At 45.1% G+C, this 57,671-nt stretch carries 57 protein-coding genes and 2 pseudogenes; 29 read left to right on the top strand and 30 right to left on the bottom strand.

Going from position 1 to position 57,671, the window contains the following annotated elements:
- The first annotated feature begins 136 nt into the window (after window positions 1-136).
- The 7 genes from ACYIA1_RS20765 (at window position 137) to ACYIA1_RS20735 (ending at window position 11,551) form a co-directional block, all read left to right on the top strand.
- Window positions 137-991: a helix-turn-helix domain-containing protein gene (locus ACYIA1_RS20765; RefSeq protein ID WP_046452333.1), complete on the top strand. Its 855-nt coding sequence runs from the start codon at window positions 137-139 to the stop codon at window positions 989-991.
- 1,727 nt (window positions 992-2,718) lie between these two features.
- The gene (locus ACYIA1_RS20760; RefSeq protein ID WP_373188497.1) at window positions 2,719-4,017 is read left to right on the top strand and encodes a DUF3575 domain-containing protein; all 1,299 of its coding nucleotides are present in this window, start codon (window positions 2,719-2,721) and stop codon (window positions 4,015-4,017) included.
- A complete protein-coding gene (locus ACYIA1_RS20755) occupies window positions 4,014-4,958 on the top strand; it encodes a DUF5119 domain-containing protein (RefSeq protein ID WP_046452332.1) in 945 nt (314 codons plus the stop codon). Before ACYIA1_RS20760 ends, ACYIA1_RS20755 begins: the two co-directional genes overlap by 4 nt.
- 66 nt (window positions 4,959-5,024) lie before the next feature.
- On the top strand, window positions 5,025-6,152 hold the full coding sequence (locus ACYIA1_RS20750) for a fimbrillin family protein (RefSeq protein ID WP_046452331.1): 1,128 nt from the start codon (window positions 5,025-5,027) through the stop codon (window positions 6,150-6,152).
- A 196-nt stretch (window positions 6,153-6,348) separates the two neighbouring features.
- Entirely contained in the window at window positions 6,349-9,000 is a 2,652-nt protein-coding gene (locus tag ACYIA1_RS20745) for a fimbrillin family protein (protein ID WP_259011652.1), read from the top strand.
- A 154-nt stretch (window positions 9,001-9,154) separates the two neighbouring features.
- A complete protein-coding gene (locus ACYIA1_RS20740) occupies window positions 9,155-9,433 on the top strand; it encodes a hypothetical protein (protein WP_046452329.1) in 279 nt (92 codons plus the stop codon).
- Between the two features lie 1,935 nt (window positions 9,434-11,368).
- The gene (locus ACYIA1_RS20735) at window positions 11,369-11,551 is read left to right on the top strand and encodes a hypothetical protein (RefSeq protein WP_095231407.1); all 183 of its coding nucleotides are present in this window, start codon (window positions 11,369-11,371) and stop codon (window positions 11,549-11,551) included.
- An 80-nt stretch (window positions 11,552-11,631) separates the two neighbouring features.
- On the opposite strand, the gene ACYIA1_RS20730 is transcribed toward ACYIA1_RS20735, so the two are convergent.
- A complete protein-coding gene (locus ACYIA1_RS20730; RefSeq protein ID WP_095231406.1) occupies window positions 11,632-13,590 on the bottom strand; it encodes an ATP-binding protein in 1,959 nt (652 codons plus the stop codon).
- Between the two features lie 65 nt (window positions 13,591-13,655).
- Window positions 13,656-13,808, bottom strand: coding sequence for a histone H1 (locus ACYIA1_RS20725; RefSeq protein WP_309595771.1), 153 nt, complete (start codon window positions 13,806-13,808; stop codon window positions 13,656-13,658).
- Window positions 13,809-14,326: 518 nt separating this feature from the next.
- Between ACYIA1_RS20725 and ACYIA1_RS20720 the strand changes: the two genes are divergently transcribed.
- Window positions 14,327-14,530 (top strand): helix-turn-helix domain-containing protein, encoded by a 204-nt coding sequence (locus ACYIA1_RS20720; protein WP_095231405.1) that lies wholly within the window; start codon window positions 14,327-14,329, stop codon window positions 14,528-14,530.
- A gap of 12 nt (window positions 14,531-14,542) precedes the next feature.
- A complete protein-coding gene (locus tag ACYIA1_RS20715) occupies window positions 14,543-14,836 on the top strand; it encodes a helix-turn-helix domain-containing protein (RefSeq protein ID WP_095231404.1) in 294 nt (97 codons plus the stop codon).
- Window positions 14,837-14,900: 64 nt separating this feature from the next.
- Here the strand turns inward: ACYIA1_RS20715 and ACYIA1_RS20710 are convergent, their stop codons facing one another.
- Entirely contained in the window at window positions 14,901-16,112 is a 1,212-nt protein-coding gene (locus ACYIA1_RS20710; protein WP_347046679.1) for a site-specific integrase, read from the bottom strand.
- A gap of 19 nt (window positions 16,113-16,131) precedes the next feature.
- A complete protein-coding gene (locus tag ACYIA1_RS20705) occupies window positions 16,132-17,361 on the bottom strand; it encodes a site-specific integrase (protein WP_095231402.1) in 1,230 nt (409 codons plus the stop codon).
- Window positions 17,362-17,704: 343 nt separating this feature from the next.
- Between ACYIA1_RS20705 and ACYIA1_RS20700 the strand changes: the two genes are divergently transcribed.
- The 4 genes from ACYIA1_RS20700 (at window position 17,705) to ACYIA1_RS20685 (ending at window position 21,035) form a co-directional block, all read left to right on the top strand.
- Window positions 17,705-17,842 carry a hypothetical protein gene (locus tag ACYIA1_RS20700; protein ID WP_480336450.1) on the top strand — a complete coding sequence of 46 codons (138 nt, stop codon included), beginning with the start codon at window positions 17,705-17,707 and terminating at the stop codon, window positions 17,840-17,842.
- 528 nt (window positions 17,843-18,370) lie between these two features.
- A complete protein-coding gene (gene nusG / locus ACYIA1_RS20695; RefSeq protein WP_480336346.1) occupies window positions 18,371-19,483 on the top strand; it encodes a transcription termination/antitermination protein NusG in 1,113 nt (370 codons plus the stop codon).
- A gap of 5 nt (window positions 19,484-19,488) precedes the next feature.
- On the top strand, window positions 19,489-19,896 hold the full coding sequence (locus ACYIA1_RS20690; RefSeq protein WP_480336345.1) for a hypothetical protein: 408 nt from the start codon (window positions 19,489-19,491) through the stop codon (window positions 19,894-19,896).
- Between the two features lie 5 nt (window positions 19,897-19,901).
- Window positions 19,902-21,035, top strand: coding sequence for an MraY family glycosyltransferase (locus ACYIA1_RS20685; RefSeq protein WP_196009108.1), 1,134 nt, complete (start codon window positions 19,902-19,904; stop codon window positions 21,033-21,035).
- A 169-nt stretch (window positions 21,036-21,204) separates the two neighbouring features.
- Here the strand turns inward: ACYIA1_RS20685 and ACYIA1_RS20680 are convergent, their stop codons facing one another.
- From ACYIA1_RS20680 to ACYIA1_RS20670, 3 genes are all read right to left on the bottom strand, one after another.
- Window positions 21,205-21,648 (bottom strand): N-acetylmuramoyl-L-alanine amidase, encoded by a 444-nt coding sequence (locus tag ACYIA1_RS20680; RefSeq protein ID WP_196009106.1) that lies wholly within the window; start codon window positions 21,646-21,648, stop codon window positions 21,205-21,207.
- Window positions 21,649-21,715: 67 nt separating this feature from the next.
- Window positions 21,716-21,880, bottom strand: coding sequence for a hypothetical protein (locus ACYIA1_RS20675; RefSeq protein ID WP_196009105.1), 165 nt, complete (start codon window positions 21,878-21,880; stop codon window positions 21,716-21,718).
- Between the two features lie 16 nt (window positions 21,881-21,896).
- Window positions 21,897-22,028, bottom strand: a complete 132-nt coding sequence (locus tag ACYIA1_RS20670; RefSeq protein WP_196009104.1) for a smalltalk protein — start codon at window positions 22,026-22,028, stop codon at window positions 21,897-21,899.
- Window positions 22,029-22,062: 34 nt separating this feature from the next.
- On the opposite strand from ACYIA1_RS20670, the gene ACYIA1_RS20665 reads away from it, so the two are divergent.
- Entirely contained in the window at window positions 22,063-22,185 is a 123-nt protein-coding gene (locus tag ACYIA1_RS20665) for a hypothetical protein (protein WP_480336344.1), read from the top strand.
- Between the two features lie 103 nt (window positions 22,186-22,288).
- On the opposite strand, the gene ACYIA1_RS20660 is transcribed toward ACYIA1_RS20665, so the two are convergent.
- The 4 genes from ACYIA1_RS20660 to ACYIA1_RS20645 form a co-directional block, all read right to left on the bottom strand.
- Window positions 22,289-22,756: an HU family DNA-binding protein gene (locus tag ACYIA1_RS20660; RefSeq protein WP_005857915.1), complete on the bottom strand. Its 468-nt coding sequence runs from the start codon at window positions 22,754-22,756 to the stop codon at window positions 22,289-22,291.
- Between the two features lie 314 nt (window positions 22,757-23,070).
- Window positions 23,071-23,277: a DUF4248 domain-containing protein gene (locus ACYIA1_RS20655; RefSeq protein WP_195473389.1), complete on the bottom strand. Its 207-nt coding sequence runs from the start codon at window positions 23,275-23,277 to the stop codon at window positions 23,071-23,073.
- A gap of 104 nt (window positions 23,278-23,381) precedes the next feature.
- A complete protein-coding gene (locus ACYIA1_RS20650) occupies window positions 23,382-25,220 on the bottom strand; it encodes a DUF3987 domain-containing protein (protein ID WP_480336343.1) in 1,839 nt (612 codons plus the stop codon).
- Window positions 25,221-25,295: 75 nt separating this feature from the next.
- Window positions 25,296-25,856, bottom strand: a complete 561-nt coding sequence (locus ACYIA1_RS20645; protein ID WP_250788472.1) for a BT4734/BF3469 family protein — start codon at window positions 25,854-25,856, stop codon at window positions 25,296-25,298.
- A 195-nt stretch (window positions 25,857-26,051) separates the two neighbouring features.
- On the opposite strand from ACYIA1_RS20645, the gene ACYIA1_RS20640 reads away from it, so the two are divergent.
- The 11 genes from ACYIA1_RS20640 (at window position 26,052) to ACYIA1_RS20590 (ending at window position 38,079) form a co-directional block, all read left to right on the top strand.
- The gene (locus ACYIA1_RS20640; RefSeq protein ID WP_121962287.1) at window positions 26,052-26,414 is read left to right on the top strand and encodes a hypothetical protein; all 363 of its coding nucleotides are present in this window, start codon (window positions 26,052-26,054) and stop codon (window positions 26,412-26,414) included.
- Window positions 26,415-26,476: 62 nt separating this feature from the next.
- Window positions 26,477-28,036 carry an ATP-binding protein gene (locus tag ACYIA1_RS20635; RefSeq protein ID WP_480336342.1) on the top strand — a complete coding sequence of 520 codons (1,560 nt, stop codon included), beginning with the start codon at window positions 26,477-26,479 and terminating at the stop codon, window positions 28,034-28,036.
- Window positions 28,037-28,092: 56 nt separating this feature from the next.
- Window positions 28,093-28,458: a hypothetical protein gene (locus tag ACYIA1_RS20630; RefSeq protein ID WP_480336341.1), complete on the top strand. Its 366-nt coding sequence runs from the start codon at window positions 28,093-28,095 to the stop codon at window positions 28,456-28,458.
- 317 nt (window positions 28,459-28,775) lie between these two features.
- The gene (locus ACYIA1_RS20625; protein WP_480336340.1) at window positions 28,776-30,293 is read left to right on the top strand and encodes an oligosaccharide flippase family protein; all 1,518 of its coding nucleotides are present in this window, start codon (window positions 28,776-28,778) and stop codon (window positions 30,291-30,293) included.
- A 3-nt stretch (window positions 30,294-30,296) separates the two neighbouring features.
- Window positions 30,297-30,842 carry a hypothetical protein gene (locus ACYIA1_RS20620; RefSeq protein ID WP_480336339.1) on the top strand — a complete coding sequence of 182 codons (546 nt, stop codon included), beginning with the start codon at window positions 30,297-30,299 and terminating at the stop codon, window positions 30,840-30,842.
- 47 nt (window positions 30,843-30,889) lie between these two features.
- Window positions 30,890-32,011 (top strand): polysaccharide pyruvyl transferase family protein, encoded by a 1,122-nt coding sequence (locus ACYIA1_RS20615; protein ID WP_480336338.1) that lies wholly within the window; start codon window positions 30,890-30,892, stop codon window positions 32,009-32,011.
- The gene (locus ACYIA1_RS20610) at window positions 32,008-33,012 is read left to right on the top strand and encodes a CgeB family protein (RefSeq protein WP_480336337.1); all 1,005 of its coding nucleotides are present in this window, start codon (window positions 32,008-32,010) and stop codon (window positions 33,010-33,012) included. The genes ACYIA1_RS20615 and ACYIA1_RS20610 overlap by 4 nt, the downstream gene beginning before the upstream one ends.
- Window positions 33,013-33,017: 5 nt before the next feature.
- Complete coding sequence (locus ACYIA1_RS20605) at window positions 33,018-34,079, top strand: EpsG family protein (RefSeq protein WP_480336336.1); 1,062 nt, start codon at window positions 33,018-33,020, stop codon at window positions 34,077-34,079.
- Window positions 34,079-35,071 carry a glycosyltransferase family 4 protein gene (locus ACYIA1_RS20600; RefSeq protein ID WP_480336335.1) on the top strand — a complete coding sequence of 331 codons (993 nt, stop codon included), beginning with the start codon at window positions 34,079-34,081 and terminating at the stop codon, window positions 35,069-35,071. Before ACYIA1_RS20605 ends, ACYIA1_RS20600 begins: the two co-directional genes overlap by 1 nt.
- Window positions 35,072-35,526: 455 nt before the next feature.
- Complete coding sequence (locus tag ACYIA1_RS20595) at window positions 35,527-36,750, top strand: site-specific integrase (RefSeq protein ID WP_480336334.1); 1,224 nt, start codon at window positions 35,527-35,529, stop codon at window positions 36,748-36,750.
- Between the two features lie 21 nt (window positions 36,751-36,771).
- Window positions 36,772-38,079 carry a site-specific integrase gene (locus tag ACYIA1_RS20590; protein ID WP_480336333.1) on the top strand — a complete coding sequence of 436 codons (1,308 nt, stop codon included), beginning with the start codon at window positions 36,772-36,774 and terminating at the stop codon, window positions 38,077-38,079.
- Between the two features lie 46 nt (window positions 38,080-38,125).
- On the opposite strand, the gene ACYIA1_RS20585 is transcribed toward ACYIA1_RS20590, so the two are convergent.
- The 5 genes from ACYIA1_RS20585 to ACYIA1_RS20565 all read right to left on the bottom strand — a co-directional run bounded on the left by ACYIA1_RS20585 (window position 38,126) and on the right by ACYIA1_RS20565 (window position 41,299).
- Window positions 38,126-38,437: a helix-turn-helix domain-containing protein gene (locus tag ACYIA1_RS20585; RefSeq protein WP_177467140.1), complete on the bottom strand. Its 312-nt coding sequence runs from the start codon at window positions 38,435-38,437 to the stop codon at window positions 38,126-38,128.
- Complete coding sequence (locus ACYIA1_RS20580) at window positions 38,434-38,730, bottom strand: helix-turn-helix domain-containing protein (protein WP_480336332.1); 297 nt, start codon at window positions 38,728-38,730, stop codon at window positions 38,434-38,436. Before ACYIA1_RS20580 ends, ACYIA1_RS20585 begins: the two co-directional genes overlap by 4 nt.
- A gap of 20 nt (window positions 38,731-38,750) precedes the next feature.
- Window positions 38,751-39,068 carry a helix-turn-helix domain-containing protein gene (locus ACYIA1_RS20575; RefSeq protein ID WP_237040378.1) on the bottom strand — a complete coding sequence of 106 codons (318 nt, stop codon included), beginning with the start codon at window positions 39,066-39,068 and terminating at the stop codon, window positions 38,751-38,753.
- Between the two features lie 209 nt (window positions 39,069-39,277).
- Window positions 39,278-39,703 carry a dihydrofolate reductase family protein gene (locus tag ACYIA1_RS20570; RefSeq protein WP_480336331.1) on the bottom strand — a complete coding sequence of 142 codons (426 nt, stop codon included), beginning with the start codon at window positions 39,701-39,703 and terminating at the stop codon, window positions 39,278-39,280.
- Between the two features lie 285 nt (window positions 39,704-39,988).
- On the bottom strand, window positions 39,989-41,299 hold the full coding sequence (locus tag ACYIA1_RS20565) for a sigma-54-dependent transcriptional regulator (RefSeq protein WP_480336330.1): 1,311 nt from the start codon (window positions 41,297-41,299) through the stop codon (window positions 39,989-39,991).
- Between the two features lie 231 nt (window positions 41,300-41,530).
- Here ACYIA1_RS20565 and ACYIA1_RS20560 point away from each other — a divergent pair, with 231 nt between their 5' ends.
- The 3 genes from ACYIA1_RS20560 (at window position 41,531) to ACYIA1_RS20550 (ending at window position 45,091) form a co-directional block, all read left to right on the top strand.
- Window positions 41,531-42,745, top strand: coding sequence for a tyrosine-type recombinase/integrase (locus tag ACYIA1_RS20560; RefSeq protein WP_117991734.1), 1,215 nt, complete (start codon window positions 41,531-41,533; stop codon window positions 42,743-42,745).
- A 422-nt stretch (window positions 42,746-43,167) separates the two neighbouring features.
- A complete protein-coding gene (locus tag ACYIA1_RS20555; protein ID WP_480334873.1) occupies window positions 43,168-44,061 on the top strand; it encodes a tyrosine-type recombinase/integrase in 894 nt (297 codons plus the stop codon).
- Window positions 44,051-45,091, top strand: coding sequence for a tyrosine-type recombinase/integrase (locus tag ACYIA1_RS20550; protein ID WP_117852433.1), 1,041 nt, complete (start codon window positions 44,051-44,053; stop codon window positions 45,089-45,091). Before ACYIA1_RS20555 ends, ACYIA1_RS20550 begins: the two co-directional genes overlap by 11 nt.
- Before the next feature lie 104 nt (window positions 45,092-45,195).
- On the opposite strand, the gene ACYIA1_RS20545 is transcribed toward ACYIA1_RS20550, so the two are convergent.
- The 12 genes and pseudogenes from ACYIA1_RS20545 to ACYIA1_RS20490 all read right to left on the bottom strand — a co-directional run bounded on the left by ACYIA1_RS20545 (window position 45,196) and on the right by ACYIA1_RS20490 (window position 54,826).
- Entirely contained in the window at window positions 45,196-45,570 is a 375-nt protein-coding gene (locus ACYIA1_RS20545; RefSeq protein WP_480334903.1) for a lysozyme family protein, read from the bottom strand.
- 65 nt (window positions 45,571-45,635) lie between these two features.
- Complete coding sequence (locus ACYIA1_RS20540) at window positions 45,636-46,136, bottom strand: DUF3872 domain-containing protein (RefSeq protein ID WP_480334901.1); 501 nt, start codon at window positions 46,134-46,136, stop codon at window positions 45,636-45,638.
- 13 nt (window positions 46,137-46,149) lie between these two features.
- Window positions 46,150-46,722, bottom strand: coding sequence for a conjugal transfer protein TraO (locus tag ACYIA1_RS20535; protein ID WP_195358107.1), 573 nt, complete (start codon window positions 46,720-46,722; stop codon window positions 46,150-46,152).
- A gap of 2 nt (window positions 46,723-46,724) precedes the next feature.
- A complete protein-coding gene (gene traN, locus ACYIA1_RS20530; protein ID WP_057327270.1) occupies window positions 46,725-47,711 on the bottom strand; it encodes a conjugative transposon protein TraN in 987 nt (328 codons plus the stop codon).
- A 20-nt stretch (window positions 47,712-47,731) separates the two neighbouring features.
- Window positions 47,732-49,021, bottom strand: a complete 1,290-nt coding sequence (gene traM / locus ACYIA1_RS20525) for a conjugative transposon protein TraM (protein ID WP_195358109.1) — start codon at window positions 49,019-49,021, stop codon at window positions 47,732-47,734.
- Window positions 49,014-49,310, bottom strand: a complete 297-nt coding sequence (locus tag ACYIA1_RS20520; RefSeq protein WP_195358111.1) for a hypothetical protein — start codon at window positions 49,308-49,310, stop codon at window positions 49,014-49,016. The genes traM and ACYIA1_RS20520 overlap by 8 nt, the downstream gene beginning before the upstream one ends.
- Before the next feature lie 30 nt (window positions 49,311-49,340).
- Complete coding sequence (traK, locus tag ACYIA1_RS20515) at window positions 49,341-49,964, bottom strand: conjugative transposon protein TraK (RefSeq protein WP_007664650.1); 624 nt, start codon at window positions 49,962-49,964, stop codon at window positions 49,341-49,343.
- Between the two features lie 19 nt (window positions 49,965-49,983).
- Entirely contained in the window at window positions 49,984-50,991 is a 1,008-nt protein-coding gene (traJ, locus tag ACYIA1_RS20510) for a conjugative transposon protein TraJ (RefSeq protein WP_258328226.1), read from the bottom strand.
- A gap of 18 nt (window positions 50,992-51,009) precedes the next feature.
- Entirely contained in the window at window positions 51,010-51,639 is a 630-nt protein-coding gene (locus ACYIA1_RS20505; protein WP_025018902.1) for a DUF4141 domain-containing protein, read from the bottom strand.
- Between the two features lie 31 nt (window positions 51,640-51,670).
- Window positions 51,671-54,198, bottom strand: a pseudogene (locus ACYIA1_RS20500) (TraG family conjugative transposon ATPase).
- A complete protein-coding gene (locus tag ACYIA1_RS20495) occupies window positions 54,195-54,527 on the bottom strand; it encodes a DUF4133 domain-containing protein (RefSeq protein WP_342975044.1) in 333 nt (110 codons plus the stop codon). The pseudogene ACYIA1_RS20500 and the gene ACYIA1_RS20495 overlap by 4 nt, the downstream one beginning before the upstream one ends.
- A gap of 2 nt (window positions 54,528-54,529) precedes the next feature.
- The gene (locus tag ACYIA1_RS20490) at window positions 54,530-54,826 is read right to left on the bottom strand and encodes a DUF4134 domain-containing protein (RefSeq protein WP_005794045.1); all 297 of its coding nucleotides are present in this window, start codon (window positions 54,824-54,826) and stop codon (window positions 54,530-54,532) included.
- 401 nt (window positions 54,827-55,227) lie between these two features.
- On the opposite strand from ACYIA1_RS20490, the gene ACYIA1_RS20485 reads away from it, so the two are divergent.
- Entirely contained in the window at window positions 55,228-56,496 is a 1,269-nt protein-coding gene (locus ACYIA1_RS20485) for an ATP-binding protein (RefSeq protein ID WP_342975026.1), read from the top strand.
- A gap of 176 nt (window positions 56,497-56,672) precedes the next feature.
- Here ACYIA1_RS20485 and ACYIA1_RS20480 read toward each other — a convergent pair whose 3' ends face one another.
- Together ACYIA1_RS20480 and ACYIA1_RS20475 are read right to left on the bottom strand one after the other, a co-directional pair.
- Window positions 56,673-57,557: a DUF4122 family protein gene (locus ACYIA1_RS20480; RefSeq protein ID WP_342975027.1), complete on the bottom strand. Its 885-nt coding sequence runs from the start codon at window positions 57,555-57,557 to the stop codon at window positions 56,673-56,675.
- A gap of 5 nt (window positions 57,558-57,562) precedes the next feature.
- A pseudogene (locus tag ACYIA1_RS20475) lies at window positions 57,563-57,671 on the bottom strand (DUF3408 domain-containing protein); the annotation flags it as partial.

Below are 57,671 nucleotides of genomic sequence, written 5' to 3'. Positions count from 1 at the left end.
CAAATGTATTACACTCTATTAATCTTTGCGTAACGTTTTGGCATACGTTTTATTCTATGATTTAATGCGGAATAGAAATAGATATTAATTATACAATAAGATATAAATAATAATATTTTATAAATAAAAATATGCTATGTCTCTTTTTTATTTGAATGAACATACGTCCTGTTATAATTATTCAAATTTTATAGAGGAAGGATTTCGCTACTATAAATTTGATAAAGGAATAAACTATGAAGAGCGACTGATAAAAGATTGTATTTTGTTTGTTCTGAAAGGAAATCTGCAGTTCTTGTATAACGAATTTGAGTTCACAGTTTCAGAGGGGAAAATGTTCTTTTGGAGCCGTGATAGCCTCTTCAACATGTATTCGTCGGAAGAAAGTGAAGTTGTTGTCGCCCTATTTGAAGGAGGTATATCGCCCTGCCAAAAAGCTTCTTTTTCAGATCTGTTCCATTTAAAAAAAATTATCAAATATCACATGGAATCTCTTGTAATAAAGGACGAGTTACGAAAATTTCTTGAACTTTTGGTTTGTTATCTGGAAGACGGAGCAAACTGTATACACTTTCATGAGACTAAGCTCAAAGAACTGTTTTGGAACATTCGTTTTTATTATTCTAGGGAGGAACAGGCAAACTTTTTCTACACAATTATCGGTCGATCCCAGGATTTAAGAAATAAGGTTCTGAACAATTACAAAGAATGCAGTACCGTAAAGGAACTAGCATCGTTGTGTGGGCTCTCTCTTCCTGCTTTTAAAAGGCAATTCATTGCGGAATTCGGGGAAACACCGAGCAAATGGATGAAGATGCAATTGTTAGGAGAAATTAAATATAGACTCTCGGTTACAGATTTGTCGTTAGGGAGCATTGCCGATGAATTCGACTTTGCTTCTTTAGCTCATTTTTCCAGATATTGTAAAAGATATCTGGGATGTCCTCCTAAAGAATGGAGAGAACAAATAAATAGACGTACAGAGAACTGATTTTAGGAGAGTTTTCAGATCCTGTTTATATGATGAATCGATTCGGATTGTTCAATGAGATTTCCGACTGTGTTATCCGTACTTTTTCTGCTTTATATGTCTGTTTTTTATATGTTATGTAATGCTACTTATGAAAAAGTTTTTTAGTTAGGTCTGAATCGTAGTTTCTCTGATGCACAAAATAAATTTTTGACTTTATGCTTGATAGTCAGAGTAAGATTTTGTTTAGATGTTCTGTCTTTTATCTTTTATAGTCACAAAAAGTTTCATTATTCATCAAATTGTCAGAGGCTTGTATTTTCATCGGGTTCGTATGAAACTAAATCCGATTCTATTATGAAAATACAATTATCTTTATAGGCAATCGTCTTGTTTATGGGGTTTACTGCGCAGGTTCAGGAATCAAATGAACATTAGATTTAAGTAGCTGAAAACATCCGAAGTGGAAATCGTACCGAACAAAATCCATTATCTCATTGAGATTCGAGAATATTCCGGAAGAGAGTTTGGCGGGAAATCTAAATCGGAAAAATATTGTACCAAAGTAGCATTGAGCCGAATTGAACAAGGTTTGATACAAACGCTAAACGAAGGGGATCCCGAAGGATACCATCCAGACACAAGAATGCGGTGACTTTTGGCGGTGACTGAAGCAAGACTTTTTAGTGGCTAAGAGTTTGACATTACACTGACAGATTTCAATCAGATAGATGAAGTACTCAAGCTGATAGACACGAAAGGGATCAACATCATGTGCATAGGTGATAAAAACAAAGCTATGTCGATGTACCACCCAAAAGGGAAGATCGAAGCATTAAAGGCGGCGTACCTGAAAGCGCTTTAGCTAATAGAGGCATTGGTCAATAAATTAGGACATGTGAGATGCATTGTGAAAGAAAAGCGCAGTATCATTTTCCCTTTTGCACAAAGCAATGTCAATGTCTCATCCTCCGATGCGGCATCGTTGGGCAATTTTCGTATTATTAAGGAGAGCTCCTCAATACTTGTGCGTTTTGAGATGTAGATTAGCCATAAAGTATCTCAAAAGACGTGGACGAATAGTGTTGTCGCCTAACTAAATCAGCCGAAACGGGGAATATGGTTCATTACTTCAGCTTTTCCTGTCCATGGCGCACCTACCGACTTCCTTTTTCAACCGCTCGCCTGTTCATTGGTCAGCCTTGCACGTTCCAACACTCCCCCTATTTCCTGCTACAGTACTCAAAATCGATCATAGAATCGGTCCGGTTCCGGATAAAGCCGTTATCCCTCTGTCGGTTGAATTTGGTTTCCAGTTTATCTTAGGTTTCTTCCTCTACTTTTCCCCGCATCAACCAATAACAGTATTTCATAGCGTTGTCTTGCAATTGCTGCATGCATTCAGTCAAACAAATATTAAAACAACAGGAAACGAAACAGTGATCTAACAGACGCCAAAGAACAATCCCCAGCCGATATCTTTCGTTGTCAATTGGAATCAGTTTAGTTTGCTTTGGATATATAGATAAAAAGGAGTAATCTTGAGTGTAAATGGTAAATAATAGAGCCGAAATGACAATATATGTCTGACTTTAATTATTTTTCTTTGCGCTGTAATTTTTGACACAAATCATAAATAATTATTAAGCCGTAGTATTCCATGAAAACATTTTACAAATTAAACTTTTTATCTCTTTTTTCCTGTCTTATCAGCTTCTCTTTGATTATAATAAATAATTAAAATAAATATGAGATTTTTTTTATTTTTCTGTTTTTTGTCCTGCTCTATCTGGAAGATGGATGCGGCAGTTTACGGAAGTGATACGTTGCGTTGCCGTATCTGCTTTCCTGTGGGCAGTTCCGTTGTGGATCTTTCCTATGGGGAGAACGGTTCGCGCCTGGATGCCTTTGTGGCAGGGATTCATGCCCGGCAAGCAACAGCCGTGCTGTGCCGTTTGAGTCTGCATTCCGGTGCCTCTCCCGAAGGGGGCTTGACCTTTAACCGACGTCTGTCAGATAAACGGCTCGCCTCTTTCCGTTCCATTCTTCAGGAGCGTCTTTTCTTGCCGGATTCGGTATTTACAACCGTCTCTTTGGGGGAGGATTGGGAGGGCTTAACCTCTCTTGTCGAGGAATCGGATATGCCCTGTCGGGAGGAAGTGTTGCGTATCCTTCGCAATACCCCTGTATGGGTGACCCGTAACGGTGTTGTCGTGGATTCCCGCAAACGGCAGTTGATGAATTTAAGGGGCGGACAGGCATGGCGATACATGCATGCACATTTTTTCCCCGAGCTCCGCAACACTTCGGTGGTCGAATGCGAATTTGCTCCTGTTGGGATGGAAAAAGAGCTAGCCCCCCCGGTGGGAGCAACGGAAGGCCAACCGGCTGATACGGTAATTGTTCGTGATACGGTTGAGAGGGTGATTGTTTTTCGTGATACGGTCCAACTCCCCGTCCCTGTTGCCGGACCTTCCAAACCGTTCTACATGGGGCTCAAGACGAACCTTGTCTATGACGCCCTGCTTGTGCCGAACATCGGCGTGGAGTTCGCTCTTGGCAAGGGATGGACACTGGGGGGCAACTGGATGTACGGCTGGTGGAAAAATGACAGGCGCCACCGTTACTGGCGGGTGTACGGCGGGGAAGTCGGCCTGCGCAAATATTTCGGTCAGCGTGCATCCGATAAACCACTGACCGGCCACCACGTCGGTGTTTACGGCCAGCTGTTAACCTATGATTTCGAATTCGGGGGGCGCGGTTATATGGGTGGCCGTCCCGGAGGGACATTGTGGGATAAGGCCCATTACGGTGTCGGTTTTGAATATGGCTATTCCCTGCCCGTGGCCAGAAGGCTGAACCTTGATTTCTCACTGGGCCTGGGATATTTGGGCGGAACATGTTACGAGTATGTTCCGGTTGATGCCTGCTACGTTTGGGAGAAAACGAGGACACGGCAGTGGGTGGGCCCGACCAAAGCGGAGATCTCGCTGGTATGGTTATTGGGCCGGGGCAATTACAATCAGGAGAAAGGAGGTAAACAATGAACAAGATGACTTATATCCTGCAAGCGTTCCTCATTTTAGCGGTTCTGGTATTCAGTTCATGCGAGCATAAGGAACTGTGTGATGACCATTCCCATACAGCCGGGCTGCACGTGGTTTTCGACTGGGTGCACGCACCCGATGCCAAACCGGAGACCATGCGCCTGTACCTGTTCCCTTTGGATGGCGGCAAGGCGCAGGCCTACGAATTCACGGATTACCGGGGAGGATATATTAACGTACCGGCAGGCCGTTATAGGGCCTTGTGTGTCAATTCGGACACGGAGTCCGTTCTTTACCGCAACATAGACCTCTTTGACAGCTTTGAGGCTTACGCTCCGGACGGCGCTCTGGCAGTAGGTTCATCAACCTCGGTTCCCCGGGCAGAAGGCACGTGGGACGAACGCATTGCCAGGTCTCCGGACCGGCTATACAGCGATCGCCTGGACGATCTGGCCATTGAAATATCCAAGGAAGAGCAGACGGTAACCCTTTATCCGGAACTTTCGGTGTGCCGTTACCGGGTGGAGATCCGGAACGTGTCTAACCTGAAGTATCTTTCTCCGGAGGGTCTTTCCGGATCCTTATCGGGCCTGTCGGGAGGATTTCGGGTCGGTCGGAACGAACTTACGCCGGATCCGGCGACCGTTCCATTCGAGGTGGTTTCCGACGGGATCTCCACGCTAACGGCGGAATTTCTGGCTTTCGGCCAAGTGGGGATGGGAGAACCGGCGCACAAGCTGGTGATTTACGCTATCATGGCTGACGGCAGCAAGAATTATTACACCTTTGACGTCAGCAAACAGGTTGACGAAGCGGCCGATCCGCGGGATGTCTACATCTTATTGGATGGTCTCTCCCTGCCGAAGCCGATCGTAAATGGTGGAGGATTCCACCCTTCGGTCGATGAATGGCAGAATATAGACGTGGATGTTATAATGTGATGTAAAATGTGTATTTATTGATATAGAATCTTCGAAATTTTATTCATTAAACCTTTTTAATTTTTTATGAAAAAGTATTTTTTATTTTCGGCTATGGCTGCTGTAGCCTTAGCCTCGTGTACCAACGACGATGTTGTTGACGTGAACAAAGGAGGAGGTATTTCTTTCCGCGCGTCTTTGGATAAGGCGCGTACCAAGGCGGTAACAAGCTTGAGCAATCTGAATGCGTTCAATGTGACAGCCATTGGTAATAGCAGCAATTATTTCACGGGTCTGGGCGTTACATCCTCGGATAATGGGGCTACCTGGACAACCGCTTCCACTTATTATTGGCCGGGTTATGAGCTCGCCTTTTTCGCATATGCGCCCCAAACTCCCGGTGGTACAGTAGGGATAAGCGGTACGGAAAAGAAAATATCCGACTTTTCTCCCGCGCAGGATGTCTCAGCGCAAAACGACCTTGTCATCGCTTACAATACGGGAACCAAAGCCGCTAATGAAGGATCGGGAGTGCCGTTGAATTTCAAGCATGCCCTTTCTCAGATCGAAGTACAGGCTAAATGTTCCAATGAAAAGATCAAAATTGAGATTTTAGGGGTCCGGATGGTGAATGCGGCGACAAAGGCGGACTTCACATTCCCGGAAGCAGAAACTACATCAGCATATGTTTTAGCACAATCTCAATGGGCTGGTTGGTCAGGAGCAGATGGAGGCCACGCGACAGCTTATTATATCAAGGGAGAGCAACCTGTAACACTGACGGATAATGCCCAATCCATCATGTTCGGGGATGACAATTTCATGCTTTTGCCGCAACAGTTGACGGCATGGGATGGCACTGCTTCTCAAACCGGAGCTTACTTGTCCGTACTTTGCCGTATTTACAGCGTGGATGGCGGCAATGAAATATTATTGTATCCACAACCGACAGATACGGATAACAAGGATGGAAAATATGCATTCTCCGCAGTGAGCATTGATACGAATTGGGAACCGGGCAAGAAATACACCTATACGCTGAACTTCTGTGACAACGGAGGAGGAGCCGGCAAGGGGGATCCTGATCCGGATCCGGATGAACCGGTAGATCCCGATCCGGGTGTAGATCCCGGCGAACCGATCTTAGGGCCTATCACATTCACTGTAACGGTTGACGAATGGAGTGACCAGCCCGCTGTAAATGTTGGGATGTAATTAGATTTTTTTGTTTCATTTCAAGATGAATTGATGTTTTCAGGCCGGATTGGATTGGACGAGGATTGCTCTTGATATAGAGGGTAAGTGAAGGGTGCCGCCGTATATCTTTCACCCTGTCCGTTCCTTTTCCGGATATCTTACGAGATAATTATTTTCGATGTTTATATTATTGATACACATTTTTTAATGTTATATGCATATGAGACGATTTATATTTCTTTCTGGCAGAGCAGACCTTTCGCGTCTGCTGCCTTTCGTCTTTGTCGCCGGTATTTTTTGTCTTTCCTCCTGTGAGGATGATCTGGAACGCGGTAAAACTTCCACAAGTATCTCTTTTACCCCTGTAATACAATCCAGCTGGGGTCCATCGGCACGAACCATGACAGGAACAGACATGCCACAGGGCAGCGTCTCATCTTTACAAGGCGGTCGCACTTCTCTTTACCTACACACCTTATACACCGACAGCATCGCCCTCCCTCCTTCGGACAGCCGGCCTGATAGGGGCGTTCTTACCCGTGCCACTCCCATAAAGGATGTCAACATGTACGAGAGTTTCGGTGTCTCGGCTTACTCGTATACCGGTTCCTGGAGCGAAGACAAAACTCCCAACTACTTCTACAACGCCACAGCCAGCAAGTCCGACGGCGGCTATACGCTTTCCTCCACCCATTACTGGCCCGGTTCTTCATATAAAATGAAGTTCTTCGCCTATGCTCCGACAGCCAACACTCAGTACGTACTTTCCGGCAGGACACAGGCAGGTTCTCCCACCATCAGCGTCACTATTCCGAGCGATGTCAACGACCAAAAAGACCTTCTCGTGGCAAAGACGGATGAACTGGCCGGCAACACCAACACTGCCGTGGCCCTTAGTTTCAATCATGCCCTTACCGCCATCAGGTTCGTGTGCGGAGATGACATGCAGGTAGGTACCGTAAAGAGCGTCAGTTTGAAAAACGTTTATTCCAAAGGGACTTACAATATGGGGACACAGACCTGGAGTGATTTGGATACACCTGCCACCTTCTCGCAGACATTGGATAAAGTGACAACAGGCACACCTGACGAGGCGCTCACGAGTGAAGCGCAGACCTTCATGATGGTTCCGCAGACTCTTCCGGATGGTGCACAACTCGAAGTGGTATTCACTGACAATTCCAGCATCGACCACACGCTGACCGCTGACATCAAAGGTACATCCTGGCCTGTTGGCAAGACTGTCACTTATAAAATTTCCAGCAGTTCCATCAACTGGAGCTACACGCTTACCGTCTCGGGGCCAGCCGACTTTACCTATACCGGCGGTACACAGCCATACAGTGTCACCAGCTACCGTGAGAACACCAAAGGGGTTCAAGAAGCTGCCCCATGGACCGCACAATATTCAGTAGATAACGGAGTATCTTGGACAGACACCCGACCGGAGTGGCTGACCGCTTTCACGGCATCCGGAGCCGGCGGGACTTCTGCACAGCCATACGATGCAACGGTCAGCGTACAGACCGGTACGGATACATCCCCCCATACGACCGCGTTGCAAAATGCGACAGCCAAAGGGACTGCAGATACTCCCTATAACCTCTCCAACCAGACTGATGGCGGTCCAACAGATGAAAATACCGCCAACTGCTACGTTGTCAGCGCTCCGGGATACTACTCTTTCCCTCTGGTATATGGGAATGCCCTTAAAAATCGTTCAACCAACGAGTCTGCCTATAAGACAGGCAATACCGGAAGCAATATTCTGAGTAATTTCATCAATCATACCGGGGCGGGGATCTCCGATCCATACATCGCTAATAATAATGGATGTACACCGGCTAAAGCCGAACTGGTTTGGCAGGATGTGATGGACCTGGTTACGGATATAAAATACAACGCCGGGTCCAATGGCGGCAATATCTCTTTCAAAGTGGACCGCTTTTCTATCCAACAAGGCAATGCCGTCATCGCAATCAAGGATGCAAGTAACAACGTACTTTGGTCCTGGCATATCTGGGTGACCGATGAGAACATCGACAATGTAATTGAGGTAACCAATTACCAAAACGTAAAATACAATATTATGCCTGTCAATCTCGGCTGGTGTGATGATGATGTCACAACTTATGCAGAGCGTAGTTGCAAGGTGAGATTCACTGCTGGAGACGCAAGCAAGGAAGTGACCATCAGACAAGTCTCGGCTTCAATCACAATAAGAGGCAATCATCCTTATTATCAGTGGGGCCGTAAAGATCCGTTGCGTCCTTCGAACGGATTGGCCGATACCAATAAAACTTGGTATGACAAGAATGGCACTTCTTCCCAAAGCAATCCTGCAACAGAGAACTTCTCTGCCGGCGTTACTTGTATTATGAACTATATTCTCAAACCCGATGTGATGCAGTATCAAGCTTCTGGCGATAATGCTTATGCGAATCTTTGGAGTGTCGATAACACCGTTTATACCGCCAATGACAATCCTGTTGTAAAAACGGTCTATGATCCCTCTCCTGTGGGCTTCAAACTTCCTCCCGGTAATGTTTTCACTGGATTCACAACAACCGGAGGCAGTACAAGTACGTCTTCTGAAATCAACGGAACGTGGAGCAGCAGTTCCTTGAAGGGATGGAATTTCTACACTGATTCTTCAAAGAGTAAAACCATCTTCTTCCCTGCGTCGGGGTATCGCAACCGTTCCAATGGCGGGGCGAACGTCGTTGGCAGCAACGGCTACTGTTGGTCGGCGGGTCCGGGCTACCAGAACAACGGTCGCTACCTGCTCTTCAGCTCGCCGAACGTGAACGCGTTGGGCAGCGGCTATCGGGCGTACGGGTTTGGGGTGCGTTCTTGTCAAGAGTAAGGAATTGAGATAGAAGGTAGAAACACAAGGATTTGTTTGGTTGATTTAAATTATTCCTCAAGGGTTTTCTCAAGATAGGGCCCTTGGGGAATTACGTCTATGCTAATAATAAGGAGAAGAGCAGAATTTCATAAAGATATCATGAAATATAAGCATGAAATTTACAGTACTCATATTAGAAGGTAACTCCCTCAAGCTCTATCAGGTCATGGGACATGGTGGTGGCATTCATGCCTGTAGAAAGAAAGACCGGCAGAGGTTACAATATAGACAATTATTATATTACTTCCGCCAAAGCGAGGAATATACCTGTCAGCTTGTTGACAAGCTTACATGGAGTGACAAGATGTATCTGTATCCTATATCCAATGTAGAAATGTCTAAAAATTCACTTCTGAAACAAATCCTGATTGGTAAGAATAAAATAAGTTGAGAAGCTGTTTCAATTTTGTTTGTGGTGGCGTCTTTTCTGCAGTCTATGATCTCCTCTCTATGAAATAATATCTTTGACATACCAGATACAGCTTCCAGATTTATCACAATGGTATTTATTCATAACAGTAGATGACATGAAATATTATAGGAAAAATCAAGCTCCACAATCCTTGCAATCACTGATTGAATAAGATTTTGTACTTGATGGTTATGTAATATTTTTATAGATTATATACTCCATAAAAAGTTTTCTGATTTTTTTAATATTGTAAATTGCTTCTGTTTTTAATGCGGTTGTCTTTCCACTTATAAACATACCGACTCCGGAGGCAAAGGCTGAAATGGTTTGTCGGCGTATTCGCCGTTAAACCGTTCGTTTTCGGTTAAACGAAAACACAACTTGCTGTCCGCAGGAGCGGACCACGTTTATCCAATAATTATTGTGTATCAGACTGTTGTGTGGCTATTTTCCTGTGTTTTGTGGGGCTTTTCCATCAGATATTTGCCGGCTGTTCTCCCCATTAAAAGATAGATATATCTCCATAACCATGTGACTTACGCCCATAATTCGGGGATAAGGAGGCGAATATACGGAAAATCTGCCCTTTACATACCTTATTCTCCATTAACGAATTACTACTTCTACACTTCTGCAAATGGAGAATGACAGGTAGCCGTATACGCCTGATTGTTTTTTCATCGTCTCCATTAACGGATTGCTACTTATACACATCTGCAAATGGAGAATGACAGGTAGCCATGTGTGACTTATGTTTTTCTTTATAGTTCTCCATTAGTGAATTGATATTTATACACTTCTGTAAATGGAGATTTTAAGATATCTGTATCCGGAAAGGTGCGTGCTCCCTTCGCTTCCGGCTATCCTTATTTTAATATCCAGCTATATTGCAATTCTGTAATAGCATTATCCGGATAGCGTATCATACGGCTATATACAAATATGGCTACACTATAATTCATGGTTGTGATGGAGATGGCTCTTCCCATCCGGTAACATGACCATAATACCACGAGAAAAAAAGACAACGTCCACAGAGAAAAAACGGATGGCAGGGACGGTTACAGAATGACAGATTTCGACAAATAACCGGCTGTTTTGGGAAACAAGCTCGGATCTGAAGTTCTGGTCAATCAGCCGTCAAAAGGCTGTTTAGGTATATTATGCCATCAGGTACAAGAATGTTTGTTATGGTAGCTTTCTCCGATTGTCATTAGGGAAAAAGGATTTCAGGGTATCCTGTTTTTTGGTATTCTGGTTGTTTGGTAATCAAGAAAATAGAAAGTCTGGTACATGTGAATTTAGGTGATCATCCCGGATGGTAATCTGTAAAAGAGCTTTTTGGAACATTTGAAATACCGATAATAAAAAAAACGAAATCAGGTATATGGACGCTGTCATATACCCACAACCTGCCATATCGCTGTTCCGATAATCATATATGGTTATCCGTGTATCCCGCTATATCCTTATTCCGATAGAAGGGCTTATCGTTATCGTCGTATCTCTATATTTAGGCATATGGCTATATGCGTATTCAGCGGTATCATTGCCTTTCCCATCCGGGTCTGCCACAGGTTGGATAAGTTTTTAATTTGAAGGTAATCGGCCTGATGGTATAGAAACATGAAAAACTCTGTAATCATGGCATTTACCCGGGCAGAGAAGCCACATCTTTTTATTGTCGAATTCTCAGCGTTGCTTCATCCATGTGTGAAGAGGAATTTTTTCTTTCATAGCAACGTTCCTTTCACATACGCCAAAGGGGGTAGTGAATCCAGCCCTGCTTCGGCTTTCTTTTCCATATGACAAAAACTAACTATCCATGGCTATTCCTGCTAGTGGACTGATTTTGTTTGGCAGGTATCGTTTCTTTCTTTACATTCGCACCAATGAACATTAAAAATTGAGCGCATGGAAATATACTACATTGAAGCCGATGTCCTTGAGATGATGCGGACATGCTCCGAGAACCTGTCCGCACATGTGGCAGATTGTATGAGGGAAACCGCTGTAATGAACTCGGAGAATGACTGGACGATCAGGATGTCTGCCTACTCCTTAACATCTCACCGTATTTTGCTTTCTTTTGAGTAGGTAATGAATGATTCAAAACGATGAATTCCGTTTATTCCTATCCTAAAAAATATTTTATTCCCTTCTTCTTTCTCATTAACTTATTCAATATCAAATTCTTTCTTTAATAGTTTAAAGAATACATCGTTTCTATTTGATGCAAGTTCATAAATGTCTTCAAAGGAATATAATTCTATCCTAATATCCATTTTATTTCTCGGATTGTCATCCTTAGAAAAATTGTCCTCAAAGTAATATGAATTTGCAAGGAATGGGATAGGTTTATATCCGCCACTAAAACTATTGGATGTCAACTCCTTGTCTATATCGGATTTCCTAGCAAGAATGATACCTGTATATTGTACTTGCTCCGTATTCACAGTCCAATTCAATGTTTTATGTGGATGCTTATAAAAATCGTGAGCGTATCTTTTAACCTGTGCTATCATTCCTTCTTTGGTATTTCCTGCATTATGTGCGTTTGTTGTTGATTTTAACTCAAGGATCAGAATTTGTTTTGTTTTTTCTGGGTCATCAGCCCAAATGTAAACATCTGACAAAGGTTGCCCTGACTTGGTGCTTTTAACTTTGAAATCGTTTGAGAATGTTGTGAACTTGTCATCCAGAATCCAAAGATTATGTAAATGATTGATATTTGAAGAATCACTTAAAGTTGTTCCTCTTTTAATAAAGAGTTCATGTACAGAGCTTTCTAATTCTGATTTATCATTTCCGTCTTCATCAAATTTTTGAATTAACATATGCAAACGTTTCAATACACTTTCTCGATGTTTGACATATATATGCAAACTTGAGTTTAAAAGCTTATAACATTCTTCAGAATCACTAAAAAGTTTATCTTCTTCATTTTCGAACTCTCTATCTATTTGATTCCAGAACTTTTTCTCTATCCTACTCTTCTCGTCAATAGCAGATTGTACAATATCTTTCTCATTTACTATCTTTTTATCATCGATAATATTACTATCTTCAATAAATGTCTCAAGCGAGGGGTACTTCTTTTTGAAATTCTTTAAATTACGCTTTGTCTCCTTTTGGTTGTTCTCTATAATAGAGCTAAATTCAATATCCAAGATCTCACTTATTTTCTTATTTATTTTTAATATATCATCAATTGGGATTTCTATTTTTTCGCCTTTTGTGTCGACATATTCATCGAAATATTCCGATGTTAAATACAATAAATAACCGTCATTATTATCAATTGAATAACTTAATTTCCCATTGGATAAATCCGCTTTCAAGTTCCTTGCAAAACAGGTTACCGGATTCTCTCCATGCATTTGTGTTCCTTTTTTTATCAACCATAGCATAAAAGATTTATTACCCTCTGCGAGATTGATTTCAAAGGGTTTTCTTTCTGTTTCAGATTCAATATTTCCTTTTTTTACAGTAACATCCTCTCCATTGAAAATAATATTTACTACAAGCTGTTCATTGGTTACAATGAATGGAAAAAAAGTTTCTATAAACCATTGTTTAAATGCTTTTGAGTTTGGGTATTTATAAAAAAAAGTTTTTGCTCGTCCTAATGTGTTTTGTTTGTTTAAGTATGCTGTCAGCTTGGTATAGGTATCTTTTATTTCTGGCATCTCTTCTACAAACTCATCAAAATTAAAAAGTCCATCAGATGTATTTGGATATGGAATGGTTCGCTTTTGATATGTACCATCTTTATCCTTATACACCGTTTCATATTCAGATGAGTCGGTAAAGTATACAATAGCCAATCTCCCTTGGCCCAAAGGATGGAAATTAAACTGCTCCTTTTCCAGGTTTTTTTTATCAAGTTCTTCAAAATAGAGACGATTTTTTTCTGTAAAGCCTTCACCATTATCCCTTAATTCGATTTTACATTGATTTTCATCAAAAGTAATATTTAGGTCTAGCTGAGGGATAAAATTCGTTTCTTTATTTTGCCGAATTAAAACGGCATGTATGGAATTGGAAATTATCTCTCTTAATAAAAGAAAGAATTTTTCACGGCTATTCTTATATTCTTTCTCTGCCCTGTATTGAACGTTTGATTTCTGTTCCATGATGATACTACAATTTTTTGAAGGCTATTTTAAACTCAACATATATTCTACTTGACGATAAAAGATCACTTGGCCACTTCAACCGACATCTTACGGAATTCCTTAAGCAAACTCCTTAATTCTAACGTAGCTTTACGTGCTTTCATACCTGCCACATTGTTGCCTTTGGAAACCAGCTGTTCCACATCTTTTTGAAAAACGGCAAATTTTCTCTGAATGTCAACAAGAAGTTTGTTTATATCCTTAAAAAGTGTTTATTGACCAGTGATTTTATAATCATAGTTACAAAAATAAGATTTAAATTCCAAATAATTAAATGTTCTAGTCTCTTTTTATTGAAAAGACTACGAAGGACAAATAAGGTTCAGGAGCAATTTCTCGTTTGGAACCACTTGTTGAAATCGCAATGATAAAGTTCTTAGCCTATATGGAGCACTCCAGAGATTTTATACTCATTTTTTTGATACTTATTTTGTACGGTGGAGTTTTTTTTCTTTACCTCTTTCGCATGACAATAGCCGACTATCCATGACTATTCCTGCCAGTGTGCTGGTCGTGCTTGCCTCTCATGGTTTCTTCCCTTATATTCGCACTGACATTTAAACGAGTTAGGAATATGGAAATACGCTACATCGAGGCCGGTGTCCTTGAGAGGATGCTGGCACGTGCCGAGAACCTGTCCGCACGTGTGGACAGACTGTATGAGAGAAACCGCTGTAAGGAATCCGGAGAGTGACTGGACGGTCAGGATGTCTGCCTGCGCCTTGACATTTCGCCACGTACCCTGCAAACCCTCCGCGATACCGGACGGCTGGCGTTCACCCGCCTCCAGCGGAAGTTCTATTACAAGCCCGGGGATGTGGAGAAGTTGATGGTCTACGTCGGCATCAGACGCAAGGAGAAGGAGGTGAGAGAAAGAAGGAAGAACGAAAACCTTTAAAGAGCGGAAGAGATGGAAGGCATTATCGACAAGGAGAACGAACGTGTCCGCAGGTTCTTTGCCCTGCTGGACAACATGGAGAAAAAGATGGAGCGTCTTGCCCGTGACAACCGTCCTCCCTTCAACGGGGAACGGTTCCTGACCGACAGGGAGTTTTCCGGTATGTTGAAGATCAGCCGCAGGTGCCTGCAGGATTATAGGGATCAAGGACGGATTCCCTATATCCAGCTCGGTGGGAAGATCCTATACAGGCAATCGGACATCGAGAGGCTGCTGGAGGAGAATTATCACCCTGCATTGGTATAATATCGTATTCAAGTTTAAGGATTGCCGCCGGAATTGCATTTACGATTCCGACGGCAATTTTTATTTAGCCTGCGGCCGGAAAGGAAGCCGCAGGCTTTCTTCTTTCTATCAGCCGGTCCATGTCCGAGGATATCTTCCGGTCGGTGACCTGGGCGTAGACCTGCGTGCTGTCGATGTTCGTATGGCCCATCATCCTGGCGATGCTCTCTATCGGAATACCCGCGGTCAGTGTCAGGGTTCCGAACGAATGCCGGGCCATGTGGTAGGACAGGTTCTCTTTCATACCTAACGCCACGCCCATTCCATGTACCTCGTACCAGAGGACGTCGCGGACCGGCAGCGGGAATACCGGCCTGTCGTCATCCGTGGTGTTGTAAAGATCCAGTATCTGTCCGGCTATGGGATGCAGCGGGATGAACGCCTCCACGTCCGTTTTGGCGCGGCGGATGCGGATATACCTTCTCCCTTCCGAGGTCGTTCCGATGTGACGGGGATGGAGAGCCCTCGTATCCGCGTAGGCCAGACCGGTCAGCGAGGAGAAAATGAACGTCCTGCGCGCCAGCTCCATCATCGGGTCGGGCAGCGGGGTTTCCATCATCCGCTTCAGTTCACTGCGGCTGATATGCCTTAGTTTAGGTGCTTCTTTCCTCTCGTATGCCACGTCCTCTATCGGGTTGGCACGCAATACTTCCCGGTCCACGGCGATGTAGATGAGCCGGTTGAGCCAGCACAGGCAGTGGTTCACGTGTCCGTTCCTGTGTCCCAGCTCTTTCTTGAGGAAGACCTTGAACGATTCGGCGAACTCTTCGGTGATGTCCGAAAAAGCGATGTCCTTCATCCCGCGGGATTCGATGAACTGCCTGAGGTTAAGCTGCGTGGTCTTCGACTGGCGGTAGGTGGAGGTGGAATTGATCTTCTTGGAGCGGACCCTGAGCCGTTCGCGTTCCACCTCTCCGGCCTGCAGGAGGTATTCCGGCACGGAATTGGTACCGGATACGGTGGTCTTGAGCAGCTCGGCCGTGACCACTCCCTGGTTCCTCAGCAGGTTCCCGTACGCCTCTTCCAGCCGGCTGCGGAAGGCGGCAAGGCGGTTGTTCTCCCTGGCTGTTTTGATTTCACACTTCTTGCTGTCCCAGTCTCCGGGTTTGCAATAGATGCCTGTCGTGACAGCCGATTTCTTTCCGTCGATGCTGATCCGGCAGAGGACGGCGGTCGTGCCGTCCGATTTTACCTTGTTACGGTTGATGTAGAATAAAAGCTTGAATGTACTGCGCATGATAATAATTGTTTGGGGATTAAAGAATAAGTTTCAAATCGCGGGTTGCCTCGACGAATCTGTCCATGTCCTCGAACAGTCGCTTCGGGGTTACACGGGCATATATCTGGGTGGTCTTTATGTTGGAATGTCCCAGCATTTTGCTGATGGTCTCGATCGGCACTCCCTCCTCGAGCGTGACCAATGAGGCGAAAGAATGCCTTCCCATGTGGTAGACAAGGTCCTGGCTCAGCCCCGCCATCAGGCGCAGGGATTTCATGTTGGCCCTGAGCGTGTGGTAGTCCTGCGGCGGGAAGAGGGTGGCACGGGTATCGTCACGGTACTTTTCGATCAGTGCGAGGGCCTCCGGCAGCAGCTTGACGCGTCCGAGATAGTCGGTTTTCTTTCGCCGGTATTTCAGCCAAAGACAGCCATCGTCGTCCGTGAAGAGGTTCTTCCGGGTGATGCTTACCACATCGGCATAGGCCGTACCGGTGTAGCAGGCGAAGAGGAAGAGGTCCCGGGTGATGACATGTGACCTGCGTTTTTCCGGTATCTCCAGGTCGCACAGCTTCTCGAAATTCTCCCGGCTGAGCGCCCGTGGGGCGGTCTCCTTCTGCTTGGGTAGCTTGTAGTGGCAGAAATGGTATTTCTCCGAGTGCCCCTCCTTGTAGGCGATGCGGCAGACCTTTTTCAGAATGGCCAGGTAGCCGCGCAGCGTGTCCACGGCGTATTTCTTCTCCAGGAGGATGAAATCCTGGTAGTCACGGATGAACTGCTCGTTGAGCTGTCCGAAGGCAAGATCCGGGACCTTGAACCTCGTTTTGATGAATTCGGCGAGCGTGCGGTAGGTGAAGAGGTAGGTCGAGAGCGTGGTAGGCGCACGGTCCACGCCCACACGCGCTTTCATCTCCTCATTGTGCCGGTCGAGAAGTTTGAGCAGGGTCATCTGCGTGCCCGCGTTACCTTGGAACAGGTCCCTTACGGCAGCGGCATCGAAATCTCTCTTCCTTTCCATGAGGGAATTGAAGGCCGAGTGTACGGCAAGCAGCAGCCTCTCTATTTTTTCATTGGTCTCCACCGCTTCCCGGCTTTTGCCGTTCAGCCGGCTCTCACGCGCGTTCCATAGCTCGGGAGTGCAGGAAAGCTTGCAGCTGAACTGCGCCATCGTGCGGTTCAGGGTGATCCGTCCCATGATCGGGGCCTTGCCGGTCTTGTCCGGCTCGCTCTTTTTCAGGTAGAGCAGCACCTTGAATTTTTCCACTTTCATACGCTCTTTTTTAGGTTGTAAAAATACTCCTTTGAAAAGCGTCCTTTGGCATGCAAAACATTGATAAACAGTGAATACAAATCCGCTTTGTTCCTGTCGGTAAAAACTTGGTTACCTGCCGTTGTTTCCGAAACAGGCGGCTAACAGTCTGGTAACTGAAACACTGCAATATTTTGTTTTCTTTTGCAGGTCAGACGATTATGCAATTCTTGCAAAACGCTTAATTATAAACGTTTTACGTTTAATTCTCGTCATTCTGTTTTTTATTGCATTTCTAAATATTACTTACACAGCTCGTCATTCATTTGCCACAACATTAAAAGAACTGGATGTCTCAATAGAGATGATCAGTGAATTATTGGGTCATAAATCGATCAAGACTACACAAATCTATTTGAAAAGCTTCTCATTAGAAAAGATGTCTGCGGTGAATAAAATTTGTTTTGAGAGTGTGTACAACCATGTACCGAAAGTAGGGTAATGGGGATAGACTACTTGGGGAGTAGCGTATTCTTTCACGGCGCAAATGTAATAAAAAATAGCTAAAAACAAGCGAATAGATCCGCTTGTTTGTTCATTATTGGTGTTTGACCCTCTCTATTCTTTGATTTTTCCATTTTTTCCTAGATGTATAGACACGGTGATGCGGGCGAAACGACTCCTTGTTTTCGGTATCATTCCGCCATGTCTCATAATCTGTGTGTATCCCTGTAGAGATGGGGCGTGCCCCGTCTCATCCCTTCAAAATGGTATTTAAAATTACTCCCAGACGGTGGAAGACGGAGCACGCTCCGTCTCTACAACCGGGTAATAACCATTCTCCTACCTTTTTACGCTACTCCCCAAGTAGCCTAAGATTTCGAGAGATGGTAATTTTCAGTAATGCCATATTTGAAAATATAAAACGCTGTTTATCAAGATTATATAAAAGATTCTTGGTAGGGCTCTGAATTGCCGTGGGGTCTGTTTTCGGGCCACGGGATAACCACTAGAAAAGATAATCATAGAGATGGATATATTGACAGGCAAGTGCTCGGATAGGTTCATGGCGCATGTTCTGAAGCGACGTGACCAGGAGGCCGTCCGCTGGTACGTGCTCACGCTCCCTACCGCCGGTGGCGGGCGTGACAGGATCAGCCCCTCGAAGGGGCTGGACGCTGAGCTTTCCCGCCGTGAGCGTCGTGGGGAGGCCTTGTTCGAGTATTTCTCCCCCTCGTATGTCGAGGCGAGGAAGGTGGGCGGTAAGATGGTCAACACGAAACGGCCCCTGCTGTACAACTACGTGTTCATCCACGCCTCGGAGGACGAGATCTTTAGTCTGAAGCGTACGCTTCCCCTGTACAATTTCCTACCCCGGGTTTCCTCGGGTGGACAGTCTTACTTTCCCTACCTCTCGGATCGTGAGATGGAGACCTTACGTTGGGTCGCGGCGTCTTACTCCAACGAGCTTCCGGTGTACGTGCCTGATAGCGGCCACCTGTTGAAAGGCGACCGTGTGCGTATCACCTCCGGTCCGTTTGCCGACATGGAGGCCGAGGTGGTGGTACAGCCGGGCGGTGGCCATAAGGACGTGATGGTGCGTATCCTCGATTGCATGTGGGTTCCCTTGTTCGAGGTGAGAGCTGGGGAGTATGAGTTGATCGAGCTGAACACGGGGGGCAAGCACGTGTATACCCATTTGGACAATGACCGTCTGTCGGAGGGCTTGCACGATGCCTTGGGGCGTTACCATTCGTCCGGCAGCGTAGTGGAGGAGGATGCCTGTCTGGCCTGTGAGGTCCTGCGTGGCTACGCCTCTCTCCGTGCTGAGACCGACGTGATCCGTTGCAAGCTTTACTCGTTGCTCCTTCCTGCCTATAAACTTTTGGGCGATGAGGATGAGTTCGATCGTTTGCATGCCACGGTGCGCAGTATGCTCCCCGTGATAAAAGCGGGGCAATCCCGTGCCTTGTTGCTGGTCACGCTGTACGGCTGTACGGACAGCAGCCTCTACCAGCGCATGGCGCACGAGTTGGTTGACCCTTGGATGGAGGAGGCCTCGCCCAAGAGGAGCAAGTCCGTGTTGATACGTCGTTTACGTGATTACGACCGTTGGTTCGGGCACGGGAACGGCGATAAATAAAAGATATGAGAGAAGAGAGAGAGACATGCGGCGTCCCTTCGGGCATCCGGCTGATGAACCTGTTGCGTGAGCGTTTGACAGAGATCATGGATCGTGAGCGTGCGAACCGAAACTCAATACACCTGTATTGCACGGGTCCCTACTGGGTAGCGTTCGAGCGTTCGGCCTACCAGCTGCATCGTGCGTTCCCGGATAGCGAGACCACTCCGCTGCGCCTGTTCGCCTACCCGTTCCCGATCGTGATGGTGTCCGTAACGGATCGCTCGCTCCGTTCATATACTCGCAAGCATATCTTGAGAAGAGACGAGTCGGATTACAAGCTATTGGCCGTCCCCGGCTTTTCCTTGTCGGACTACCGTGAATGGCACGCCGGCGAGGTGGAGGGATTACCATTATTAAGTAAGAGCGTATGAGTACGATGCAAATACCGTTATTATTACTGTCCGGATTCTTGGCCTCCGTGTTTTTTGGCATGGTGATCATCCCCAGGATCTTGGTGATCTCCCACAAGAAACGCCTGTATGATCTCCCGGACTCCCGTAAGGTGCATACGACCCCTGTTCCCCGTCTGGGCGGTTTGTCGTTCTTTCCGGTCATCCTGATGTCGATGGCCTTGGTGATGGGTTTTCGCCTTTACCTGTGGCCGTCGGATGTGTCGAGTCTCTCGCTGGGTATGCTCCATGAGTATCTTTTCCTGTTCGTGGGCATGACGCTGCTTTACTTGGTGGGTGTCTGCGACGACTTGGTCGGGGTGGGTTACCGTTACAAGTTCGTCGTGCAGGTGGTTTCGGCTCTTCTGTTGGTGTTGTCCGGCAACTGGCTGGACTCGTTGGGCGGCCTGTTCGGGATTTATTCAGTCCCGGCGTTGCTGGGCGTTCCGGTCACGGTCTTCGCCGTGGTCTACGTGACGAACGCCATCAACCTGATCGACGGCATTGACGGCTTGGCCTCCGGGCTTTGTTGCATCGCTTTGTCCGTTTTGAGCGTGGTCTTTTCCACCCAAGGCCAGTACATTTACGCCCTGCTGGCGGTCTGTACGCTTGGGGTCTTGATGCCTTTTTGGTGTTACAACGTCTTTGGCAACGCCAAGCGTGGGCATAAGCTCTTCATGGGCGATGCCGGTAGCTTGACACTGGGCTACGTGATCAGTTTCCTGATCATCCACCTGTGCGTGTCGAACGGCTCGTCCCCGGATCGCTCGAATCCCTATCTGGTGATCGCCTTCTCTACGGTGTTGGTACCGTTGCTGGACGTGATCCGTGTGGTGCTGCACCGTCTTCGTGAGCACAAGAACCCATTTTTACCGGACAAGAACCATTTCCATCATAAGTTGTTGCGTACGGGCATGCGGGTTCGTATGGTGATGGTGACGATCCTGTGCGTATCGGTTTTCTTTATCGCATTGAACTTATTGTTGGCCAAGTGTATGAATGTCACCAACCTTTTGTTCTTGAATCTCTTCCTGTGGTCTCTTCTTCATCTGTCGATCAACAGGCTTATCTCCCGGAACCGGGAACGGAAGGAGAGGGAGGAAGCGTTCGGTAAGAGATAGTTTTGAGGATTATCTACAAAAGGTCAAATGAAGTACCTTATAGCGTGGGGACTTCATTGAAAATCATAACACTTGTACGTACCGGTTCTCACTTGGATTTATTTTAATTCTCCATTGGAGGCCCTCGTATTTTATTGTTTGTAAGTTTCTTGGCAAGTAACATTGAATATTAGATTTCTGTATACTCCTCCCTTGCGTCGAAGCAGGGGCAAGCCTTATGGATATAGGGGCTAAGCTGGTAATGCCCTAGGATGCGTGCCTCCGGATAGTCCCTTCTTAATTGCCGTAGCAGATCCATCAAGGTACATCGTTGGGCGTAGGTGCGTGTATCGGCCGGACGGCCCTGTTCGTCGAGTCCTCCCTCGTAGCAGATCCCGATGCTATTGTCGTTCCATCCGGCGGCGTGGGCCCCGATTTGGTTGACGGGTCGGCAGCGGTGGAGCTGCCCGTCCCGGGTGATGTAGAAATGATATCCGATATCGGCGAATCCCCGTGCCTTGTGGGAGGAGCGGAGTGCCTCGACGGGGAAATCCCGGTCGTAGCGGGTGGCGGAGCAGTGGATTACGAGGAGTCGTACCTCCCTGTAATTCTGGAAAAAGCAGTATTGTTTCATATTTGTCATTATTTAATTCTTTAATTGTTGTTGTCACTTTTCTCTTGAAAGAAAAGTAACCAAAAGTTCAAGGCTTAACCGGACGGGCTACTCCGAGACCTTCGCTCGCTGTCGCATCCCAACTCGCTTCGCTCAGACAGGGACGCTCCTGTCGCTCGCTGCGGTCTCTCCGCTTAACGCCCGTCCGCTTAGGCCGGAGGTAGAGCCTTCCGGCTCTGTGGGGAGGTCTCACATCCCCTTTGCTTCAGCTAGAATATCTGGCAGGCTTGTAGCCCGAATGCCCCGGCGATGGTGGTGGCCACGGCGATGATGACTTTTAAGATAACGCTCCAAACACTCTTCTTAGAGGTTTCCGGAGCAGGATAGGTTTGTGTGATCATGATGGCTAAATTTTTGATTTATGATTAATAATTTATGAATTTTGAATTAGGAATCCCGGCTGATATAAGAGGAAAGCTTCGCTTTCCTTCGGACGGCCTCAGCGGACGGGCGTCAAGCGAAGAGACCGTAGCGAGCGCCCGGAGCGTCCCTGTTTGAGCGAAGCGAGTTGGGATGCGACAGCGAGCGTAGGTCTCGAAGTAGCCCGTCAGCGTCAGCCTTGACCTTTTGGTTACTTTTGGGTCAAGCCAAAAGTGACATATCAGATCTCATCAGGCGACTCAGAATCGGAACCGCCCCCTTCCTCCACCGGCGTCCCGAGTATCGTCACCTTGAGCAACGAAGTCTTCTCGCCCAGCAGCGAGTACCGTCGTGCCCCGTTCAGTATGGTATAGGAAGGCGAGAATCCCGGTACGATAGTCCGTATATGCGTAGCCTTGACCTCGGGGGCGGTCGCTACCCCCTTCTCCGTGACGAAGCGGTTATAGACGGTTCCGAATCCCAGCAGCTCCACCTTGTAGCCTTTCTGCAGGTTCTTGATGACATACCGCTGGTAGCGGTCCAACACGTTCAATACGTCACCCTTCGTGAGCGACGACTCCTCGGCGATCTGATCGGCCGCGTCTTGCGTGGACAGGGTACCGAAATAATAGGGAACCGGCTTGTACACCTCCTGCTTGGGATCCGTCTTGGGGATAAAAAACTTTCGTGCTTGAAATGCTTGTGGCATGGTAATTGAAAATTAAAAGTTGATAATAGAAAATTAATTGTTTGTTGATCAACATTACAAAGATAGGTTCCGCTGTAAGGGGCGGTGATGCCGGGTGATACCTTAGGGAATGAATAATGAATAATTAACAATGAATAATGGTAGCCAATGGCCGCCGGACTACGCTGCCCATCGTAAGCCCCTTTGGATAGGCAGCGTAAGCCTCTTTGAATGGGCATTGTAAGGAGCCTTGGATAGGCGTTCTAGTTGATAGTTGACAAGTGACAGTTAATTCACCGCTATGCGTAACTGTCACTTGTCAACTGGCAACTAATTTACGGTTCTCCGAGGTAGTGGATGATCAACCCCACCTGTCGTGGCGTAAATATACGTTGTTCGGGGCGGTAGCCCGTCTCCCGCAGCTTCTCGTACAACTCCGTGCATCGGATGATCCAACGGCGTAGACGGTTGCAGGCTTGATGGGAGGCCAGCTCCGGGAAATAGGATGCCGCCAACGCGGACTTTCTTAATGGTAAAGACATATGATTTATTGTTTATGGATTATGAATCTGGGAAAATGAAACTTGCGAACTTGCAAACTTGCAAACTTGCGGTCGGTTCCATACCTCACACACATACATGTACATTATAAAGGGGATTGGGATGTCTGGCGTTGTTTGGCCGTGAATATATATTCACCCCGTGCGTTCTTTTGGATCACGCCCTTTTCCAGCATACGCCGTAAGTGAGAGTCTAGGGTATCGGTACCCATGCCGATCCTCTTTGCCTCATGAAGCGCCTCTTGGCGGTTGAAGGCGAGAGGGAGGGCATCGAATAGCGCCTCTTGCGGAGTAGGTTCCCGTTGTTGCACGTCGGTGGCGGGCAGGATAGACAGGATATGGCAAGCGTGCCGGTAGAGAGGCTCGGTGAGGTTGAGCACGGCCTCGAAATCAGCCTCTGTCGCTGTCAGGTCCAGTTTCGGTACGATACCGTCTCGGACATTCTCTTCCGGTATGTCATCGGAAGGGGAGAGACCGGGGCATTTGAAAATGGAGAATTGAGAATTGAAAATTGTTTTGTGTGGCGGGAGGAGTTTTTCCGTGGCTCGTAGCAGGGCCACCACGCTTAGGATTCGGCAGATGTTGATGGCGATACGTGCCACGGTGCTTCTCATGGCTCCCCCATGCGTGAAACCCGCATGGCCGAAAAGTTGTGCGAAACGTTCGTTGAAACGGATTTTTTGCTCTTCGGACAGCTTGAGCTGAATGAGATTCACGGAAGTGCCGAGCCACTCGATGAACGTCTTCCACTGTTTGCCCCATCCGGTGAACCGGGAATCATAATCCTCATCGGACAGGTCGAACTGGTCTACCCATTCGGTGATGGAGGGCATATAGTAAAACATCTGGCGTGAGAACAATCCGTTCTCGGCCGAGGGAATGAGCGGTTTCACCTGTGCCGGTGTCCCGCTTAACAAGACACTGAGAAAAGATTTCATACATTCCAGATACTCATGGTTCATACGCCGGTTAAAGGCTAGCCGGTCATGATCGTAACATTTGCGCAAGGTATCGCTCCAATGACCGTAATCCGTGCCGATGGCGGTGCTGACGGTATCCGCCTCGGTCTCGCAGATCAGCCCCACGCCGTCCGCCTCGATGAGGTTCTCCAATACGCCCGTTCCAGAGTTGTCGCCGGCGATCAGGAACATCTTAGGCTTTGGCTCTTCCGGCTCGGGGGTTTTCGCTCGTTCCTTGCCAAGGGATCCCCAGCGTGCCTTCTCCAGCCGGTATTCCTTGCGTAGGGATTTGAATTCCTCCATCATTGCCTCATGGATCGGTTCGGCTAGGTGGCGTACCCAAGTGAGCGCCCCTTTTCCCGAGGCGGGAGGTGCCACGATGAAGGTTTGCAGGCAGGGATAATGGTATTTACGTCCGTAGAGTATGCGCAAGTGCTTGTTGAGGGTAGCGCCTAGCACGGTGACGGCACCTAGCAGCAGGATATCCCGTTGCGCCGGGGAGTCACCGCAGTCGATGAGCTGGTTCAAGAAAGGGGGCCAATCATAGTTTCCGAAGACGGGCATATTAATGTACGCCTCATGTGCGCAGGTGTGTGTGAGAGGATGAGAGGGCTGCAAGTTTGCAAGTTCGCAAGTTCCGGGCTGTTTCCCGGCGTAGCTCCGGGCGGTACCGGCCAGTTGCTTGTCGAGTTTCACGCCGGCGGTCTCTGCCCAGTGATAGACAGACCCGATTCCGTTTCGCCCGTTGCCCCCTTTGAGGGCGTGCTCGAAGAGTCTATCCGCCTCGTCGGACACATACTTTTCCGAGATACGGCAGATGCGATGGAACAACGACCGTCCCGCCTCGCCGCAATCGTTGGCGATAGCGAAGGCCAGCGGCATATACTCTTGATAGGTGGGAGCGACGTTCGCCCCCTGTTTCTCGATAGCGGCCACGAGCCGCTCTAAATCTTGAATGGTGTTCATGGTGAATGAATAATGATTAATGAAGAACGATCTATAACTGTCACTTGTCAACTGCCAACTAAAAAGTCAATGGTTTCACTTTCTCAGTTTCGCAGAGGAATCCGAACAAAGGAAACAAGCCCTTGACAGGTCGGCGTTTGAGGTATCGGCTTTCAGTCCGTATCTCCACTCAAGGTATTCCCAAGCCGATCGTCGTGCCTCGTCGAAGGCCCACTCGATCGTGGCGGTAACGGACAAACGATAAGGCACGAAGAGCTTTACGCCTGTGTTACTGGGGCTGATGAAGGCGAGGTCGGGGCGTAGCCGCTCGTCGGCGAACAGTGTGTCTCGCCACGTACAAGCCTCCTCGGGCGAGGCGAGATGATCGATATCGATAACCAGTTCACCCGAGGGAAAAAGCAACCGGTCCTCCTTTCGGTAGGAGAATACCCCGGCGGGCGTGACATAGGGCAGCAGGCTTTGCTTCAACTGCCTGAACCGTTTCTCGTCGTCCAGTGCGACACGTGTGCGGTCCGTCCGATCCCGTAGCCATTCATTGGTGCTGACGTAGGTGTACAATTGGTCGATACTGACCACTCCGTTTGGCACTTGATTGGTAATTGGAGCGTTGTAAAAAGACATGATGGATTCTTTCATTGTGTTTGTTTTTTAATAAGGTTTAAACAATGATGATCCAAGGCTTTCGCTTCGGATCGCAGGTAAAGATATAGCCTTTGAATTTGTGGGTGGTACACTCATGGGTGCGCCAATTTAAGAGTGTTATAACTTATTTTGATCTTTCTTCAAGGTCTTAGCGTTTCACCATGGGGAGATTTCCCCCTTTGAGACGTAATGATCGAACCACAAAGCTCGGATCCGAACCCTTGGATTCGTGTGGCGTCCTTCGAGGTATGCCTCATCTTGGATCGTTGGGGGCTGTCCTCCGTGCGAGACGCTTCCGAGTTCTTGGGCATCAGCCGCCAAACACTATCGAAGTTGAACCCAAGCCATCCGGATGGTAGCCTGCGGCTGGAATCGTTGGATCATGTCTACGCCATCTTTCTCCACTTGGTGCCCTTCTATTTCCCGGAGAAGGAACGTGAGGCCGAGCGAAGGAAGCTTCAGTACTCCCGCAGCCGGATACTGGAACTGAGCTATCGGTTACCGGAGAAGGTGAGGGAGAGGGTGGAGAAAGAGAGGGGGATTTGTGATTGATGGTTGATAGTTTGCCGGAAATGTGTTATATTTGTGTTTCAAAATCATAAATCTTCATAGCTATGGAGCAACGACGATTATATCCGATAGGTATCCAGACATTCTCGAAATTACGGGAGGGTAATTATGTGTACGTGGACAAGACTGAGTTGGTGTACCGTATGACGCATGGAGCGTCGAGTTATATCTTCTTGAGCCGTCCTCGTCGCTTCGGTAAGTCCTTGCTGACCTCCACGCTCCGCAGCTACTTTGAGGGCCGGAAGGAGCTGTTCGAGGGCTTGGCTATCGAGAAGTTGGAGAAGGAATGGAAGAGTTATCCGGTGCTTCATTTCGATATGAGCCTCGGCAAGCACTTGGATCGGGAGGGTTTGGAACATTATTTGGGGCGTCGTTTGTCAGAGTGGGAGTCCATTTATGGGCGTGATGAGAATGCGCTTATGGTGAACGACCGCTTGGAGAGCCTTATCAAACGTGCCTTCGAGCAGACCGGACAAAAGGTGGTTGTCTTGATCGATGAGTACGACGCTCCTTTGCTGGATGTGGTGCATGAGGAGAAGAATCTGCCCGTGTTGCGCAACGTGATGCGCAACTTCTACAGCCCACTGAAGGCATGCGACCCCTACCTGCGTTTCGTCTTCCTGACCGGCATCACGAAATTCTCCCAGTTGAGTATCTTCAGCGAGCTGAATAATATCAAGAATATCAGTATGCTCCCCGAGTATGGATCGATCTGCGGTATCACGGAAGAGGAGATGCGAGAACAGATGGGTGAGGGCATCGACCGTTTGGCCGGCAACCTCGGCGTTACTCCGGAAGAGGCCTTGGAAGTCTTGAAACAGAATTACGACGGTTATCATTTCACGTGGCCGTCGCCCGATATATACAATCCGTTCGGTTTGTTGAACGCATTGGCCGATGGCCGGATCGACTCCTACTGGTTCGGTAGCGGTACGCCGACCTACTTGGTCGAGATGCTGCGTAAGTACCACGTAATCCCGCAAGAGATAGGTAATCGTAAATGTGTGGCGGCTGATTTTGACGCTCCTACGGAACGGATGACGAGTATCACGCCATTGCTTTATCAAAGCGGTTATATCACGATCAAGGGCTACTCGGCGTTTTCCGGTCTTTATAAGCTTGATATCCCGAATAAAGAGGTCCGGATCGGCTTGATGCGCAGCCTGTTGCCCAACTATGTGCAACGTCCTGCCGAGTTGAATACGATGGTGGCGGAAATGGCGGAGATGATCTACAACGGTGACATGGATGGTGCGTTGCGCTTGATGCGCACCTATCTCTCCACGATCCCCTATTGCGATAACACGCATTATGAGGGGCATTACCAGCAATTGCTCTATGTCATTTTCACGCTGATTGGCAATTATGTCGATGTGGAGGTCCGCACGCCCCATGGCCGTGTGGACATGGTGCTCCGCACACCTTCCACGCTTTACGTGATCGAGCTGAAACTAGACAAAAGCGCCGAAGCTGCCATGGAGCAAATCGATTTGAAGGATTACCCCGAACGTTTCGCCCTCTGCGGCCTGCCGGTGGTGAAGGTGGGGATTAATTTCAGTACGGAGAAGAGGACGATCGAGGGGTGGAAGATAACTTCGCTATAGGATGATAGTTTGGTATTCTTTAATCTATGGAACATTTCTATGCCTGAATCAGTATAATGAGAAAACGTGAGTTCAAAAAAGACTTTCCATTAAGACGTTTTGATGAATCTATTCCCCGACAATGTAACAGCAGTGAATTAGCGGGAAATGGAAAAGGACGCATTGGTAAGATAAAAACAGATTTCCCTTATGTAAATGCGCAGGACAAGGCATACTTTCAACATTTAGGAATAAATGAAAGCAATGTATATCTGCATATAAAAGGGCATACAATCTATACATTGATAAAATCAATAGGTAACTGCCTTTGCTACCGTTCTGGAATAGACTTTGAAAAAGATATTCTATTAGATAATATACAGACCATGGGGTATTGGGAAATGGATAAAATACGAGAGGATATTTTGGCGCTTTCCCGATGAACTGTAATCCACCATTATAGCATACATACCGGTAGCCACTTCGCCGCCCAAAACATAGCGTTCATGTTCGGCTTGTTTGAAAGCAGATGAGTCTTCCTGCCATGCAACTATGAGCCTCGGTATATTGAGGAGGAAGATGTGGCATAAAGCAAAATATTCAATCAAAAGTATTTTATTAAATACTACTTGTTACGTAACCGCTTGAAAAAACAGGGGTACGCTAGATTTTTTTACGTTTAAACTCATTTAAAATTAAGATGCTCATTTTTTGTCCTGCAGATTTATTGCGGGATAGGAACTAGGGTACTAACCTTTCTATGGCGATAAATCAGCTTAAAGCGGGTGCGCTTTTATCTTATGTCCTATTAGGATTAAATGCTTTAATAGGTCTGCTATATACTCCATTTTTACTTCGGATGCTGGGTAAGTCGGAATATGGATTATACTCTTTAGCAGCCTCGGTTATTGCATATTTAACCGTCTTGAATTTAGGCTTTGGCGACGCTATTGTTCGTTATACGGCCAAGTTTCGTGCGGAGGGGAAGAAAGAGGAGCAATATGAGATGTTCGGTATGTTTTTCCTTCTTTATTTGGTTATAAGTTTAATGGCGTTTATTGTCGCAATGATTATGGTTTGGAATGTAGATGCTATTTTCGATGCGAATATGACAACTGGGGAAGTGAGTCGGATGCGTATTATCCTTCTGCTGATGGCGTTCAACTTAGCGTTTACGTTTCCAATGAGTATCTGGGGATCTATCATATCTGCTTATGAGAATTTCGTGTTCCAAAAATTAATTAATATAGCGAGGACTTTACTAAATCCATTGGTGATGGTTTGGCTTTTGCTTTGGGGATATAAGGCAGTTGCGTTGGTGGTGGTCACTACTATATTTAATGTGTTGACCTTGAGTATTAATTATATTTACTGTAAACGGAAACTTCGGGTGAAACTATATTTTAAGAGGTTTAAGTGGGAATTCTTGAAAGAGGTGTCGATTTATTCTTTTTGGATATTCTTGAATGCGATCATGGATCGGATTTATTGGAGTAGCGGTCAATTTATTTTGGGCATTTATCAAGGGACAGCATCCGTGGCGGTGTATGCGGTCGCTATCCAGTTGAAGGATATGTTTTTCCTTTTTTCCACCGCTATCAGTTCCGTGTTTCTCCCTAGGGTTACCTTTATGGTTGCTCAAGGGGTTTCAGAAAGGGAGATTTCGGATTTGTTTATTAAGACAGGGAGGATACAGTATCTGATCATGGCCTTTATCCTTGTTTCTTTTATTCTCTTCGGTCAGACGTTTATTAATTTGTGGGCAGGGTATTCATACATTGAGGCTTATACGATTGCGTTACTCTTCTTTATACCGGTGACGATACCTTTGATCCAGAATTTAGGTATAACGATATTGATGGCTCGGAATCAAATGAGGTTCAGATGCGTGCTTTATGTGATTATAGCCATAAGTAGCCTGTTTGTCTCGGTGCCCTTGGCGAAGATGTATGGAGGGATAGGCTGTGCGATCGCTACTGCTCTAGCTTTGATTTTGGGTCAAGTAATAGCGATGAATATCTATTACAAAAGAGTGATTCGTCTGGATATTCTCCGTTTTTGGAGGGAGATAGGTAAGATGAGTGTGGCTCCTTTAATGGTAGGGATTCTTGGGTATTTTGTATTACGCCAAGTAGAGATAAACACTATGCTTTCTTTTCTGATGAGTGTTTTGGTCTTTGTTTTCGTTTATTTACTTGTCGTATGGAATGTAGGCATGAATTCTTTTGAGAGGAATTTGTTTAAGGCTCCCTTATTAAGGCTTGTTTCGAAATTATAATCTATGATTGATATAAAAGAAAAAAATGGGTGTTGTGGATGCAATGCCTGTGTTCAACGTTGCCCTAAATCTTGCATAACCATGCGAGAAGATAACGAGGGCTTTCTGTATCCGGTTGGAAAAAATTCATTTTTGCTCTCAGAGCCTCTAGACAAAAATATTTTCCTGCGAGGTTTCCTTACGGATCTATATTTGCGCCCAAGCTGCCACGCCTGCCCCTCAAAAAGCTTCAAGAGCGGGAGCGATATTACGATTGGGGATTTTAGGGGTGTACAGTATGTGATACCGGAGATAGACGATGATAAAGGGGTGAGTGAGGTATTTGTACATCATGGTGAAAAATTAGACTTGAGTTGTTTAGAAAAGATAAAAATGGAGTCATATAACCAATATAGCGTTGAGAAATCAAGCGAAAAAAAGATTGGACGAAGATTCTTTTTTTGGTCTTATAGAAAACATGATATGTGGAGAAATACCTATTTTCTTGTCTCTATTTACCAATTCAAATATGATATAAGACAACTAATCGTAAAGGTATTGAAAAAATAGGATTATTTGAATACTTGAAAAGAATAGTAAAATAAATTTGATATATTATGAGAATTGGAATATTAACTTATTGGACTTCTTTGGAAAATTATGGACAAATTCTTCAACTCTATGCTTTATATACATACTTGAAGACGCAAGGACATGATGTTTTTGTAATTAAGTATGATGGGTATGGTGATAACTCTTTAGATAGATCCCTTAGAGAACGATTGAAAAATTTGTTAGTAAATCCATTAAAGCTCTTAACCTATTTAAGGCAGCTTTATAAAGAGAGAATCATTCAAGCGGATTTGTCTGCTCATGATTGTGAATTTCGCCGATTCAAGGAGCAGCATTTTCAGTGGAGTCGATTATATCATTCATATGCGGATTTACGGGATGATCCTCCTAAAGCTGATATCTATATTTGTGGAAGTGATATGATTTGGGGTGCGAATGCAAACCGTTATAAAGCTTTTTTCTTGGGATTTGGAGGTGATCAAATAAAAAGGATCGCATATGCCCCATCTTTTGGCTCAGGGAAAGTGAGTGATTCCTATTTGGAAAAGATAAAGCCTTATTTAGATAAATTTGATTTAATATCAACAAGGGAAGAGAGTGGCAGGGATATATGTCGGCAATTAGGTTTTCGGGATGCACGGTGGTTTCCCGATCCTACTAGTTTATTATCTGCTAAGGATTATATGGATTTGTCATCTTGTTCTCCACGAAAAAATCCCTATGTGTTCATGTATTTGATGGGGCATCCTACCTCCGTTCCATTCCGTGCGATTAAGGAGTTTGCCGAAACCCGGAATTTGAAAATCATTTATCGCGCCTCCCAGGGGAGGCGCGATAAATGGCCTAAACTGTATCCAACAATCGAAGAATGGATAGGATGTGTAAGTCAGGCTGAATATATAATCACTAATTCTTTTCATGGTTGTATGTTCGCCTTGATATTTAAGAAAAAGTTTTTGTTTATTCCTTTAATAAGAGGTGCCAAACATGGTAATGATCGCATTTGCTCTTTGTTGAAAAAGCTTCATTTGACAGATAGGATATGGAAAGGGAATATCGGAGTTCTGGAGAATGATATCAATTATATACCTGTAGATAAAGAGATGAACGCTTGGATAATGAATGCGAAAGATACATTGAATAAACATTTACAAGAAAATATATGAGAATTGCAATTATAGGATCGAAATCCTTCGATTCTTTGGAATATAATTTGAATGATACATTCAATCAACAGGGACATTCGTGTTCGATCGTGGATATTTACTCTTCTTCTGTCAGTGGTAATAAGTGGTTTCGTACATTGGATACATTAGCCAGAAGATACTCGGAAACTTATGATCGGAGTGTGTTTAATAGAGTACTTGATAGCGTTCTTCGTCGTGATCCGGATCTAGTGATAGGGGGTTACCGGTTTATCCATCCGGAGTTAGTGCGTGGAATAAAGGCTAAGGGAATCCATATTATTCACATAAATCCAGATGCATTAACAACCTTTGAACGTCAGCAATTATTTGTTGAATCTTATGACCTCTATTTTATCAAAGATCCTTATATGATGAGATTCATGCGTGATAATATGAACTTGAATGTTAGGTTGTATAATGAGGCATTTAATACACGTATCCATAAACGACCTAAACGAGATAAATCGACATGCGAACGGGAAGAGAATATAGATGTACTGGCGTTTGGCAATATGTACCCATATCGGACTAGAATGCTTGCTCTTATGAAAATGCGAGGAATACACTTGTCTTTGTTTGGGAATAAAGGAGCCTACTTTTCTTCAGAACTAGATGATTGTTTCCAAGGGAAATATATAGTAGGAGAGGAAAAGGCCCGTATATTATATGGAGCTAAGATCGTATTTAATAATTTGCATTACGCAGAGATCGAATCTGTGAATAACAAGTTCTTCGAGATTAATGGATCCGGAGCTTTTCAACTGTGTGATTATCGTCCTATATTGAAAGATCTTTTACCGGTAGATCCGGAACTTGTATCATTTAGGACAATTAACGATGCGGTGGAGAAGATAAACTACTACTTGGATCATCCTCAAGAGAGATATGACTTGTCTAACTTAATATACAATCATTTTGTGGAACATTATAGTTATGATAGTCTGGTTAAATATGTATTGGATGAGGCAGCTAAAATTTGACAAGTATGGCTGTTTATATATTTATGGTACTGTTCCTTTATAGTTGCTCTTGGCTGGATTTTAAGGCAAATAGTAAGATTGGATATATTTTATTTACATTCATTTTTTTTCTGTTTGTATTACATGATGGCCTTCGTTGGGACACCGGAACGGATTGGGTAAACTATTATCGATTCTTTTTAAATTGCTTATGGGATGAATGGGAACAGTTCGAGCCGGGATATGTTTTGTTCAATCAGCTGATAAGAGGACTTACGATAGATTATAATGTCTTCTTGCTTTGTGAAGCGGTGATCGTGTGGGGATTAATCTTTCCCACTATAAGGAAATATTCGCCAGATCCCTTACTTACCCTTTTTTGTCTTTATTGCACATTATTGCCCGCATTGGGGATGAATCGTCAATTGATCTCGTTGGCTATCAGTATTTATAGTATCCGGTTTGTTTTGAACCGTCAATGGCTCTTTTTTCTCTTATCCATATTATTGGCATGTCCATTCCATCTGTCAATATTGATTTTCTCTGTTGCCTACTTTTTGAATCGTAAATTGAAGACAAAATATTATGTTCTTTTATTAATAGTTTGTATTGGACTATCCGTATTTGGTGTGATCGATAAGCTTTTTGGAGGAGTCGTTCTCTATGTGTTAGGGGATGGGGAGACTCGATTAATGGAGTATGCGGAAAAAGAATCTACTGGTGTAAATTCTTCTTTGTTTGGAATCGCACGGAAATCACTTTGGTTGTTTATCGCATATCCTCTATTGAAAAAAGAGAAAAAGAGTATATTGACACTTGCCTTTAATCTGTATTTTTTATCATTACTTATTTATACGCTATTTAATGGAACTGATTTTCAGATAATCGTATCAAGAGGTATTAACTATTTTACAATCTATGAAATATTTATTGTTTCTTATGTGATTCATGGGTATAAAGGGAAAGGCGTAAAGCAATTAATGATGATTATGGCTCTTGTTTACTTCGTTTGGTCACTTTATAGAAGTATAGACTATTATTCTATAGGGAGATATAATCCGTTTATTCCTTATCAATTTTGTTTCTGATGAAAAGTATATTTTATATTTATAGAAAACCGGGCTTAAATTATAGTATAGAGCATGTGTTCAATACGGTGGAAGCCGGTTTGTGTAAGGAGAATGTTTTAGTTAGGGATGTATTTTTACCCTATGCTAAAGTCCGACTTCACAATTTAGTGCGAAATCTTCTCTATGCGAGAAGATTATGTAATGGAATCACTCATTTGACGGGAGATGCGCATTATGTAATCCTTTTATGTAGAGGAAAAGTAGTGTTGACTATTCATGACACACGATTCCTTGATTTTGAACATGGAATTAAAAAACAGGTATTTAAATGGCTTTGGTTTTATCTTCCTATGAGAAAAGCGTCTTATGTAACTTGTATATCAAATGATGTGAGAAAGAAGCTTGTCGCATATTTTCCTCGTTTTAAAGATAAGATACATGTCATATATAATCCATTGGATACAAAGTATAACTATAAATTCAAGCTGTTTAATGAGGATTGTCCGATTATTCTACATATAGGAACTGCTGAAAATAAAAATCTGGAACGATTGATACCTGCATTAAAAGGTATTAATTGTGAATTGCATATTGTAGGAAAATATAGAAAAGACATAGATGATATGCTTCGGCTTTATTCTGTTAATTATATTTATAAAAGTGATTTATCGGATCAAGAGATATTGGAGGAGTATATAAATTGTGACATAGTTTCTTTTCCTACTTTATATGAAGGATTTGGTATGCCAATTATAGAAGGACAAGCCGTAGGAAGAGTAGTGCTAACTTCTGATTTGGAACCTATGAAAGAAATAGCAGGTGATGCTGCTTTGTTGGTGGATCCATATAGTATAGAGAGTATAAGGAATGGAGTCATGAAACTTATTAAAAATCATCATTATCGTGATGATCTCATCAAGAGAGGACTTGAAAATATTGAGCGATTTAAATTACCTGTTATCGTGAAGTGCTATATGGATTTGTATGCTAAACTAGAAAGAGAAAATTAAAAATGAGAATCCTTCATGTTATCCCTCAATTGTGGCGGGGAAATGGTGCCGCAAAGATACGAAGAACTTGCGTAAAAATGGCAGGATGAGGGTGAAATTTGATAAGTGGTTGGTACATATACCATTTTTGTGTTACCTCACCATATTGTTAATTTCGGCAGAAGGAGCCGTATATGGTGGGTATTAGAGAAAGAATTGCTACCTATCCGTTGCCTTTTTATGGAAGGGAAAGTTGGTAGAAACAGCATCTTTAATCTCTTGCACATACCCTACAACAGCCACAAAGAACGCTTGTTTTTCTATCATTGCACTAACAAAGGTAATCATTTTTTCTCGTTGGAAGAAAAATACGGGAATGAGATTAATTGTCAAGTACTTGTTGCCTTGTTTCGCTATGTTCTACATGCCATTCATTAACTCTGTAAAATTTATTTTTGCAACCAAAGAAATGAGTTATGAATCAAGCAGATGTAAAGGTGTCGTTCTACCTCAAAAAGAGCGAAGCAGATGCCAAAGGGAACTGCCCCGTAATGGCAAGACTGAATGTCGGCAAGTATTCAGAAGCGGCATTCAGCGTTAAGATGTCTGTGCCACATACGATGTGGCACTCAGGTCGTGCTACTGGTAAGAGTGTCGCAGCACGCGAAATCAACCGTCAATTAGACGAGATCAGAGCCTCGGCTCTACATATCTATCAAGAACAATCGGCAATACGAGAAGGAGTAACTGCCGAAGATGTCAAGTACCTGCTTTTGGGTATGGCTTCGGGGCAGCAGACCTTGATGAGTTATTTCCGCGCCTTCATCAAGAACTTCGAGAAGCGTGTAGGTGTGAACCGTGTCGCAGGTTCTCTTCGTGCTTACAAGTACGCCTATATGCATGTAGAGAAATTCCTCAATGAGAAATACAAATTGACCGATATACCCTTTACGGCATTGGATCGTTCGTTTATCGAGAAATATGATCTTCACTTACGAACCGACTGCCATTTGGCTCTTGGTACGATAGTCCATCTTACAACCTCTTTCAGAACCATTATCAATGAAGCCGTAGCAGATGGTATTCTTACCTTCAATCCATTCTGGGGTTATGAACCAGAACGCCCACAGCGTGAACAGAAGTATCTCACGGCAGAGGAACTGGAACTGATGATGACAACACCATTGCATAATGCAAGACTCTATATCATTCGTGACCTGTTCCTCTTCTCTTGCTACACCGGAATATCTTATGGAGATATGTGTTTGCTGACCAAAGAAGATTTGGTTACGGATGAGAACGGCACGCTATGGATACGAACTTCCCGTAAAAAGACCAAGGTGGAGTATGAGGTTCCGCTCCTTGAGGTTCCCTTACATATACTTAATAAGTATCGCGATGTAGAGCCTAACGGAAAGCTGTTGCCAATGTATTGCAATTCCGATGTGAACAAATACCTGAAGACAATTGCTGCCAAATGCGGTATCAACCGTAGAATCGTCTTTCACAGTGCTCGGCATACATACGCAACGGAGATCACCCTCTCGCACGGTGTACCATTGGAAACGGTCAGCAAAATGCTGGGACATACACGGGTGGATACTACTCAGATATATGCGAAAGTTACCGATGACAAGATAAATGCTGATACCAAGAGATTAGACAACAAGATTAGTGAACGCTTTACAATCGCCATTTGACAACCATTAAAACGACTATATATGAAAACAGACAAGAATACAGATAACCAGAACACGAAGCGTCGCAGCACCTTTGCCATATTGTTCTACATCAACCGCACGAAAGTACGCAAGGATGGTATGTGCCAACTATTGTGTAAAGTAAGCATTGATGCTGAATGGGAACAAATCGGTACGAAAGTATCAGTGAATCCAGCCATCTGGAATCCCGACAAGGGTCGTGCCGATGGTCGTAGCGAAAATGCCGTAACGGTAAACAGAGCCATTGACGAACTTACCAAGGGGATAACCGAACACTATAATCATATCAAGAAGAGTTTAGGCTTTGTTACCGCAGAACTTGTCAAGAACGCAGTCAAGGGTATCGGTCAGAAGCCAGTAACATTGCTTGCCCTCTTCCGAGAACATAACGAGGAGTTCAAGAAGCGTATTGGTGTGGATAGAATCAAGGAGACATACGACTGTTACCAACGCTCATACAAGCACCTTGCAGCGTTTATTCAGGAGAAACGGGGTGTGGAAGATGTCACATTGCGAAGCCTTGACAAGGTGTTCTATGACGATTTTGAGATATTCCTACAAAGCGATTGCCGTCTAAGTCCCAAGACGGTACACGAACACTTATATAGACTGAAAAAGATGACAATGCGAGCCGTCAGTCAGGGCACTTTGCGTAGAGATCCTTACTGCCGTCTGCATCCACCGTTGCCTAAACGCAAGAGCCGACATATGAAGTTGGAAGACCTCAAAACCTTGATGTCAACGCCTGTGGATAAGCCCCAATTGCAACGGGTACGCGATTGGTTTATCTTCTCCACCTTTACAGGATTGGCATACGCTGATTTAAGACGGTTATCCGTGAACGATATAACACAGGCAGAAGATGGCAGCTGGTGGATACACATCAAGCGTAAGAAGACTGACACACCATCATCTATTCGTCTGTTAGATATACCACTTCGGATTATCGAAAAGTACAAGCATGAGCGACAGGGAGATAAAGTCTTCAACCTCTATTGCCGTGAATATCTCATTAAATTGACAGGAGAATTAGGTGAAGAGTACGGATTCCATCTGACCTTCCACAAAGCTCGTCATAATTTCGGAACTCACATGACTTTATCGCTGGGCGTACCTATTGAGACGGTAAGTAAGATGATGGGACATACCTCCATCACCACCACACAGATTTATGCCCATGTAACGGACAAGAAGGTTGATGAGGATATGAAACGCTTGCGTGAGGTTACAGCAGACAAGAAGATAGAACTCGCAGATGAGGGTCTGAAGTTTGAGAGATGTATCAAATGGAAGCGGACAACAGTATAAAAACAATAGCAACGGCCTCAATTGGGGTCGTTGCTATTGTTTAGGGTCATACCCATCGCTGTTCCTCTACGCAGCGTTTATGGGAATCATTGAGAATCTTTTCAATCTCTGACTCCTTGTAAAGAGCCTTGCCCTGAACAAGGTAGTAAGGTATTGCACCAGCCGAACGGTACTCCTGCAATGTGCGGCGGCTCACTCTGAGTATCTTGGATAACTCTTCATCAGTAAGGAATCTCTCATTGTTCAATGTAGGTTGTACCAGAGTCTCCGTCTTGTGGAGAATCTTGTTTACTCGTCTTAGACGCTCAAGAATCTCTGCGATATGCGGATCGGTCTTGTCTATAAAAAAGTTGCTCATAATCTCTTCTTATTAATGGGGTGATAAGTACTGTCAATAAATCTCTGAATATCCTCGGGTTTGTAGAATATCTTGTGCTTGATGCGTGCAAACGGTATCAAGCCCTTCTCTCGGTACACTTGCAGTGTTCGCTTCGAGATGCGAAGTATCTGGCACACATCCTGGTTATCCATCCAGTTCTTGAGTCCAAGATCCTTACGGGTAGCACACAATCTGTTCACTCTATCCTCAAACTCGCTGAAATGGCTGCATATCTCATCAAATGCCTTCTTATCTATACATACGATTTCCATATTCCATACTTGTTATGAGGTTAGACATTGGGATTATTTCTCATACTTGCCGGAAGTGGCAAGCCCTTCTGCTCGAAGAAGTCCTTGACCTCGGAAGCCTTGTAGTATGTGCGTCCGTCTATCATATAGTAGCGGATAAGTTTCTTCTGGCGGTAGCGAGCAAGGGTACGGTGAGTCACGCCAAGCAGTTTGCTCAGGTCGTAGTTATCCAGCAGCGTGTCGCCATCGAGACACTCCTTCATTTTGTTCTGTCGCTCCAGCATCTTCTCAATCTTATCGAAGCGTTCCATCAGTTGGATGAACATCTTGTGGGCGGTTTCACTATTTATCTGTAACATCGTATAATCTGTTTAAGTGTGAATAATCGGGTTACTACACCGTGTTGCGCAACAGGTTATACTTATTAAATGGCATCCCGCGTGCCAATGACATGGAATGACACGAAAAGACACCGATACATCATTGTGTATCAGTGAAATAAAAATTTTCAGCGTAAAATTTGGGGATTTTTAGAGTATTGCAAAATGCAACACTTTTTCGCAATCTGCTATTGCAAAATGCAAGAGTTGCGATAGATGATGCGTGTTATCCCGTTGGAGAATGAGGTGGTTTTATGAACGCTCCAACGACTTGGGGTAAGGTCATCGAATACGGGAGTTCCCTTACATGCAATGATGGGCAGGATATATACAACCATCTCGTCAATGAGGTTGTAGCGTGAGAGTCCACGCAGAAGCTCTATGCTATCCTTGTCGGATATTTCAGCTATGTATGTATCGGATTGGTTGTTGTCGGAGTGTTTCTCGGCAAGCAGGTCAAGCAACGGATAGTGAGGCATAAGGCGGTATATGCTATGCTCGTGCCAATATGGAAAGCCTTTGGCATCATTCATTACCCACTGCATTAAGTTCTCGTCAGCTTTCGGAAGAAAGCCGTCCATTGTCACTGCTGTTATGATCTGAATCTTTGCCATATCGTTACCTCCGTCCAAAAAAGAAGCGTGGTCATCACGCATCCGAACAGAGGCTCTGGCATGGGCCTAAGGAGAGTACGTAACACCACGCTATGCCATGGGCATAGCATAAGCATACGCAATACTCTCCTTAACTTCAACTGCCAGATTTCTGTTCGGGATTCTTGCGAACTTATGTCTATATAAACGGACAGGAACAACGAATGTTCCGCCGCGATATTTCAATTTTACGGCTCAAAGATACAACTTTTTGCCGATATGCGGTTCATATTGCCCCCACAATCATCATTTTATACCATACTTTTTCATCTTGCGGTATAGTGTAGATGAGTCTACATTGAGCATTTGAGCCGCTTTTGTCTTAACACCACCACACGACTGCAAGGCTCTGATGATGCTCTGCTTTTCCATCTCATCATCCTTCAAAGGTAACAGCGGAGCCTCCGGAATATCTATTGGCTTTGCCTGTGCAATGTTCAAATCTGCAAAGTCAATGAGCGTATCTTTGGCCATCAATACCGCACGCCTAATCTTGTTCTGCAACTCCCTTATATTGCCTGACCAGGAGTGTGAGAGCAATAACCGTTCCGCTTCAGCGGTAAAGCCTGTTCTCTCACGGTGCAGTTCTTTTGAGAATTTCTCGCGGAAGAAGTTGGCAAGCGGCAAAATATCTTCGGGACACTCGGCAAGTGAGGGTTGTCGTATCTCAAATTCACCCAGACGATGGTACAAGTCCTCACGGAAACGCCCCTCGGCAATAGCCTTCCCAATATCTTCATTAGTCGCTGCCACGATACGGACATCCGCCACACGCTCCATACTTGAGCCAACTGGCATAAATGTTCCCTCTTGTAACACTCGCAGCAATGAGGACTGCATATCGTATGGCAATGTTCCTATCTCATCAAGAAAGAGCGTACCGCCATTGGCGGCTTCAAAACAACCACCCTTGTCGGCATCAGCACCTGTGAACGCACCTTTTGCGTGCCCGAAAAATGTAGAAGCAGCCAGCTCATGAGGTATGGCACCGCAGTTCACCGCAACAAAAGGCTTATCCTTGCGGTTGCTATGGAAGTGAATGCTTCGGGCAACGGACTCTTTACCTGTGCCATTGGCTCCGAGAATAAGTACGGATATATCAGATGGTGCAACCAACTCCGCCATATTCATAGCTTCCATAGCCTTGGGGCTTGTACGCTTGAAGAGTTCCTTCTCCTTACTGCGAACAGTTGATACGGGTTTCAATAGTTCCTTGACCATTTCCACCAACTGCTCGTGGAATACCGGCTTGGCAAGATAGTCCTTTGCACCCATCTTGATTGCCTTGACTGCATCCGTTACCGATGCATACTCGGTCATTATCACAAATGGGATATCCATCTTCTCCTTATTGATCCATTCAAGAAGTGATATACCGTCACCTTGTGGCAAACGCACATCTGAGAGTATCAGATCGAACGATTCCTTACGTAATAACTTACGGGCATAAGGTTCGTCTATTGCAGTCGCCACAGCATATCCTTCACGCTCCAGCCAGTCTTTTACTATCTGCGAAAGGGTTATATTATCCTCTACTATCAATATTCTTTTCTTCATCGGCTATTCTTTCTATCTCATTTCCGGCATCCTCAATCAGGTGCTCTATGTGGGTTATTACATGATTCGTTGCTCTTATCCGAAATTTCGGATAATAGCAGTTATCCAAACCCCAGCATTATCCTAAAAATACAGTTTTTTATTCTGTAAATCATTCTGTTATAGGATGAATAGGTTTGGATAATACATTCCTATATCTTTGCTAATGGCACTAAAGCCAATAGGAAGAATATGAATATAGCACAGTTAAAATTAAGCCAGAAGAAGTTACTGGACAACCTCGTTTCCCGTGGTTATGACATTCAGTACATCAAAGGAGTAAAATTTGTTTTAAGACTTCTTTTTGAACATGAAGGATGTTTTCATTCGTATGAACAATTTGCAGAAAAGTTTATCCGTACAAGGGGATATACAAAAGCGACATTGGATCTTAGGATGATGCATTTACGTACTATCCAAGCATATGATGAATTTGGGCACTACCCGGACAAGAAGTCCTTTGTTCCGTTATGCTATCCTTCCAGGTATAATATGCTTAACCCCAGTTTTCAGAAAGTTATAGACATTTACCGGAAACGTGCCGCAGAACATAAAAAGAAGTCCACAGTAAAAATGGAAACCGATGCCGTTACAATGTTCCTTTTTGAGATGCAAAAGTTCCACGTCTCTTCATTGGATGAAATCAAAGAAGAACATGTTTTGTCCTTTTTCCTTAAAGAAGAACAGCAAAAGCGTTCAAGGACATATTGCGGTCACATAGCGTCAGCCCTTAAAGAGTTGGGGGATTTATACGACATGAAAAAAGTATTAGGTTATTTCCCTGATTTGAAATATGAAAGGAAAAACTTCAACTATCTTAAGGATGATGAAATCAATGTGATAAAAAATGCTTTGTCAGACTCTAACAATATTTTGACTTTCAGGGAAAAAGCTATAGTTTCATTGGCCTTATATACTGGCATAAGAGGATGCGACATTGCCAACTTGAAATTGACAGACATAGATTGGAAGAAGGAACGAGTCAGCTTCGTCCAGGAAAAGACTGGTAATCCGATAGTGTTGCCCCTTCTTCCTCATGTTGGAAACTCATTGTTTGATTACATACGTAATGAACGGGACAATGAGGCCGGATCCGTGTATCTGTTTCCCAACAAGAAGAATGCGACAGAAAGGTTGGAGAACAAAAGTATCGGCACCATTGTCAATACAGTCTTTGAGAAACTAAACCTTAGAAAAGGTGAATCCGGGCGTGGAGTCAGCGTATTTCGGCACAACCTCGCCTCTAAATTACTTGGTAAAGGTACCGAGATTAGGGTCATCAGCCATATTTTAGGACATATCTGTTCTTCATCTATAGTCCCATATATAGATGCTGACATCCCTCATCTGAGAGAATGCGGAATCAATATTGAATGTTATCCAATAAGAAAGGAGTTGTTCGAATGAAAACAGATTCACATCTACCCCAATTTGCAGATTTGATGTCTGAATATGTCAATTTCATCTCTGGTATCGGAAAATGTGACTATATAACCCGCATATACCTGAACTCTTTCGCCAAGTACTGTATGAATCATGGCGGAGTGCTGTCGGATGATATTATCTCCGGATGGGCATCAAGGACAGATAAGGAAAGCTATTATACAAACCGTAACCGATGCATTATTTTGAGGCGCTTCATCCGTTATATCCGGTCGAAATATGGGGCACCGTTCAAATTGCCATCATATCCTCCGGACATAAAATACACACCTAAGCCAAAGCGTACTCTTGTTTCAGAACAGCCATACTCTTATTCCGCAATATCCCATATAGTCAAGAAATATGAACTTTACAAAAGAGCCTCTGGAAAATTCAGTAGGCGGACAATGGACAAGATTCGCCGTTTCAATGACTTCTGCGCCCAAAATTATCCGTCAGCCGAAGCTCTTACAGAAGAAATTGTCCTTGATTATTGCAAGAAGAAAAAAACGGAATCCGCAAAGTCATGCAATAACAGAATTGTAGGTGTCAGAGGATTTCTGAAATATGCGAATAGCCGTGGTTTCGTAAATATTCCTCTTCCATCCACCATTCCAAGAGTCAATGTCACATCATTCGAACCACATCCGTTTACTCCAGAAGAGCTTGCAAGATTCTTTAATGAAGCGGACAATCTCGAACCTCCAATAAATTGCCGTGACATGAGGGCTGCGCTTATGAAAGTGGAAGTTCCGGTCTTTTTCCGACTTTTGTACAGTACAGGGATGCGTACAACAGAAGCCCGTCTGCTCAGAGTAGAAGACGTGGACTTGCAATCCGGTGTTATAAATATAAGATACACAAAGAGCATAGATGAACATCGGGCTGCCTTGCACGAATCCATGTGGTCGCTATTGCAGATGTATAATGTCAAAATGGAAAATCTCATGCCCGGAAGAAAGATATTCTTTCCTAACGAGTACGACAAACCATATTCCGGAGAATGGGTAACGGCAAGTTTTAAGAAAGTATGGAAGAAAGTCAGTACGGCACACGCAAGAGCATATGATTTTCGCAGTCACTATGCGGTCGTGAACATAAACGGTTGGGATCACTGCGGCATTGAATGGATGGACAAACTCTTATATCTCAGCCGTTCCATGGGACACCGTTACATTCAAAACACATTATATTATTACAGGCTTGTACCGCTGTTTGCACACCAGTTGGAAAATCTGACAGGAGGTGGGTATGAAGAACTTTTACCTGATTTAAACGACTATTTTGAATATGAAGACTAAAGCAGAACATTCAATTATCGCCGATGCCATCCATGAGTGGCATACGGTTTATCTTCCGTGTATAAGGAATCTGAGCCATAACGCTTTAAAATCATACGGAGAGGGAATGGGAATCTATATAGATTTCCTTGAATCCTCGAAGGGAGTCACATCAAATACCATTTGTGGGGAATGCTTCCGTAAGGACTGGATTGAAGAATGGATTGCATGGCTGAAAGAAGTAAGAAAATGCAGCCCGCAAACATGCAATCATCGTCTCTCCATATTGAAAAATTTCCTCCGTTTCCTTGCGCACAAGAAAATCCAATTCATAAAATATGATTGTGATGCCGCTGAAATAAAAAGAATGCAGCAACCTAAAAAACAAGTGGAAGTAATCACAAAAGATACAATCAAACGGATTTTTGCAAGCATCAATACACGGACATTGATAGGTAAGAGGGATTTTGCCTTGTTCAATCTTTTATATAGTACCGGAACAAGAATAGATGAAATATTATCATTAAGGCTGTCGGCACTGCACCTGGATGAAACGAAAAGTTACATTCTTGTTTTGGGTAAAGGGAATAAACAACGTACCATTTATTTGTTGAACAGCATGGTAAAAATACTGAAACATTATGTGAAGTTGTTCCATCCGGCCAATCCGTTACCTTCTGATTTTGTATTTTTCCCCATATATGGCCATGCAAACAAAAAAATCACTTCAGAAGCGATTAGCAAGCGGTTGAAAATGTATGTTAGAATTGCGTCTCAGGGGCTACTTGAAATTCCTGCGGATTTTCATTGCCATAGTTTTCGGCATGCACGGGCTACCCATTGGTTGGAAGACGGTGTAAACTTGGCGCAGATACAAAAACTATTGGGGCATGAGAGCATCGAAACGACAATGAAATACGTAGGAGTTTCATCAGAACAAATGGTACAAGCTTTATGCTCTATGGAAGACAATCTGACTTTAGGCGTTGAAAAGAAATATAAGAAAATCAGAAATAAAGATTCATTAGCAACAGTTCTTGGATTGAGATAATACTTAGTAATAAATGAGTGACTGTTCTTGAATAATGGAACAATCACTCTTTATTATCTGCTACTAAAATATAACAATTTACTGATATTCAATACAATAAAAAGTCAAGTTGGGATAATATTTTGGTTTGGATAATTGCTCTTATCCGAAATTTCGGATAACAAAAGAGCATCTTTCCCATACTGTCGGAAATACTTGTATCGCTCCAATAGGTCGGCTCTGAGCAACGAATCGGCCTGTGCTTCGGTAATATCGGCTGTCAGGTTTTCGTGTGGAAGCAGTTTATGACCGTAACCGATGTACGGGTGCTTGGTGTGGTCGTGCCACCCCTCAAACTCCTTGATGAGTCCTACCGCCTTGTCGAACAGTTCCGCTGAAACCTCCTTGGGTAGTGGTGGCGAAGAGTCGCCACCTCGTGTCTGTGCCTTGGCATATCCGCAAAGCAGGGTCAGACATATAATCATCAACTTTATTCTCATAGATTCTCTTTTAGTGATTGGTTATGGCGGCAGACACCCGACAAGCGAGTGCCTGCCACCGTTGGTTAAGGATTGATGTTGATTGGAGAGACGATAGTTCCTATGGGAGTAATAGTGTTACCCTCTGTGGTATCCTCTTCCTCCTTCGCCTCGTTGTTGAAAGTGAATGTAAGTTGATACACCTGGTCATGGTTATCCTCGAAATAGACATCTATCGTCTGCTGGTCCTCACACTCCGAGGTATAGTACAGACGGAACACATCTCTGTCAAGCGGATAGCGGTCATTCGGGAGTAATACCATACCATCATCCATTCTCAATGTTCCCTCGCCATCGGGCTGAAAGTAACGAATCGTGTAGCGAGTATCTGAGAAACACCCCTCACGCACAATCTCGCAGCGTATCTCCGCTGTCTCGCCCTGCACCAATCGCTTGGGTACAGGCATTGTCTCAACCGTAAAAGGATAGGTTTGCTGAACATCGAGGTCATCCTCGCAAGATGTGAAGCCCAATACTGCGGTCATCATGGCACCGCAAACCATCATATAGGAAAATAACTTTTTCATAACGTTTTTAATTTTAATTGATAATAAACTTGACACCTAAGCCGAACTGAGTGCTGAACTTGCCGAGTGAGCCTCCCCAGAGGACACGCTCACGCACATTGGCAAGCAGTACAATACGGTCTGTTATATAACTCTCCAATTCAAGGGTGATGGCACCGCCATAGATAAAGGCATCCTTGGCAAGCAGCGTAGAGCCGTCGTGTAGTAGTCTGTCGCCCCAATTCACCGTTTCGTAGCCTGCCAAAGCAGAGCCACCGATAGAGAGGAAGAAGGTCTTTGTAGGATCGGACAGGAACTTCAGGTAGTAACCGCCCTCGGCTGTGAACTGGGCGCGAGGAATGGATGTACCCCGATAGTCGTAGTTTTTGAGCAGATATTCTGCACCCACCACCCAGCGGTTAGCCTTCTTGGTATATCCCGACATCGCTATTCCCGTGTAGTAGTTTAGCGGAGATTTTGAGCCGTTTACAAAGCCGCCTCTGAGTTCCACACCCTTCATCTTCGGGAGATAACGCTGGGCGTATGCCTGCCCTGATGACAGGGCAAGCGATACGACTGCAACAAGTAGAAACAGATACTTTTTCATGGTTACTTCACTTTAAGTTCGTTGATTACCTTTGCTCTTACAATGTCCTCACTCTCAACGGTGAAGGTCTGGTGTCTGCCACCGCTCTTCTCGTGCATCTCCACCACAAGCACCTTGTCGGCAGGGATGGTGAACTTGTCGAAGACAAATACGGTACGCTCATCCTTGTTGCCCGCAACGGTTGTGGCATAGTCGTATGCACGCAGAGGAAAGATGACCTGCTCCTGAATGGCTGTACGCTTCATCACCTGCTTATCCACAATTTTGAAGGTCACAAAGTCCACCTCGTAAGGCACATTCGATGTATTCTTCACCTGCGTATGGAAGTAGAGCAAACCATTGTGGGTGTAGAGTCCACGCAACAGATACTGGATGCCGAAAGCCTTGCTGCCGATGTGCTTGATGTGGCGTTTGTTGTCCTTGTGGATAGCCTTGCTGATAAGATGTACCAACTTAGGCGACTCACTGCCAAGCTCTTGCAAATAGATGTCGAGAGCATTGTTGGGACGGTTCACCTCACTGCCATCGTGAATAAAGTCCTTCATCTCGATATTCAGGAGCAGAGGCTCATCCGAGTACTTCACATTGAAGGTGTAGAAACTGCCACTCTCAGTAATCACCGACATATTGGTCTCATCGCGGAAGTTCTTTACCGTAGCCTTCACACGAATCACATTCTCCGAGCCGTCGGCCTTGCCAGCGATAAGGTTAGGCGAGCCAAGATCGACATAGCGTACTGCTGCAGGAAAGATGATGTGAGTAGTCTTGTCGTATGTCACCTCCAAGCCGTAAGGCGGAATCATACGGTCAAAGGTCAGTTTTTTTGTCAAACCGTGATAGATGTCACCATCCTCCTGCTGTGGATAGATGTCCGTAGTGAGGGTAACATCACCGGCTACCGTGTTAGTTACTGCGGTTGAATCAACCGACTGTGCATTGGCACTTACAACGCCCATCGTGAGGGCAAGCATTACAAAAATCTTTTTCATGTCTTTAATGTTTTAATGGGTTATTGATTGTTTTGATAAAGCATCAGGGTATATCCTGATTTGAGGTGTACCTTCTCTTCACGCATCTTCTTGGAGATATACTGCGACACGCCCTGTATGGCACCACGACCTACTTCGGATAGCAGTTGGTCTCCGGCAGACTGGTTGGTGATGGATATGCTTGTTCCGAGGTTCTGTCCCAGATTTGCTGCCATCTCCTTTGCCGCACTTGCCTCCATGGAGCCGGGTATGAAGATTCCCGCCTGTCCGTCATTGTCGTGGACGGTAAGTTCTACGGGAATGATTGTTCCGTTATGCTCCACCTGAAGAATCTCTATGTCGAGCCTTTCGCCTTTGATGCTGCCTTCACCCGTGATGAGGGTGTTTCGTGGCAGTACATACTTCCCGACACGCATTGCCTCCAAGAGTCGCAGTCGCACACTCTGACCGCTTGTGATGGTCTGGTCGCCATGCACGCACGCCTTGATGGTGTTTCGTGAAGTCTCGGCAGGTGCTTCACCCACGGCGGTATGAAAACCTCCGCCTGCGGATTGCGACAGCCTTGCTATCATCGCCGAGTCACTCACAGGCTGAGCGAGTGCCGACACTACGGGAGTCGTTACATGACCTACGGGCTGTGCCTTCGCCTTGCCGCTTCGTGTGGTGCTCTCCACCTCCTCGGCTGCGCCCTCGGAGGTGGCGGCTGTATTGCTTGGCATATACTTCGCTGCAAGCTCGTATGACTTCTCCAAGAGTGCCACCTGATCGGCATATGTCGGCTGGCTGTTCTGCTGTTGTGCCATTGACTGCTTCAACTCTTCAAGCTCCGCTTTCAGAGCCTCCTTTTCGGGATCTTCACGCGGCTCTTCGTAGAAACTGCCGAGTGTGGCGTTAATGTCATTGTAGGCAGATGTGGAAGATGAGAACGAGTTACTGCGACTGCTACTACCACTTCGATAGGACGAGCCACCGCCTGTGTATCTCGGCTCTTCGGGTATCTCGACCACCTCTTCCTCCTCGTCATCGGTGGTCATTGCCGTAAAGTCCTCAAGGGTACGCATCTTCTGCTCCTGCTTGACACGCATATCCTCCAACTCGTATGCAGCAATCTTGTCCGCCTCGATGCCTGCACCTCGCGGGTCGGGAAGTTCGGCGTTGAAGCCTACCTTCTGCTGTTCCGCCTGTACCTGCTCCTTTGATGGTTTGAAGATGAAGTAGAATGACACAAGACATAGCATAACCATTCCGCCATACACAAGAATCTTCTTGATTTGCTCCTTTCTTTTTAGAGCGTTAGCATCGTTACTCATAGCTCTCTGAATTAAATTGGTTAAAGAACTCTTCCATCTCCCGTATCTTCTCATCCGAGAGGCTGTCGGCAGGAGTTACCTCCTCCTCGATAATCAGATTGGTGGCAGGCGGCTCACTTCTGACATACTCCTCATACCCGTAATCGGGAGCAGGCATAAAGATTACATAGAGGGCAAATCCCGAATATGCCAGCAGGAGGCCGTAGATGATAAGGCGTTTGGTCTTCGATGTCTTGTTGTTCCAAGACTTGTTGATTGAATCCTTGATTTTTTGAATGTACTTTTTCATCGCTGTAAATGTTATTGGTGAATAATTGGGTTATCTGTCATAGACTCTCAGGTCCTTGTTCTCCACCACACGGAACGCCTCGAAGATGAATCCGTGAGGGTTGTTGTCACTGCGTGTGGAGTTGAGAAGTCGCCCTTTGGTCACTAGGCTACGCTCGGTGATACTCTTCTCGCGGATGATGGATAGTCTTGCGTATGTCACCACCTCGTAGGGATAGTGGTTGAAGTTGCAGCTTATGCTATCTACCTCGATACGCTGGGTTACATTGCCTGAGATGATACGGTTGTAATACCCCTGCTCCGCAAGGTCGCTGTAGTGCTCATATGCCGAGCGGTCGCTCAGAAACATTGCCCTCTGGATATTACCCTCGATGGCACTCTTGTCGGGTGCAAGCGTGAAGAAGAGTTCGTGGAAACGCTTCACATGCTCCCTTGCCTCCACAGGACGGTTCTGCTCCAAGTCCTGCGAGAGAGCCAGCATCAGCGACTTGCCCTCGTCAAGGACATATATCTTCTGTCGTTGCGCCTCGGCAAAGCTGTATGCCTTCCAAAGCGAGAAGCCCACAAGCGAAGCACAGACAAAGAGGTAGGCAATGCCGAAGAAGCGTATCTGCCTGAAGCCGGTCTCGATGTTTTTAAGTGATTTGAATTCCATTTGAATACTGTTTAATAGGTTATCGTTTAAGTAATCTTCCTGCGATGTTGCCGATTGCGGCACCTGTCGCACCTGCTGCTATCGATCCCGTGCGGCTCGCTGTCTGGGCTACATTTCTGCCGTAGTTACCTGCACCGCCGCCAGCCTGGATTATCCAGTTGGCCACTGTCGGAATGGTGAAATACCCGATGATGCCGATAATGAGGAAGGTGATATAGACCGCATTCGACCCGTCGGGGATGAAGTTGGGATCGGACAACTGCTCGATGTCCTTCTGTAGCATCAGTACCTGTATGCGTGCAAGCACGCTACTGAAAAGGTCGCTCACGGGCAGCCACAGATAGATGCTTATGTATCGGACAAACCACTGCGTGAGCGAGGCGTGGAAGCCGTCCCAACAGGCTATCGCAAAGGATATGGGTCCGAGTATCGAGAGGACGATGAGGAAGAATGTTCTCAGCGTGTCTATGACAAGTGCTGCGGCATTGAACATCAGCTCCAACAGTTCGCGGAAGAAGTTCTGAACAGCCTTTTTCATATTGTACATCGCGCGATCCACATACATTCCGCAAGCCTCAATCGCATCCAACGCTCCCAGCTCATCGAGCTTGTTGTCAAAGGACTCCTTATCCACGAGGTAGGCCGTTTCGGGATTGCGTTTCATCGCCTCAAATTCCAGCTTATCCTTCTGCCTACGATACTCGTTCATATCGAAGGTCTGCGTTTCAAGGATTCTGTGCGTTCCCGTCACGATGGGCGACATTACGCTGTTGAGCGTACCCAACACCAAGGTCGGAAAGAACATGATACACAATCCGAGAGCAAAGGGACGCAGGAGCGGAAAGACATCTATAGGCTCGGCTCTTGCCAACGACTGCCAGACACGATAGGCGACATAGAAGAGAGCACCCAATCCGGCAAGTCCTTTGGCGACACCCGTCATCTGCGAACAGAGGGGCATCATATCCACATACAGATTCTGGAGTATCTGATGCAGATTGTCAAAGTTTACTGCTAATAGTACCATAGTCGTAGGGTTTCAGGTTTACCAATAGCGTTCACTCGGCGAGCCGTAGAGGGACATCACACGGTCAACATCGTTCTGTTTCTTCGCTCTTAGGTAGGATACCCCGATGTTCTTGTTGGTGTAGTACTGCACAAGTCCACGGTATTGGAGCATCTCGCTGTAACACTTGTCGATGATATCCATACGGTCCTTGTCGCTCATCGAGAGCCCGTTCTCATTGACCACCGATTTAAGGTCATTTAAGAGGTGGGCACTCTCTTCGAGCAGTTTCGTATATCCCAAAGCTATGGCACTGAGTTCCTCCACCGTAAAATAGGGGTCGTTCAGCATACGCTCAAAGCTGTTTACATAGATGTCGGTAATGTCGCCCACAAGCAGGATGGTCTGCTGTACCTTGCGTGCATCGCGGACAAGGTTCTTCACCTTCTTCAGAGCATCGTAGTACTCCTTTCCCTGCTTGTAGATCTTTACTGTCTCCTGGAAGTTCTGAATCATCGTACTTGCCGTAGATGATGTATGTACGATGTTCTTCGTGGCATTGATGATGCCTTGTGCGAGGTTACCTGGGTCTGTCACCACCCACTGTGCCCTCGATGTCTGGCTGACAAAGAGAGCCACCAGACAGAGCATAAAAATTTTCAATCTCATACTGTTACGAATTAAAGGGTGAATAAATGGGTTACTTACTTCGCTTGCTCTCGGCAAGCTGCTTGATGGCGAGTTCGATATTGCCGTCCAACTTCTCGGTGAGTCGCTGCAACTCCAGCTTCTCGGTCTCCTCGGTAGTGTAGCAGTAATACTCTTCGGGGGATACCTCCGTGGCATAGACTGCCGACTGTGCTCCGCCAAGACCTATCCACACCTCCTTGTACTTCCTGCCGGGAGCATTGGAGAGGTTGATGGAGAGAATCTGTGCACGCTCCTTGTCGGTGAGACCGAGCAAAGCCTGTATCTCATCGAACTTGTTTACATACTTACGCTGGTCGAGAAGAATCTTGCAGTCGCTGTTGTTGATGATGGTACCCTTGACGATAGAGGAAGAGATAATGTCCTCGACCTCCTGCGTCACCACAACCGCCTCACCGAAGAACTTACGCACGGTCTTGAAGAGGTACTTCAGGTACTCGGCCATGCCCTCCTTGCTGATGGCTTTCCAAGCCTCCTCCAAGAGAATCATCTTGCGGATACCTTTCAGCCTACGCATCTTGTTGATGAAGGTCTCCATAATGATGATGGTCACTATCGGGAAGAGTACCTTGTTGTCCTTGATGTTATCCAACTCGAAGACGATAAACCGCTTGTTGAGCAAGTCCAGCTGCTTATCGGAGTTCAGTAGGAAATCATACTCGCCACCTTTGTAGTAAGGCTCCAAGACATTGAGGAATCCCCATACATCGAAGTCCTTCTCGCGTGTACGCTTCTCTTTAAGTATCTCCTGATACTCGTCACGGATAAACTCATAGAAGGTGTTGAACGAGGGCTTGATGCTCTTGTCGGTGCGTATTCGCTCCAAGAAGAGGTTCACGGCATTGGAGAGTGCCACCTCCTCGGCTCTCGTCGGTGGCTCATCGTCCCTTTTCCACAGCGTAAGGATAAGTGTCTTGATGGACTCCTTTTTCTCAATGTCGAACACACCATCCTCGACATAGAAAGGATTGAAGGCTATCGGATCACTCTCCTCATAAGTGAAGTAAATGCCGTCCTCGCCATGCGTGCGTGCATTGATAAGGTTACACAACCCCTGATAAGAATTACCCGTATCGACAAGCAACACATGCGTACCTTGCTCGTAATACTGCCTTACCATATGGTTGGTGAAGAAGGACTTTCCACTGCCAGAAGGACCGAGAATGAACTTGTTGCGGTTGGTGATGATACCACGCTTCATAGGCAAATCCGAAATATCCAGATGGATAGGCTTGCCCGTCAAGCGGTCCACCATACGCATACCGAACGGAGAGAGTGAATCCTGTCCTGTGGTCTCCTCAATGAAGAGGCATAGTGCCTGCTCGATAAAGGTGTAGAAGGACTCCTCGGCAGGGAAATCGCCTGCATTGCCGGGGATAGCAGCCCAGAATAGTGTCGGTGTATCCACCGTATTGTGTCGGGGCTTGGCCTCCATCAAGGCGAGCTGACTGCCTACATCGTTCTTCACACGCTTCAGTTTTTCCCTGTCATCGCTCCACGCGAAGACATTGCAATGGGCACGGATAGCCGTCAGCCCCTGGCTATGGGCACGGATAGCCGTCAGCCCCTGGCTATGTGCCTCGTTCAGGTACTCCTCAATCCACTCGCGGTTAATCTGGTTGGAGCGACTGTAACGCGATAGCGAGTGCATATTGCGTGCTGTCTGCTCGAACTTACGCAGCATCTCCGCAGAGTCATCTATGAAGAGATACTGGTTCACGATGTGGTTGCAGGTGAGCAACACTCCGATAGGTGCGGCAAACGAGAGGCGGCAATCGCTACGGTCTGTTGAGAGACGCTCGTAACGGCTGTCGGTAGCCACGCTTGTCGGCAGGTCTTCGGGATCGGAGAGCGTATGCAGGCAGAGGTAGTTGTCGCCAATCTTCATCTCGCCAGCTCCGAGGGTGATGTCCTGCAAGCAGGTGGTATCCTCCTGCGAGAGCGAGAAGTATTTCTCGATGATGCCCGCACTTGACTCTGTGCCTGTAATCTCATCGCCCGTAAGACGGGTGAGCGTGATGAATCCGCTGTCGTTGATGATACGCTCGAACTGCTCGCAGCACTCCAGGAATCGACTTACCGCCTCCTTGTCCTGCATCTCCTTCGGGATGATGAAGCCACGGGTAAGGGCATTGAAACTGCTGGTCGTGCGGCTATGCTCCTTGGTGGTCTTGGTGAGGAACAGATAACAAGTGTGCTTCAGGTAAGGACGCTCGTTGAAGTGTCGCTCGAAGGAACGAGATAGGAAACTGATATCTTCCTTCTGCAACTCGGGTGTGTAGCTCTCCTCAATGAAGAAGTCCTGCTTATGCACGATACTGTAGTTCGGCAAGACCTTGACCGCCTTGACCCATGCCGAGTGTATCGCCTCATACTCCGCCTGTGTGACGGTGAAGAGTTCGGGAAGCTCCACACGATAGCAGACCGTGATGTCGGCATCCTTGCTGATGATGCAGTCGTGCTCAACCGAAAGAATCGGAACTTGCTTTCGAGGGTAGCTGCTTTCATTACATTTCTCATGACTTTCTGTTTTTGAGGTTAGGAATAATCAATCGCAAGAATCGTTTGCGGTTGATGATGTAGCGGGGATGGTTCTTTGCAGCCTGTATCTTCATCAAGCCCCACTCGCCATACTTGGCATTCAGGTGGAAGGTCGCCCAGACAAGTACCGAAGCGGAGATGACTCCCAGTACGATACATATCCATTGGTTCACGCCTGCCATATACAGCACCATAAAGGCAATGAGTATGGCGAGCAGACCGCCGGCGAAGATGAAGAGGTATTGGCTGCGTAGCCCCTTGAACTCGGGGCTACGACCAATCCCTTTGTTGATTTGATAGACCGCCATAATCAGAGGAAGAATGAACGGAGAATAGTGGCGGCTACAATGAGGAAGATACAGGCACCGAACCAAGAGGCTGCGGTCTTCGAGGTATCGGGGTCGCCCGAAGAGAACTTCGAATAGACCTTCACGCCGCCGATAAGACCGACTACGGCTCCCACTGCGTAAATCAACTTGGTACCGGGATCGAAATACGATGTTACCATGTTGGTAGCCTCGGTGATACCTGCGATACCGTTACCCTGTGCGTAAGCACCTACTGTTGCAAGCATAAATGCTGCTGCGAATAATACTTTTTTCTTCATACGTCGAAATGTTTTTTAGTTATACAAAAAGTGATTTCGACTGCGAATATATAGCACTTAATCCATTGATTTTCAAATCGGTCTATACACGTCATAACGTGTCATCAGATGTCATAGTTGGGGTGTTTTGAAGGGTGGATTTTGGGGTGAAAAGAGGTCGTGAGGAGTTATAAATGATGTGCCAAATTTGAAATAGATTTTGTACCGAAAGTGAATTGGAAATAGAAAATGATAATTTGCACTATTTGTACCAAATCGAAGAGTGAAGGAAATAGAAAATGATAATTTGCACTATTTATGGAAATAGAAATAAACAAATCGCATTATTTATGGAAATAGATTGCGAAAGATTTGCTGTTTTATGGAAATAGAATTATTTTTGCAGTAAAATAATATGAATTATGAATACTCAGACATTACTATCAATAGTAGCAGACCAGCGTGAGGAGTTGCTAGCGAATGATTACTCGGAGTTGTGCCTACGTCCTGAAGAATCACAACTTGACTTAAAGAGCAATCGAGCTCAGGTTGTGATAGGTGTCAGACGATGTGGAAAATCAACATTATGCGAAATGTTCCTTAAGCAAAAGGGGATTGACTTTGCCTATGTAAACTTTGATGATGACCGAATGGAGGATATGAAGGCAAGTGATTTAGACCATTTGCTTGAAGCATTATATATGACTTATGGAGAGTTCAAATATCTGTTCCTTGATGAGATACAGAATATAGAAGGCTGGCCATTGTTTGTCAATCGATTGCTTCGCCAGAAAATGCATCTATTTATTACAGGTTCTAATTCTAAATTACTCAGTAAGGAATTAAGTACACATCTGACAGGAAGAAATAATAAGGTAGAACTCTATCCTTTCTCATACTCCGAGTATTGTGCAATGAAAAATATAGATACCACTTCGCTATCAACAAAAGCGAAGGGTATTCGCAAAAGTACCCTACATGAATATCTTCTACAAGGTGGATTCCCAGAATTGTTCAATGAAAGTAATCGTAGAGGTTACATTAACGGATTATTGGATGCCATCATCAAGAATGATATAGCAAAACGTTTCAAAGTTCGCAATGTGGAAGCATTACGAAGAATCGCAGCTTATCTTGCCGATAATTATTGTCAGGAATTTGTCGCAAAAACGGTAGGAGAATTATTCGGAGTATCAAATCATACGGCTGAGAACTATTATTCCTACCTTAAAGAGGCTTTTCTATTGGTAGGAGTAAATCGTTTCTCATATAAAAGTAAAGATCGTGTAAGAAACGAAAAGGTTTATGTAGTGGATACTGCATTTGTCACAGAACGCGAGGATAATTTCTCATTGGAAAATCTCGGCTGGAAGTTGGAGAATATAGTATGCATTGAGCTGATGCGTCGCTATAAGCCACTCTTTTGTGATGTTTTCTACTATAAGGAAACATCTTCGCAAGTTGATTTTGTTATAGCAAAAGATGGCAATGTACAAGAGTTGATACAGGTATCATACGATATCTCTACTGAAAAGACACGCAATAGAGAGATTAGAGGTTTGAAGAATGCAGCCAAGAAACTAAAGTGCAATAATCTTACGCTTGTAACCTTTGAAGAACAAGAAACAATTGAGGAGGATGGTTACACCATAAATGTTGTTCCTGCTACAGAGTGGTTACTTAACAAATAAATCTTATTTAATTTACTAATAGTAAGGCAAGAATCATAATGCACGAGGCATTACGATACTTGCCTTACTTGTTAATTGGAGTAGCTGAATACACATATAAACACTGACACCCCGATTCACATCGGAGTGCCAGCCCAGTTAACCAAATATATAAACAATGAAAAAAAGAATGTTTATTACATAAATTTATTCCAATCAACCGCAATACGCTCTGATTGCATACCATTCAGCCTACGACCTGCACCATCAAGATTATCCTTTAGCAATCTATCCACTTGCTTTTCCGTACTGATAGAAGTAGTGTAAAAATGATAGATGTCGGAATCTTGAAGTTTATATAAGGTCTCTGCGGCATCCATAATCTTTTCCTTATCTGTAGTCCTATTCAATAAGACATCTGCTACATTACCCAACTCTTCAAAAGTACAGGCTCCCGAAAATTCCGGATCAGGAATAGACTCGGAAGACATCAATTCCTTCATATCCTCTTGCGACAATCTTTTCTGCGGTACAAAATTATCCTCAACATCTTCCGGATTGACATCTTCATCAACAGGTAGCTCAATCTGCTTGAGGTCTATTGAACGTGTCGGAGTCTTGCGAGCGACTTCAGGGTCTTCATAATAGATAATATTGGACTTACCCATAACCTCATTCGGATCATCAAAAACCATAGGTTTGATTTTAGGCTTGGGCTTTTCTTCTACGGGTGACTTCAATGTTTCATCTTGTGAAGTGTCTTCAAATCTCTTGGCAAGTTCCTCTACTATTGCTTGAGCTTCCAAATCAGAATAAGATGAAGGTTGAAATGCTTGCTCTTCAGGCTGTACCTTATGCAACATAGGTCTTTGCATTCTGGCTTTTCGCCTGTCCTTCCTCGCTTTCTCTTCCATCCGTTTCTTTCGATACTTCCACAATCTGATACGGGCAATACGAGCCCAATTGTGTAACATATTCCAGAAGTCATACATTCGCTGACTGAAAATCATATTCCATACTTTGTATAATATATAGGTTGCTGATACTGCCTTAACTGATATATAAAAAATGGTTGTTGTCATAGTTGTTAAATTTTAGGTGGTGAAAATCGTTCTTTATAAAGTTGAGTTATCTCCTCAATGTTAAGTTCTATATGCTCTGCTATAATGTTACTGAGATAGCTTGCAATGCTGGTC

Source organism: Parabacteroides sp. KHUB-02, from assembly GCF_056640955.1.
This window is presented reverse-complemented; position numbering and strand designations above follow the sequence as displayed.

Coding starts and splice junctions, on each gene's coding strand:
- traK (WP_007664650.1), bottom strand. CDS start 49,964: ATGGAATTCAAATCACTTAAAAACATCGAGACCGGCTTCAGGCAGATA.
- ACYIA1_RS20600 (WP_480336335.1), top strand. CDS start 34,079: ATGAAAAGTATATTTTATATTTATAGAAAACCGGGCTTAAATTATAGT.
- ACYIA1_RS20685 (WP_196009108.1), top strand. CDS start 19,902: ATGCAAATACCGTTATTATTACTGTCCGGATTCTTGGCCTCCGTGTTT.
- ACYIA1_RS20750 (WP_046452331.1), top strand. CDS start 5,025: ATGAAAAAGTATTTTTTATTTTCGGCTATGGCTGCTGTAGCCTTAGCC.
- ACYIA1_RS20610 (WP_480336337.1), top strand. CDS start 32,008: ATGAGAATTGCAATTATAGGATCGAAATCCTTCGATTCTTTGGAATAT.
- ACYIA1_RS20555 (WP_480334873.1), top strand. CDS start 43,168: ATGGACAAGATTCGCCGTTTCAATGACTTCTGCGCCCAAAATTATCCG.
- ACYIA1_RS20705 (WP_095231402.1), bottom strand. CDS start 17,361: ATGAAAGTGGAAAAATTCAAGGTGCTGCTCTACCTGAAAAAGAGCGAG.
- ACYIA1_RS20765 (WP_046452333.1), top strand. CDS start 137: ATGTCTCTTTTTTATTTGAATGAACATACGTCCTGTTATAATTATTCA.
- ACYIA1_RS20645 (WP_250788472.1), bottom strand. CDS start 25,856: ATGAAAGAATCCATCATGTCTTTTTACAACGCTCCAATTACCAATCAA.
- ACYIA1_RS20595 (WP_480336334.1), top strand. CDS start 35,527: ATGAATCAAGCAGATGTAAAGGTGTCGTTCTACCTCAAAAAGAGCGAA.
- ACYIA1_RS20735 (WP_095231407.1), top strand. CDS start 11,369: ATGGAAATATACTACATTGAAGCCGATGTCCTTGAGATGATGCGGACA.
- ACYIA1_RS20640 (WP_121962287.1), top strand. CDS start 26,052: ATGATCGAACCACAAAGCTCGGATCCGAACCCTTGGATTCGTGTGGCG.
- ACYIA1_RS20570 (WP_480336331.1), bottom strand. CDS start 39,703: ATGGCAAAGATTCAGATCATAACAGCAGTGACAATGGACGGCTTTCTT.
- ACYIA1_RS20580 (WP_480336332.1), bottom strand. CDS start 38,730: ATGGAAATCGTATGTATAGATAAGAAGGCATTTGATGAGATATGCAGC.
- ACYIA1_RS20730 (WP_095231406.1), bottom strand. CDS start 13,590: ATGGAACAGAAATCAAACGTTCAATACAGGGCAGAGAAAGAATATAAG.
- ACYIA1_RS20635 (WP_480336342.1), top strand. CDS start 26,477: ATGGAGCAACGACGATTATATCCGATAGGTATCCAGACATTCTCGAAA.
- ACYIA1_RS20505 (WP_025018902.1), bottom strand. CDS start 51,639: ATGAGATTGAAAATTTTTATGCTCTGTCTGGTGGCTCTCTTTGTCAGC.
- ACYIA1_RS20760 (WP_373188497.1), top strand. CDS start 2,719: ATGAGATTTTTTTTATTTTTCTGTTTTTTGTCCTGCTCTATCTGGAAG.
- ACYIA1_RS20710 (WP_347046679.1), bottom strand. CDS start 16,112: ATGCGCAGTACATTCAAGCTTTTATTCTACATCAACCGTAACAAGGTA.
- ACYIA1_RS20715 (WP_095231404.1), top strand. CDS start 14,543: ATGGAAGGCATTATCGACAAGGAGAACGAACGTGTCCGCAGGTTCTTT.
- ACYIA1_RS20535 (WP_195358107.1), bottom strand. CDS start 46,722: ATGAAAAAGTATCTGTTTCTACTTGTTGCAGTCGTATCGCTTGCCCTG.
- ACYIA1_RS20650 (WP_480336343.1), bottom strand. CDS start 25,220: ATGAACACCATTCAAGATTTAGAGCGGCTCGTGGCCGCTATCGAGAAA.
- ACYIA1_RS20680 (WP_196009106.1), bottom strand. CDS start 21,648: ATGAAACAATACTGCTTTTTCCAGAATTACAGGGAGGTACGACTCCTC.
- traM (WP_195358109.1), bottom strand. CDS start 49,021: ATGAGTAACGATGCTAACGCTCTAAAAAGAAAGGAGCAAATCAAGAAG.
- ACYIA1_RS20565 (WP_480336330.1), bottom strand. CDS start 41,299: ATGAAGAAAAGAATATTGATAGTAGAGGATAATATAACCCTTTCGCAG.
- ACYIA1_RS20740 (WP_046452329.1), top strand. CDS start 9,155: ATGAAATTTACAGTACTCATATTAGAAGGTAACTCCCTCAAGCTCTAT.
- ACYIA1_RS20520 (WP_195358111.1), bottom strand. CDS start 49,310: ATGAAAAAGTACATTCAAAAAATCAAGGATTCAATCAACAAGTCTTGG.
- ACYIA1_RS20485 (WP_342975026.1), top strand. CDS start 55,228: ATGAATACTCAGACATTACTATCAATAGTAGCAGACCAGCGTGAGGAG.
- ACYIA1_RS20575 (WP_237040378.1), bottom strand. CDS start 39,068: ATGTTACAGATAAATAGTGAAACCGCCCACAAGATGTTCATCCAACTG.
- ACYIA1_RS20590 (WP_480336333.1), top strand. CDS start 36,772: ATGAAAACAGACAAGAATACAGATAACCAGAACACGAAGCGTCGCAGC.
- ACYIA1_RS20665 (WP_480336344.1), top strand. CDS start 22,063: ATGAATTTTGAATTAGGAATCCCGGCTGATATAAGAGGAAAGCTTCGC.
- ACYIA1_RS20560 (WP_117991734.1), top strand. CDS start 41,531: ATGAATATAGCACAGTTAAAATTAAGCCAGAAGAAGTTACTGGACAAC.
- ACYIA1_RS20585 (WP_177467140.1), bottom strand. CDS start 38,437: ATGAGCAACTTTTTTATAGACAAGACCGATCCGCATATCGCAGAGATT.
- ACYIA1_RS20655 (WP_195473389.1), bottom strand. CDS start 23,277: ATGTCTTTACCATTAAGAAAGTCCGCGTTGGCGGCATCCTATTTCCCG.
- ACYIA1_RS20490 (WP_005794045.1), bottom strand. CDS start 54,826: ATGAAGAAAAAAGTATTATTCGCAGCAGCATTTATGCTTGCAACAGTA.
- nusG (WP_480336346.1), top strand. CDS start 18,371: ATGGATATATTGACAGGCAAGTGCTCGGATAGGTTCATGGCGCATGTT.
- ACYIA1_RS20495 (WP_342975044.1), bottom strand. CDS start 54,527: ATGGCGGTCTATCAAATCAACAAAGGGATTGGTCGTAGCCCCGAGTTC.
- ACYIA1_RS20700 (WP_480336450.1), top strand. CDS start 17,705: ATGATCAGTGAATTATTGGGTCATAAATCGATCAAGACTACACAAATC.
- ACYIA1_RS20690 (WP_480336345.1), top strand. CDS start 19,489: ATGAGAGAAGAGAGAGAGACATGCGGCGTCCCTTCGGGCATCCGGCTG.
- ACYIA1_RS20670 (WP_196009104.1), bottom strand. CDS start 22,028: ATGATCACACAAACCTATCCTGCTCCGGAAACCTCTAAGAAGAGTGTT.
- ACYIA1_RS20480 (WP_342975027.1), bottom strand. CDS start 57,557: ATGACAACAACCATTTTTTATATATCAGTTAAGGCAGTATCAGCAACC.
- ACYIA1_RS20605 (WP_480336336.1), top strand. CDS start 33,018: ATGGCTGTTTATATATTTATGGTACTGTTCCTTTATAGTTGCTCTTGG.
- ACYIA1_RS20615 (WP_480336338.1), top strand. CDS start 30,890: ATGAGAATTGGAATATTAACTTATTGGACTTCTTTGGAAAATTATGGA.
- ACYIA1_RS20545 (WP_480334903.1), bottom strand. CDS start 45,570: ATGAGAATAAAGTTGATGATTATATGTCTGACCCTGCTTTGCGGATAT.
- ACYIA1_RS20625 (WP_480336340.1), top strand. CDS start 28,776: ATGGCGATAAATCAGCTTAAAGCGGGTGCGCTTTTATCTTATGTCCTA.
- ACYIA1_RS20620 (WP_480336339.1), top strand. CDS start 30,297: ATGATTGATATAAAAGAAAAAAATGGGTGTTGTGGATGCAATGCCTGT.
- traJ (WP_258328226.1), bottom strand. CDS start 50,991: ATGGTACTATTAGCAGTAAACTTTGACAATCTGCATCAGATACTCCAG.
- ACYIA1_RS20540 (WP_480334901.1), bottom strand. CDS start 46,136: ATGAAAAAGTTATTTTCCTATATGATGGTTTGCGGTGCCATGATGACC.
- ACYIA1_RS20550 (WP_117852433.1), top strand. CDS start 44,051: ATGAAGACTAAAGCAGAACATTCAATTATCGCCGATGCCATCCATGAG.
- ACYIA1_RS20630 (WP_480336341.1), top strand. CDS start 28,093: ATGAGAAAACGTGAGTTCAAAAAAGACTTTCCATTAAGACGTTTTGAT.
- traN (WP_057327270.1), bottom strand. CDS start 47,711: ATGAAAAAGATTTTTGTAATGCTTGCCCTCACGATGGGCGTTGTAAGT.
- ACYIA1_RS20745 (WP_259011652.1), top strand. CDS start 6,349: ATGCATATGAGACGATTTATATTTCTTTCTGGCAGAGCAGACCTTTCG.
- ACYIA1_RS20660 (WP_005857915.1), bottom strand. CDS start 22,756: ATGCCACAAGCATTTCAAGCACGAAAGTTTTTTATCCCCAAGACGGAT.
- ACYIA1_RS20755 (WP_046452332.1), top strand. CDS start 4,014: ATGAACAAGATGACTTATATCCTGCAAGCGTTCCTCATTTTAGCGGTT.